The organism is Tamlana crocina (assembly GCA_040429635.1).
Taxonomy (GTDB): domain Bacteria; phylum Bacteroidota; class Bacteroidia; order Flavobacteriales; family Flavobacteriaceae; genus Flavisericum; species Flavisericum crocinum.
This window is the reverse complement of sequence record CP158972.1, coordinates 940,001-997,671: the sequence shown is the minus strand read 5'-3', so window position 1 is coordinate 997,671 and position 57,671 is coordinate 940,001. Positions and strand designations below refer to the sequence as shown.

47 protein-coding genes and 1 tRNA gene are annotated in these 57,671 nt (G+C 39.3%); 14 read left to right on the top strand and 34 right to left on the bottom strand.

All coding sequences use genetic code 11. The features are described from left to right. Nucleotides 1–32 precede the first annotated feature (32 nt). The 14 genes from ftsZ to mraZ all read right to left on the bottom strand — a co-directional run bounded on the left by ftsZ (nt 33) and on the right by mraZ (nt 16,263). Nucleotides 33–2,030: a cell division protein FtsZ gene (gene ftsZ / locus ABI125_04430; GenBank protein XCF07103.1), complete on the bottom strand. Its 1,998-nt coding sequence runs from the start codon at nt 2,028–2,030 to the stop codon at nt 33–35. 58 nt (nt 2,031–2,088) lie between these two features. Continuing rightward, nucleotides 2,089–3,411, bottom strand: coding sequence for a cell division protein FtsA (gene ftsA / locus ABI125_04425; GenBank protein XCF07102.1), 1,323 nt, complete (start codon nt 3,409–3,411; stop codon nt 2,089–2,091). A 3-nt stretch (nt 3,412–3,414) separates the two neighbouring features. Next, nucleotides 3,415–4,134 (bottom strand): hypothetical protein, encoded by a 720-nt coding sequence (locus ABI125_04420; protein ID XCF07101.1) that lies wholly within the window; start codon nt 4,132–4,134, stop codon nt 3,415–3,417. After that, the gene (murC, locus tag ABI125_04415; GenBank protein ID XCF07100.1) at nt 4,124–5,476 is read right to left on the bottom strand and encodes a UDP-N-acetylmuramate--L-alanine ligase; all 1,353 of its coding nucleotides are present in this window, start codon (nt 5,474–5,476) and stop codon (nt 4,124–4,126) included. Before murC ends, ABI125_04420 begins: the two co-directional genes overlap by 11 nt. Next, complete coding sequence (murG, locus tag ABI125_04410; protein ID XCF07099.1) at nt 5,473–6,588, bottom strand: undecaprenyldiphospho-muramoylpentapeptide beta-N-acetylglucosaminyltransferase; 1,116 nt, start codon at nt 6,586–6,588, stop codon at nt 5,473–5,475. The genes murC and murG overlap by 4 nt, the downstream gene beginning before the upstream one ends. Continuing rightward, the gene (locus ABI125_04405) at nt 6,589–6,942 is read right to left on the bottom strand and encodes a four helix bundle protein (protein XCF07098.1); all 354 of its coding nucleotides are present in this window, start codon (nt 6,940–6,942) and stop codon (nt 6,589–6,591) included. Nucleotides 6,943–6,978: 36 nt separating this feature from the next. Beyond that, entirely contained in the window at nt 6,979–8,181 is a 1,203-nt protein-coding gene (locus tag ABI125_04400) for an FtsW/RodA/SpoVE family cell cycle protein (GenBank protein ID XCF07097.1), read from the bottom strand. A 101-nt stretch (nt 8,182–8,282) separates the two neighbouring features. Next, on the bottom strand, nt 8,283–9,620 hold the full coding sequence (gene murD / locus ABI125_04395) for a UDP-N-acetylmuramoyl-L-alanine--D-glutamate ligase (protein XCF07096.1): 1,338 nt from the start codon (nt 9,618–9,620) through the stop codon (nt 8,283–8,285). Nucleotides 9,621–9,671: 51 nt separating this feature from the next. Next, on the bottom strand, nt 9,672–10,913 hold the full coding sequence (gene mraY, locus ABI125_04390) for a phospho-N-acetylmuramoyl-pentapeptide-transferase (protein ID XCF07095.1): 1,242 nt from the start codon (nt 10,911–10,913) through the stop codon (nt 9,672–9,674). Nucleotides 10,914–10,958: 45 nt separating this feature from the next. Beyond that, the gene (locus ABI125_04385) at nt 10,959–12,422 is read right to left on the bottom strand and encodes a UDP-N-acetylmuramoyl-L-alanyl-D-glutamate--2,6-diaminopimelate ligase (protein ID XCF07094.1); all 1,464 of its coding nucleotides are present in this window, start codon (nt 12,420–12,422) and stop codon (nt 10,959–10,961) included. After that, entirely contained in the window at nt 12,419–14,371 is a 1,953-nt protein-coding gene (locus ABI125_04380) for a penicillin-binding protein (GenBank protein ID XCF07876.1), read from the bottom strand. Before ABI125_04380 ends, ABI125_04385 begins: the two co-directional genes overlap by 4 nt. A 63-nt stretch (nt 14,372–14,434) precedes the next feature. Further along, the gene (locus ABI125_04375) at nt 14,435–14,752 is read right to left on the bottom strand and encodes an FtsL-like putative cell division protein (GenBank protein XCF07093.1); all 318 of its coding nucleotides are present in this window, start codon (nt 14,750–14,752) and stop codon (nt 14,435–14,437) included. Between the two features lie 157 nt (nt 14,753–14,909). Continuing rightward, entirely contained in the window at nt 14,910–15,806 is an 897-nt protein-coding gene (gene rsmH / locus ABI125_04370) for a 16S rRNA (cytosine(1402)-N(4))-methyltransferase RsmH (protein XCF07092.1), read from the bottom strand. After that, complete coding sequence (mraZ, locus tag ABI125_04365) at nt 15,793–16,263, bottom strand: division/cell wall cluster transcriptional repressor MraZ (GenBank protein XCF07875.1); 471 nt, start codon at nt 16,261–16,263, stop codon at nt 15,793–15,795. Before mraZ ends, rsmH begins: the two co-directional genes overlap by 14 nt. A 316-nt stretch (nt 16,264–16,579) precedes the next feature. On the opposite strand from mraZ, the gene ABI125_04360 reads away from it, so the two are divergent. Next, entirely contained in the window at nt 16,580–17,344 is a 765-nt protein-coding gene (locus tag ABI125_04360; protein XCF07091.1) for an alpha/beta hydrolase, read from the top strand. Nucleotides 17,345–17,398: 54 nt separating this feature from the next. After that, complete coding sequence (gene yihA / locus ABI125_04355) at nt 17,399–18,004, top strand: ribosome biogenesis GTP-binding protein YihA/YsxC (protein ID XCF07090.1); 606 nt, start codon at nt 17,399–17,401, stop codon at nt 18,002–18,004. 456 nt (nt 18,005–18,460) lie between these two features. On the opposite strand, the gene ABI125_04350 is transcribed toward yihA, so the two are convergent. Together ABI125_04350 and ABI125_04345 are read right to left on the bottom strand one after the other, a co-directional pair. Further along, on the bottom strand, nt 18,461–18,910 hold the full coding sequence (locus ABI125_04350; GenBank protein ID XCF07089.1) for a transposase: 450 nt from the start codon (nt 18,908–18,910) through the stop codon (nt 18,461–18,463). Between the two features lie 538 nt (nt 18,911–19,448). Next, entirely contained in the window at nt 19,449–20,165 is a 717-nt protein-coding gene (locus ABI125_04345) for a hypothetical protein (protein XCF07088.1), read from the bottom strand. Between the two features lie 184 nt (nt 20,166–20,349). On the opposite strand from ABI125_04345, the gene ABI125_04340 reads away from it, so the two are divergent. Then, nucleotides 20,350–20,817, top strand: coding sequence for a CBS domain-containing protein (locus tag ABI125_04340; GenBank protein ID XCF07087.1), 468 nt, complete (start codon nt 20,350–20,352; stop codon nt 20,815–20,817). Between the two features lie 72 nt (nt 20,818–20,889). Here ABI125_04340 and ABI125_04335 read toward each other — a convergent pair whose 3' ends face one another. Next, nucleotides 20,890–21,240: a hypothetical protein gene (locus ABI125_04335; protein XCF07874.1), complete on the bottom strand. Its 351-nt coding sequence runs from the start codon at nt 21,238–21,240 to the stop codon at nt 20,890–20,892. Between the two features lie 212 nt (nt 21,241–21,452). On the opposite strand from ABI125_04335, the gene ssb reads away from it, so the two are divergent. Continuing rightward, nucleotides 21,453–21,785, top strand: coding sequence for a single-stranded DNA-binding protein (gene ssb, locus ABI125_04330; GenBank protein ID XCF07086.1), 333 nt, complete (start codon nt 21,453–21,455; stop codon nt 21,783–21,785). Between the two features lie 47 nt (nt 21,786–21,832). On the opposite strand, the gene nadB is transcribed toward ssb, so the two are convergent. Together nadB and nadA are read right to left on the bottom strand one after the other, a co-directional pair. After that, entirely contained in the window at nt 21,833–23,389 is a 1,557-nt protein-coding gene (nadB, locus tag ABI125_04325) for an L-aspartate oxidase (protein ID XCF07085.1), read from the bottom strand. 5 nt (nt 23,390–23,394) lie between these two features. Beyond that, nucleotides 23,395–24,321, bottom strand: a complete 927-nt coding sequence (gene nadA / locus ABI125_04320; protein XCF07084.1) for a quinolinate synthase NadA — start codon at nt 24,319–24,321, stop codon at nt 23,395–23,397. A gap of 466 nt (nt 24,322–24,787) precedes the next feature. Between nadA and ABI125_04315 the strand changes: the two genes are divergently transcribed. Then, a complete protein-coding gene (locus ABI125_04315) occupies nt 24,788–27,370 on the top strand; it encodes a phosphoenolpyruvate carboxylase (GenBank protein XCF07083.1) in 2,583 nt (860 codons plus the stop codon). Nucleotides 27,371–27,772: 402 nt separating this feature from the next. On the opposite strand, the gene ABI125_04310 is transcribed toward ABI125_04315, so the two are convergent. Beyond that, nucleotides 27,773–28,057: a hypothetical protein gene (locus ABI125_04310; GenBank protein XCF07082.1), complete on the bottom strand. Its 285-nt coding sequence runs from the start codon at nt 28,055–28,057 to the stop codon at nt 27,773–27,775. Between the two features lie 793 nt (nt 28,058–28,850). On the opposite strand from ABI125_04310, the gene ABI125_04305 reads away from it, so the two are divergent. Further along, entirely contained in the window at nt 28,851–30,041 is a 1,191-nt protein-coding gene (locus ABI125_04305; GenBank protein ID XCF07081.1) for an alpha/beta hydrolase, read from the top strand. Nucleotides 30,042–30,087: 46 nt separating this feature from the next. On the opposite strand, the gene ABI125_04300 is transcribed toward ABI125_04305, so the two are convergent. Beyond that, nucleotides 30,088–31,179, bottom strand: coding sequence for an ABC transporter permease (locus ABI125_04300; protein XCF07080.1), 1,092 nt, complete (start codon nt 31,177–31,179; stop codon nt 30,088–30,090). A gap of 24 nt (nt 31,180–31,203) precedes the next feature. Beyond that, nucleotides 31,204–33,363 carry a carboxy terminal-processing peptidase gene (locus tag ABI125_04295; GenBank protein XCF07079.1) on the bottom strand — a complete coding sequence of 720 codons (2,160 nt, stop codon included), beginning with the start codon at nt 33,361–33,363 and terminating at the stop codon, nt 31,204–31,206. A 166-nt stretch (nt 33,364–33,529) separates the two neighbouring features. On the opposite strand from ABI125_04295, the gene surE reads away from it, so the two are divergent. From surE to ABI125_04270, 5 genes are read left to right on the top strand one after another with little or no spacing between them, the layout of a single operon-like run. Further along, nucleotides 33,530–34,303, top strand: coding sequence for a 5'/3'-nucleotidase SurE (gene surE / locus ABI125_04290; GenBank protein ID XCF07078.1), 774 nt, complete (start codon nt 33,530–33,532; stop codon nt 34,301–34,303). A gap of 7 nt (nt 34,304–34,310) precedes the next feature. Further along, a complete protein-coding gene (locus ABI125_04285) occupies nt 34,311–34,595 on the top strand; it encodes a hypothetical protein (GenBank protein ID XCF07077.1) in 285 nt (94 codons plus the stop codon). Nucleotides 34,596–34,614: 19 nt separating this feature from the next. Continuing rightward, complete coding sequence (gene lpxB / locus ABI125_04280) at nt 34,615–35,727, top strand: lipid-A-disaccharide synthase (GenBank protein XCF07076.1); 1,113 nt, start codon at nt 34,615–34,617, stop codon at nt 35,725–35,727. Between the two features lie 4 nt (nt 35,728–35,731). After that, the gene (locus ABI125_04275) at nt 35,732–36,304 is read left to right on the top strand and encodes a C40 family peptidase (GenBank protein ID XCF07075.1); all 573 of its coding nucleotides are present in this window, start codon (nt 35,732–35,734) and stop codon (nt 36,302–36,304) included. Between the two features lie 24 nt (nt 36,305–36,328). Then, nucleotides 36,329–38,368 (top strand): ComEC/Rec2 family competence protein, encoded by a 2,040-nt coding sequence (locus ABI125_04270; protein XCF07074.1) that lies wholly within the window; start codon nt 36,329–36,331, stop codon nt 38,366–38,368. 5 nt (nt 38,369–38,373) lie between these two features. Here ABI125_04270 and ABI125_04265 read toward each other — a convergent pair whose 3' ends face one another. The 4 genes from ABI125_04265 to ABI125_04250 all read right to left on the bottom strand — a co-directional run bounded on the left by ABI125_04265 (nt 38,374) and on the right by ABI125_04250 (nt 44,434). Continuing rightward, entirely contained in the window at nt 38,374–38,922 is a 549-nt protein-coding gene (locus tag ABI125_04265; GenBank protein XCF07073.1) for a thioredoxin fold domain-containing protein, read from the bottom strand. A gap of 88 nt (nt 38,923–39,010) precedes the next feature. Next, nucleotides 39,011–40,780: a peptide MFS transporter gene (locus tag ABI125_04260; protein ID XCF07072.1), complete on the bottom strand. Its 1,770-nt coding sequence runs from the start codon at nt 40,778–40,780 to the stop codon at nt 39,011–39,013. A gap of 13 nt (nt 40,781–40,793) precedes the next feature. Beyond that, nucleotides 40,794–42,185, bottom strand: a complete 1,392-nt coding sequence (locus ABI125_04255; GenBank protein XCF07071.1) for a peptide MFS transporter — start codon at nt 42,183–42,185, stop codon at nt 40,794–40,796. Nucleotides 42,186–42,199: 14 nt separating this feature from the next. After that, nucleotides 42,200–44,434 (bottom strand): S9 family peptidase, encoded by a 2,235-nt coding sequence (locus ABI125_04250; protein ID XCF07070.1) that lies wholly within the window; start codon nt 44,432–44,434, stop codon nt 42,200–42,202. A gap of 151 nt (nt 44,435–44,585) precedes the next feature. Between ABI125_04250 and ABI125_04245 the strand changes: the two genes are divergently transcribed. Beyond that, the gene (locus ABI125_04245; GenBank protein ID XCF07069.1) at nt 44,586–45,905 is read left to right on the top strand and encodes a hydroxymethylglutaryl-CoA reductase, degradative; all 1,320 of its coding nucleotides are present in this window, start codon (nt 44,586–44,588) and stop codon (nt 45,903–45,905) included. A 3-nt stretch (nt 45,906–45,908) separates the two neighbouring features. After that, nucleotides 45,909–46,814 carry a GYDIA family GHMP kinase gene (locus tag ABI125_04240; protein ID XCF07068.1) on the top strand — a complete coding sequence of 302 codons (906 nt, stop codon included), beginning with the start codon at nt 45,909–45,911 and terminating at the stop codon, nt 46,812–46,814. A gap of 167 nt (nt 46,815–46,981) precedes the next feature. Here ABI125_04240 and ABI125_04235 read toward each other — a convergent pair whose 3' ends face one another. The 7 genes from ABI125_04235 to ABI125_04205 form a co-directional block, all read right to left on the bottom strand. Further along, complete coding sequence (locus tag ABI125_04235; protein XCF07067.1) at nt 46,982–49,111, bottom strand: SurA N-terminal domain-containing protein; 2,130 nt, start codon at nt 49,109–49,111, stop codon at nt 46,982–46,984. A 175-nt stretch (nt 49,112–49,286) separates the two neighbouring features. Further along, entirely contained in the window at nt 49,287–50,576 is a 1,290-nt protein-coding gene (locus tag ABI125_04230; GenBank protein ID XCF07066.1) for a hemolysin family protein, read from the bottom strand. After that, nucleotides 50,577–50,771: a hypothetical protein gene (locus ABI125_04225; protein XCF07065.1), complete on the bottom strand. Its 195-nt coding sequence runs from the start codon at nt 50,769–50,771 to the stop codon at nt 50,577–50,579. It lies immediately after the preceding gene. Between the two features lie 86 nt (nt 50,772–50,857). Next, nucleotides 50,858–51,355 carry an LPS export ABC transporter periplasmic protein LptC gene (gene lptC, locus ABI125_04220; protein ID XCF07064.1) on the bottom strand — a complete coding sequence of 166 codons (498 nt, stop codon included), beginning with the start codon at nt 51,353–51,355 and terminating at the stop codon, nt 50,858–50,860. A gap of 56 nt (nt 51,356–51,411) precedes the next feature. Then, entirely contained in the window at nt 51,412–52,797 is a 1,386-nt protein-coding gene (locus ABI125_04215) for a hypothetical protein (protein XCF07063.1), read from the bottom strand. Nucleotides 52,798–52,815: 18 nt separating this feature from the next. Beyond that, on the bottom strand, nt 52,816–54,129 hold the full coding sequence (locus tag ABI125_04210) for a hypothetical protein (protein ID XCF07062.1): 1,314 nt from the start codon (nt 54,127–54,129) through the stop codon (nt 52,816–52,818). Further along, nucleotides 54,126–54,857: a type III pantothenate kinase gene (locus ABI125_04205; GenBank protein ID XCF07061.1), complete on the bottom strand. Its 732-nt coding sequence runs from the start codon at nt 54,855–54,857 to the stop codon at nt 54,126–54,128. The genes ABI125_04210 and ABI125_04205 overlap by 4 nt, the downstream gene beginning before the upstream one ends. A gap of 185 nt (nt 54,858–55,042) precedes the next feature. Between ABI125_04205 and ABI125_04200 the strand changes: the two genes are divergently transcribed. Further along, nucleotides 55,043–55,115, top strand: a tRNA-Phe gene (locus ABI125_04200). Between the two features lie 103 nt (nt 55,116–55,218). Here the strand turns inward: ABI125_04200 and ABI125_04195 are convergent. Beyond that, the gene (locus ABI125_04195; protein XCF07060.1) at nt 55,219–57,543 is read right to left on the bottom strand and encodes an N-6 DNA methylase; all 2,325 of its coding nucleotides are present in this window, start codon (nt 57,541–57,543) and stop codon (nt 55,219–55,221) included. Nucleotides 57,544–57,671: the final 128 nt, after the last annotated feature.

Here is a 57,671-nt window from a genome sequence, read left to right as displayed (position 1 = left end):
AGAGACAAACACAGTGGTTAAATTCTGAATTTTTAATCTACGTTATCGTGCAAAAACGAATTGTTGCTTCTCAATTTTATATCATCATTATCATCTGTACCGATGCTTGTTCGAGACATATCGTTATCCGAAGAATGTCTGGCATTGCTCAAATCCAGACCTTGACGTTTGTATGCCGGCACTTTTTCAATATCATCAATTTTAGACGTATTGAATTTATAATTGAAGTCCTTCATTTTCCGTCTACGCTCTGCGGCACGCTCTTTCAACAACTCAGAAATTGGCGTGTTCATCGGGTCGATGTCTTCCTCCTGCTCTTGTGGCTCAAGTGCTTTTACTACCTTCTTTTCAAAAACCACTTCCTGATCGATTTCCTCTATCTGATGTTTTGATTTTGAAGATTTCTCGTTCATGGCCGATTCCACTTCTTCATAATCATCCAAAGCGTAATGGATATCGCCAGTTTCATTGGTTTCATTAACAGTGATGATTTCAACATAATCATTCACCTTTACATCTTTTACTTCCTCTTCATCCAAATCGTAAGATATTACGTTTTGCTGTTTGGGCTTGCTTTCCTCTTTCTTTTCTGAAATGGGCAAATCAAAAGTCAGCGTAATTTGTTGTTCTTCCTCAACCTCATCCACTTGCTTTTCTATTTTCTTATTTTCATTACTTTCAGCATCCATTCGGGTAACCGGCTTGATAATGAAATCTTCTTCCTCTTCGATGCTAGCACTAACTTCTTCATAAACCACGTCCATATTTTTTATAATTTCTGAAGTAGGAATCAAATTGAAATCTTTTGCAGCTTGTGAGGCATTATCAATTTGGCGCTTTGGCGCAGGTTTTGGCAACGGATTAATGTCTTCTTCCTCTATCTCCAAATCCAAAGTATGGCGAACCACTTGTGGCTCTTCTTTCTTTTCTAATTCTATGTTTGGCGCAATGATAACGGGCTCTTTTTCCTTGGGTTGAAACTCTTGGTCTTCACCTAAAGAATGTACCACTTTTTTGGTTTCGGTATTTGAAATTTCGTCTTGTTGCTCGATGTTAAAACCCGTAGCAATGATGGTTACGCCAATAGATTCTTCAAGCGCTTCGTCTTCACCAACCCCCATAATGATATTGGCGCCATGGCCAGCTTCATTTTGAATGTGGTCGTTTATTTCACCAATTTCATCAATGGTGATTTCTTGAGTTCCGGAAACAATAAGCAACAATACGTTTTTGGCTCCGGTGATTTTATTGTCGTTCAACAACGGCGAATCCAAGGCTTTTCTGATGGCTTCCTGCGCACGGTTTTGACCCGATGCCAGTGCCGACCCCATAATGGCCGTTCCGCTGTTACTTAAAACGGTTTTGGCATCTCGTAAATCGATGTTTTGTGTGTAGTGGTGCGTAATAACTTCGGCTATACCACGAGCAGCTGTAGATAGCACTTCATCTGCCTTAGAGAACCCAGCCTTAAAGCCCAAATTCCCGTAAACCTCACGAAGTTTATTGTTATTTATTACGATTAATGAATCCACTACATCTCTAAGTCTTTCGATACCTTTTTGCGACTGTTCAATACGCATACGGCCTTCAAACTGAAACGGCATGGTTACAATGCCCACCGTTAAAATATCAAGGTCTTTGGCCATTTTCGCAATTATAGGTGCGGCTCCTGTACCAGTACCACCACCCATTCCGGCGGTGATAAAAACCATTTTGGTATTGGTATCGAGCATTTGTGTGATATCGTCGTAACTCTCTAGCGCAGCTTGTTCTCCAATTTCTGGGTTGGCCCCTGCCCCTAAGCCTTCGGTTAAATTCACACCGAGTTGAATTTTGTTGGGCACACCACTGTTTTGCAGGGCTTGCGAATCAGTATTACAGATATAAAAATCTACACCTTTTATGCCCTGTTGGAACATGTGGTTTATGGCATTGCTTCCACCACCGCCAACGCCGATAACTTTAATGACACTTGATTGGTTTTTAGGTAAATCAAATGCGATACTGTCGAATTCTTTTCTGCTGCTCATAAAATTCTCTTTTTTGGGGTTTGTACTCTATATTTATTTCAATGGATTCAAAAAAATACTACTCTGCGTTATCTAAAAAATCTTTAACGCGTTCGGTTAATTTATCTAAAAATGAACGTCGCTCTTTAATCGGTTTTGGCTTAACCTCTTCTTCCTCGTCATTTGGAGTCGCTTCATTTTCAGCTTGTTTTTCTTCCTCTTGTTGCTCTATTTTTTTTCTTTCGTTTCGTTTTAGGCCGTCCAACACCAAACCAACAGCCGTTGCAAATAGCGGGCTGGTAATATCGTCGTCACTATCGCCTGCTAAATGCTCGTTGGGGTAACCAATTCGGGTATCCATTCCCGTAATGTACTCCACCAACTGCTTTAAATGCTTCAATTGGCTACCACCACCAGTTAACACAATACCGGCAATCAATTTTTTCTTTTGCTCTTCGTGGCCGTAATTCTTTATCTCTACATACACCTGTTCGATAATTTCAACCACACGGGCGTGAATGATTTTCGAAAGGTTTTTCAAGGTGATTTCTTTGGGCTCACGACCTCTTAAACCAGGAATGGACACGATTTCGTTATCCTTGTTTTCACCTGGCCAAGCGGAACCGAATTTTATCTTCAGCAATTCGGCTTGTTTTTCAATGATGGAACAGCCTTCTTTAATATCTTCGGTAATCACATTTCCTCCGAAAGGGATCACTGCCGTATGGCGAATAATGCCGTCTCTAAAAATGGCTAAATCTGTGGTTCCGCCACCTATATCGATTAGCGCCACACCTGCTTCTTTTTCTTCTTGGCTCAGAACGGCATTGGCCGACGCTAAAGGCTCAAGTGTGATTCCCTCTAAATTTAAACCGGAGCTTTGCACACAGCGCCCAATATTTCTGATGGACGATACTTGACCAACTACCACATGGAAATTGGCTTCCAAACGCCCGCCATACATACCAATAGGCTCCTTAATTTCGGCCTGCCCATCTACTTTGTATTCCTGCGGAAGCACATGGATGATTTCCTCACCCGGAAGCATGACCAATTTATGCACTTGTCCGATCAATCTATCGATATCGTCATCATCAATAACCGTTTCGGAATTTGCTCTAGTGATGTAATCGCTATGCTGAAGGCTTCTTATATGCTGTCCAGCAATACCTACGGTAACATCTTCAATTTTTATATCTGCAGCAGCTTCGGCCTCTTGTACAGCCTGTTGAATTGACTGAATAGTCTGGGTAATGTTATTGACCACACCACGGTGAACACCCAGACTTTTAGATCGACCAATACCAAAAATTTCGACCTTGCCGTATTCATTCTTACGACCAATCATCGCCACAATTTTTGTGGTCCCTATGTCTAATCCAACTGCTAAATTATGCTCCATAGTTTAAATTTTAGTACATATAACTTGGTTTTCAAACTGCAAATTCACTTTACTGTAACCATTCAATGTTTTGTCTTTAAGGTTTTTGCTATAAAACGCCTTTAGGTTATTTATTTTTCTGTCTAAAAAATTGGCATCGCCCAACTTTACTGTAAACGGGCACTGCCTTAGCTTTAAATAAAGTTGTTTATTGAGGTCTTGATGAATTTCGATTACGTGCTTATTCAAAAACCCGTCCAACCTCACTTTACGTGCTATTTTATAGACGTTGTTTAAATTATTTTTTTCTACATAACCGGTAACCAATGGCACTCTAGCGGAATAATTGTTTGACAGCGGCATGAACGAACCTTCGTCATCAATGTAATAAGACGCATTTGTACTTACTCTGGCAATAGGTGTTTTTTGTTCTATGTCAGCATTAAGTGTACCATTTACAGTAACATACACTTCTGCAGTCTTTATCATTGGATTAGATTTGAGGGCATTCTCTAATTCATTCAAAACTAAAGTTTCTTTGGCTAGATTTTTAACGCCTTTAGAATTTTGTATTAACAACTTACTAACAGCCTCATTGGTAATAAACAGATTGTTTTCGCCCATAAAATGCACATTAGGACTGGAAATTTTGCGTGCACCATTTCGCTTTGATGCAAAGGCAAACAAAAAGACTACCAACACCAACAAAATCAGCATTTTTATGTAATTCCAGTTAATCTTCACGGCTCAATGCTTTTTTAATCCGTTTTACTTCTTCTCCAATATCTCCGGCGCCTATGGTCAACACCACTTGCGCATCGCTTTTTTGTATTTCTGAAATCAGTTCTTGTTTGTCAATCAGTTTTTTATGTTCATTGCTCACTTTTTCCAACAACCATTTTGAAGTCACTCCTTCAATGGGCAACTCTCGGGCCGGATAAATATCCAATAACAAGAGTTCATCGAACTGAGACAAACTTGTAGCAAAGCCATCAATAAAATCGCGCGTACGACTAAACAAATGCGGCTGAAAAACCGCCAAGACCTTTTTGTTCGGGTACATCTCCCTAACGGCTTGGTGGGCAGCGTTTATTTCTTCAGGATGGTGTGCATAATCGTCTATGTACACCAAATTTTCGGTTTTAACATGGGTTGAAAAACGACGTTTCACGCCCTTGTAAGATGCTAAAGCTTTGGCGAGCTGTTGGTGCGGGCAACCATATTCTACAGCCATCGCCAAGGCTAACAAAGCATTCGACAAATTATGTCTACCAGGTAGGTTAAATTCTAATTTTTCAAGCCGTATTTCTGGTGTTTTAACATCAAAAATGTAACTTCCGTTTTTTATTTTTATATTCTGAATGGTGTAATCCGAATCGTCTTCAATACCGTAGGTTATACCGCTTAATGGCAAACCGTTTTTTACAAATAATTTTCCGCCGGGCTTAATTCTTTTTGAAAAATCCGTGAACGAACTTTTCAGCGCGTCGGCATCGCCATAAATATCCAAATGGTCCGCATCCATCGAAGTAATACCCGCAAAATTAGGTGACAAGGTTAAAAACGAACGATCGAACTCATCAGCCTCAACCACACTTACATCTGTTCCTTCAAGAATTAAATTTGAATTGTAGTTTTCGCTAATTCCACCCAAAAAGGCAGTAAGCGGCACACTGCTCTCGCGCAATAAGTGCCCCAAAATACTAGTCGTGGTGGTTTTACCGTGCGTTCCAGCAACCGCCAAACAGAAGGTATTCTCAGTAATCAACCCCAAAAGTTTGGAACGTTTTACCACTTGAAAGCCGTTATCAATAAAATAATTCAACTCTTTATGCCCTTTCGGAATTGCTGGCGTGTAAACGATTAAGGTGCTTTCTTTTTCCAAACACACCTCTGGAATGTTTTCAACGGCATCTTCAAAATGCACCTCAATACCGGCATTTTGCAACTCGGTAGTCAAATCGGTTGGCGTTTTATCGTAACCCGCCACAAACTTTTCCCCAGCTTGGAAATAGCGCGCCAAGGCACTCATGCCAATGCCGCCAATACCGATGAAATAAATATTTTTTAACTGGTTTAAGTTCATTTTTGTTCTTTCAAAAGTTTTTCAACCTCGTCCGCAATTTCTTTTGTGGCATTCATCAACGCCAATTGTTTTATGTTTTTACTCAATTCTTTTTGCCTATCGGAAGAAGCCACCAACTGCGAAAACTTATTTTCAAAATCGGCATCCAAATCTTCTTCCTTGATAATCATGGCCGCATTTTTATCCACAATCGCCATGGCGTTTTTGGTTTGATGATCTTCGGCCACATTGGGCGACGGTATAAAAATAACGGGTTTACCAACGATGCAAAGCTCGGACACCGAACTCGCTCCAGCCCTCGAAATCACCAAATCAGCAGCCGCATAGGCAAAATCCATATTATTTAAAAACTCAAAAACCTGAACGTTTTTGGTGTTATTATAAATTTTATATTGTTGATAATACAGCTTACCACATTGCCAAATGATTTGGACGTTTTGGGTGTCGAAAAAATCCAATTCCTTTTCAATTAATTCATTGATGCGGCGCGAACCCAAACTTCCACCGATTACCAAAAGCGTATATTTTCCGTGTTTTAAACCGAAAAAATCTTTGGCTTCTAATGTTTTGGTTTCCACATCCAACAAACCTTGACGCACCGGGTTCCCTGTCTTTACCATTTTATCCTTCGGAAAAAAGCGTTCCAAATTATCGTACGCCACACATATTTTATAGGCTTTTTTTGCCAATAGTTTATTGGTTATTCCAGGAAACGAATTTTGCTCCTGAATTAACGTCGGAATACCTTTTGAAGCCGCCACATGCAATAACGGCCCACTGGCGAACCCTCCCGTTCCAATAGCAACATCAGGCCTAAACGCGTTTACTATTTTTCTTGCCTTCCACAAACTGCTCATCACCTTAAACGGAAAACTCAAATTCTTCAAAGTCAGTTTGCGTTGAATACCAGAAATCCAAAGCCCTTCAATCCTATATCCAGCCTGCGGCACTTTCTCCATCTCCATGCGGCCCTTCGCCCCAACAAACAAAAATTCAGCGTCCGGAAAACGCGATTTCAGTTCGTTGGCAATGGCTATAGCCGGATAAATATGTCCGCCGGTGCCACCACCCGATAGAATAATTTTATATGTTTTCGATTTACGATTCACCATTTACGATTTACGATTTCTCAGCGTTTTAATAGACGCCACTACAATTGCCAGCAATTCGTCTGCCTCTTTATGCAATCGCTTTATCTCATCTTGTTCTATTGCTCCTATTTCTAAAAACAACTCCAAAAAATACATACTCTCATCCGCCTCCTCTTCAACTATCTTTAATTTATTTATAAAATCGGCTGTTGATTTCGCCCGACAAGCCGCCCTATAGTTTGCCCCTACCGAGCTCGAACACCTTATCAACTGATTGCAAAATGCGCTATACTCTCTTGACACCGGAAACTTAGAACAAAGCTTCCAGCAATCTACAGCATATTTTTTTGTTCTATCTTTTAATATTTGTTTCATGCTCAAATCGTAAATCTAAAATCGTATATCGTGATTTCATAAAGCTTCGCTGAGAATTTCCAACGGATTTTCTTCATTCTCTTCACCCGTTTCTTTTTCCTTTATCTCTTCCCTTTTTGCACTTACACTCAAAATAATTCCAATAGCCAAGCAGGTCATCCAAATGGAGGTTCCCCCGCTACTAATCAATGGTAAGGTTTGCCCCGTTACCGGGAATAATTCTACCGCAACAGCCATATTGATTAAAGCCTGAAAAACGATGGGCAACCCCACACCCAAAACCAACAGCTTACCAAAAACGGTATCGGCCTTTTGGGCAGCAATGACAATTCTGAACAACAGCCACAAATACAAGGTCATGATGATGAATCCGCCAATTAACCCATACTCCTCTATAATAATCGCGAAAATAAAATCGGATGACGACTGCGGCAGAAAGTTCTTCTGCATACTTTTCCCGGGGCCAACCCCCTGTATTCCGCCAGTAGCAATTGCTATTTTTGCTTTTTCAATTTGATAATCGGCTTCGGTATCTTCAGGATTTGAAAAACTTTCAATACGCCCCATCCATGTATCCACACGGTTTGGCATAGCCTCTGGAAACGCTTTGGCTATTAAAACAAACAGGGTTAACACCAAAATGCCCGAGCCGACAATCACTGCCAAATACCGAACGGGATATCCACCTAAAAACACCAATATCAACACCATTAAAAACATGATGGCCGCTGTTGAAAAGTTCGCAGGCAGAATTAAAATCAATACCAAAAAAACCGGCATCCAAAGCGGTAGAATAGACGACTTAAAAGTTACTTCTTCATCCTTTATTTTCGACATATACCGCGCCACATACACCATCAATACCACAGCCGCCAAGGTTGACGTTTGAAACGACATCCCCACAAACGGAATCTGTATCCATCGACTGGCATTGGCACCTTCAATAGTTGTGCCTTGCAACATGGTAATACCCAACAACACCAACACAATAGGAATCATAATCAACGACAGCCCCTTAAAATATCGGTACGGGATTTTGTGCACACCATACATGATAAAAAAGCCGAGAAGTAAATGCACAAAATGCTTCACAAAAAATGCAAACGTACTGCTTCCACCTCCTTTGTAGGCCAAATTACTGGCCGCACTGTAAACCGGCAAAAACGACAAAATAGCCAACAGCGCTACTATAGCCCATATTAACCGATCGCCCTTTATGTTTTTAAACAGGTTTTGCATTAGTATTCAAATATTTCCCCAATCGGGAATTTCTTTTTTTTTAAATCATTCAACTTTTTAACCTCAACAGCTTCTTCCTTTGAGAAGATTAAGATGGGCTTTTACAAATTCCTTACCGCGTCTTTAAATTGACGTCCTCGGTCTTCGTAATTTTCAAACAAATCGAAACTCGCACAAGCGGGTGACAGCAGTACATTATCACCAGATTCGGCCAACTTGTAGGCAATCTTCACCGCTTCGCTCATAAACTGGGTTTCAACAATCACATCAACCATATTGCCGAAAGTTTTCAGCAGTTTTTCATTGTCCACACCCAAACAAATAATCGCCTTTACTTTTTCATTCACAAAAGAGAACAATTCCTCGTAATTATTGCCTTTATCTACACCACCAACAATCCAAACGGTAGGCGCATCCATACTTTCCAAAGCATAATATGTGGCATTGACGTTTGTAGCCTTCGAGTCGTTTATATATTGAACTTTATTAATTTTTAACACTTGCTCCAATCGATGCTCAACCCCCTGAAAGTTCTCTAAACTTTCGCGAATAGTTTGCTTTCTTATTTTAAGCAGGTGCGCCACGGTTGAAGCCGCCATGGCATTCTTTATATTGTGCTTACCTTCCAATGCTAGTTTTGTTGTTGGCATAATGATCTGTGTGTTATTTATTGTTATTTTAATCTCTTTATTTTCGTAATATGCGCCATTTTCAATTTTCTTTTCCAATGAAAACGGCAATAATGTGGATTGAACCGGATGATTTTTTAAATGATTGACAACAACCTCATCATCGGCATCATAAATCAAAAAATCTTCTTTCGTTTGATTTTCCGCGATTCTGAATTTCGACCGTATATAATTTTCAAAATTGTAGTCGTACCGATCTAAATGATCGGGCGTGATGTTGGTGATTACCGCAATTTTTGGTTTAAAATCGACAATGTCGTCCAACTGAAAACTGCTCACTTCCAATACGTAAGTTTCAAAACCACCTTTCAAAACCTGCTTCGCAAAACTATCGCCGATGTTGCCCGCCAAACCCACGCTTAACTCCTGTTTTAACAAATGATGCGTTAACGTGGCCGTGGTGGTTTTGCCGTTACTCCCCGTAATGGCCACCAGTGTGGCATCGGTGAATTTTGCTGCAAATTCAATCTCTGAAACTACCGGAATTCCGTTTTCACGGATTTGCTTCACTAAAGCTACTTTATCAGGAATACCGGGGCTTTTCATCACCAAATCGGCATTCATAATTTTTGATTCCGTATGGGTTTCATCCTCCCAATCAATCCCATTATTTATAAGAACTTGTTTATATTTCTCTTTTATTCTTCCTTTATCGGAAACGAATACCTCGCATTCTTTTGCTTTTCCCAAAAGCGCCGTTCCTACACCGCTTTCTCCGCCGCCTAATATCACCAATCGCTTTTTTGTCATTCTCATTCCTTTTCTTAAGATGCTTCGACTGCGCTCAGCATGACACCCTTGCTACCTAATTTTCAGTGTTACTATCGACACGATGGCCAATAGAATTCCAATAATCCAAAATCGGGTGACGATTTTGCTTTCGTGATAGCCCAATTTTTGATAATGATGGTGCAGTGGCGACATTTTGAAAATGCGACGCCCCTCACCATATTTCTTTTTCGTGTACTTGAACCAACTCACCTGCATCACTACCGATAAATTTTCAGCCAAGAAAATGCCGCACAACACCGGAATAAGCCATTCCTTTCGCACTGCGATGGCTATTACTGCAATTATTCCGCCGATAGTCAAACTTCCCGTATCACCCATAAACACTTGCGCCGGAAAGGTATTGTACCACAAAAACCCGATGAGCGCTCCAACAAATGCGGCAATGTAAATGGTGATTTCCTCCACGCGGGGGATGTACATAATGTTTAAGTATTCCGAAAAAATGATGTTACCCGAAACCCATGCAAATATGCCCAGCGTAAGGACGATTATTGCCGAAGTGCCCGCTGCCAATCCATCAATACCGTCGGTAAGATTGGCACCGTTTGAAACTGCCGTGATAATAAAAATGGCTACCAAAATAAATACTACCCATGCGTATTTTTCTAAATTCGGACTGATCCAAGTGATGACTTTTGCATAGTCGAACTCATTCCCCTTTACAAAAGGAATCGTTGTTTTGGTAGACTTCTCTTCCGCTTTAAACAGTTTTGCGGGTTCTAGATCTGGATTTTCAGCCAACAACACCTTTTGCTCTTCAACTGGCAGCTTTTCCTTCATGGTCACATCGGGACTGAAAAACAAAGTCGCACCGACAATAAGCCCTAGACCGATTTGCCCCATTACTTTAAACCGACCTTTTAGCCCTTCTTTATCGTTTTTGAATTTTTTGATGTAGTCATCAACAAAGCCGATAGCACCCATCCAAAGCGTGGTCACAATTAAAAGGACGATGTAAATATTCTCTAGTTTCGCCAACAGCAGCACCGGAATTAAAGTCGCCAAAATGATGATAATCCCGCCCATGGTTGGCGTTCCAGCTTTTTCGCTTTGCCCTTGCAGGCCTAGATCGCGCACCGTTTCGCCTACTTGCTGTTTTATCAAAAACCGAATGATCCGTTTTCCGTAAATGGTTGAAATCAACAACGACAAAATCATGGCCGCCGCCGCCCTAAAGGTTAAAAACCCAAAAAGCGTCGCCCCCGGAAACTGGAACTGTTTTTCTAAATATTCAAATAGGTAGTATAACATTAGTTATTGCTTGTTGAGATGCTTCGACTGCGCTCAGCATGACATTTATTTTTGTAATTGCTTTAAAAATTCTTGTACTATTTTAAAATCATCAAAATCGGAACGTACACCTTTAATTTCCTGATAGGTTTCGTGTCCTTTTCCGGCAATTAAAATGATGTCATTTGGCCGTGCCATTTGGCAGGCCGCTTTTATGGCTTGCTTTCTGTCTTCAATCGTTAAAGCCTTTTTAAAATTTTGGGGCTCCACGCCCGCTTCGATATCCTTTAAAATATCAGCTGGGTTTTCACTTCGCGGATTATCACTCGTAAAAATCACCTTTGTGCTCAACGCCGTAGCGATATGCCCCATTTTTGGACGTTTGGTTTTATCGCGATCGCCACCACAGCCCACCACCGTAATCAATTCTTCGTTTTTGGTACGGATGCTGTTGATGGTTTCCAAGACGTTTTTAAGCGCATCGGGTGTATGGGCATAATCGACAATAGCCGTAATTTTTTCATTTGACACCACATATTGAAAACGACCACTTACGCTTTCCAAATCACTTATCAATCTTAGAATTTCCACCTTTTCCAATCCCAACAACTCAGCCGTAGCGTAAATGGCCAATATGTTGTATGCATTGAAATTCCCAATCAATCGTGTCCAAACCTCACTATCGTTTACTTTCAGCAGCAAACCGCCAAACTGATTTTCTAAAATCTGCGCTTTATAATCGGCATACTGCTTTAAGGCGTAAGTCTGTTTTTTGGCCCGTGTGTTTTGCAACATCACCAGCCCATTTTTATCATCCACATTCACCAATGCGAACGCATTTTTTGGCAGTCCGTCGAAAAATTTCTTTTTCACATCACGGTATTCCGCAAAGGTTTTATGGTAATCCAAATGGTCATGCGACAAATTGGTAAAAATCCCACCTTCAAATTGCAAACCTTCGGTTCGGTATTGATGGATGCCATGCGAACTCACCTCCATAAAGCAAAACTCAACGCCCGCAGTATTCATTTCACTTAAATATTTATTGATAGTGAGTGAATCTGGCGTAGTGTGCGTTGCTTTGTGCTCCACATCGTCCACCATAATTTTCACGGTAGATAGCAGCCCCACTTTATAGCCCGCCTTCTTAAACAATTGATACAGCAAACTGGCCACGGTGGTTTTTCCATTGGTTCCGGTAACCCCCACCAGTTTCAAGTTTTCGGATGGCGCATCGTAAAAATTGGACGCCATAAACGCAAGTGCTTTTTGGGAATCATCCACCTCCACATAGGTGATGCCCTCCACTAATTTTTCAGGCAAGGCTTCACAAACAACGACTACCGCACCGCTTTCAATGGATTTTTCAATAAAATGATGCCCATCGGCCACCAAACCACGCACCGCCACAAACAATCCGTTTTTTTCCACCTTTCGGGAATCGAATTGAATGGCAGCAATCTCGACATCGGTCGAGCCCACCACAGCGTTTATGGAAACCTTATAAAGTATATCTTTTAATGTTTTCATGAAGCCGTTAATACTATAGTTTGGTTATTTTTTAGTTTTGTTTTTTTGTTCACCGACTGAGATTTTACAATTCCCGAACCATTCAATCTTACCTTTACATCCACCTGCATGTTTTCGAGCAATGCCAAAGCATCCATAGCAGGCAAGCCTACCACATTCGGCATAATGGTTTTATAGGTTTGGGCCGTTTTGTAATACCCGTTGAATTCCTCTTCAACCGAAGCCACTTTCACTTCCAAATTTTCAACCTCATCGATAATAGGCGTATCGGTAAATATTTTTTGGGCAATGCGTTTAAAAACCGGCCCAGTAACATCGGCTCCGTAATAACCTTTTGCAACACTGGGCTTGTGAATTACCACAATACAGGAATACTTTGGGTTTTCAGCCGGAAAATAGCCTGCGAATGACGAGATATACCTGCGGTTTTCTTTCCAGTCTTTCATCCAGTATTCAGTTTGAGCCGTTCCTGTTTTCCCTGCCATGGAAAAATATTCTGAATACAACGAACGCCCCGTGCCACGATCCACCACATTTTTCAAAATAGTCTGGATTTCCTTTAAGGTTTTATCAGAACAGATTTTATCTCCTGAACCATTTTCTTCAAAAGTCTCGATAACTCTATCCAATTCCTTCACCTCTTTAATAAACTTCGGTTTCACCCAAATTCCATTGTTGGCTATGGCGTTATAAAACGTTAATGTTTGTAACGGGGTTAACTTCAGGTTGTAACCGTATGCCATGGACGGCAAGGCGTTTTTACTCCAAATTTTATCACCTGGCTCAGGAATTACCGGATTTCCCTCACCAATAATTGGCAAGCCCAACGGCTCATCGAGATGCCAATCTTTCAAATGACTGATGAATTTTTTGGGATTTTTGGAATACCCCTCATCAACAATTGTTGCCAAACCAATATTTGAAGACACCTCCAACGTTCTTGCTACCGAAATTTTTCCGTGACCGTGTGTATCGTAAATACCCCTTCCGTAGAATTGTTTGTAGCCCAACCCCGTATCGACTACCACAGAAGTATCCACAACTTTATCTTCCAAAGCCGCCATTAAAGCCATCACTTTAAAAGTAGAACCTGGCTCGTGCGATTCGCCTACGGCATAGTTTAACCGTTCATAATAATGGCCATCTTCATTTCTTCCTAAATTGGAAATGGCACGAATTTCACCTGTTTTGGTTTCCATTACCACCACACAACCATGATCGGCCTCATACTCTTCCAACTGACGCAGCAAAGCATGATGCGCAATATCTTGGATATTCACATCGATCGTTGTATAAACATCGTAACCATCCTGAGGCTCAATTTCGTTGGCATCGCTCAATGGCTTCCATTGACCTTTGCCTATTTTTTGCTTTTTGCGCTGCCCATTAACGCCACGCAAATATTTCGCCCCGAAAGCCCCATCGATACCCGCACGGGTAACATTGCCTTGATCATCAAATCGCTCGTAACCAATGGAACGCTGCGCAATAGCCCCCATAGGATGCTCTCTTTTTGTTTTTTGCTCAACAATCAATCCGCCTTTGAAAGCCCCCAAACTCAACATAGGAAAGTTTCTCAATCGGATATAATCGGAATAACCAATATTTCTGGCCAACAAATAGTAGCGGTTTTTATTGGCACGCGCTCTGCGCAGCGCCTTTTCATAAGTGCTTGCCGATTTGCCGGAGTATTTTGAAAGCGAATCCGCTAGCGGCTTCACATATTTTTCGAAAGTAGTCGCTGTTGGCGTTAAGGCATCAAAACGAATATCGTATTTAGGAATGGAGGTAGCTAGCAAGTTCCCGTTAACGGAATACACATTGCCCCGATTGGCAGGAATCACAACATCCTTAACCACGCGTTCGGTTGCCAACGCCCGATATTTATCGCCCTGCACCAACTGAATGCTCAACAATTTAAACACCACAGCCAGCCCGAAGACGAACATACATCCGGCGATAAAATACAAACGGTTCAATATGTTTTTCTCGTTTACTGCCAAGCTGTTTTATCAGTTTTGTGATTTTACCTTTATCTTTTTTGGCGGAATTACCGAGGTCGCCAACCCTTTTTCTTTCATTACCCGAACCACATGCGACTCCATTTTTAAGCGCATGAGTTTTGAACGACCATCTACAAAGGCCGACCGCATTTCTTTCACCTCATTCTTCAGCCTTGCGATTTCGTACACTTTTTGGTCGGCGCTATGCGAACTGGCAATCATAATTATGGCCAACCCCGAAATAAACAGGATAAACCGCCAGTTTCTAAACGCATCATCACTGACTAAAAAGGTTCCTTTTAATATGCTGTAAATGCTTTTTTTCATTCTCTTTCCGTCTCTTTGAGACTTCTTCCCTAAAAATGGAAGAATTAATTAGCTGACTTTTTAACCCTTCCGAACTTAAACCCACCGACCCTTCCGAATTTAAACTCGCCAGAGTTTAAATCCACCTTACCTTTCTCAAGGGAAGGAACAAAAGGTTTTATATTTTTTCGGCGACACGAAGTTTTGCACTTCGCGCCCTGTTGTTTATTTTTATTTCCTCTTTTGTTGGCACTATTAAACCGCCCACCTTTTTCAACGGCACTTCGAACCGACCAAACATATCGCGCTCTGGTTCGCCTTCAAACAACCCGTTTCTAACAAAGCGCTTCACCAAACGATCTTCCAGAGAGTGATAGGATATAAAACTGAGCCGCCCACCTTGTTTTAAAATTTCGGGCGTTTGCAACAAAAACTCCTTCAGCACTTCAATTTCTTGATTCACCTCAATACGTATCGCCTGATAGATTTGAGCCAAAATCTTGTTTTCATGCTTTGGCGACAAAAATCGCTTTAACACCGCTTTTAACTGACCACTGGTTACAATCGGCTCTTCTTTTCGCTCGCTCACAATCAACCTTGCCATTGCCGGAGCGGCCCTCAACTCACCATACTGCAACAATACCTGCCTTAGCTGCTCCTCGCTATATTCGTTTACCACATGAAACGCCGACAATTTATTTTGCTGATTCATTCGCATATCCAAATCGGCATCAAACCGCGTTGAAAATCCGCGTTCGGCAACATCGAATTGATGCGACGACACACCAAAATCTGCCAACACCCCATCCACTTCTTTAACACCGTGAAACCTTAAAAAGCGCTTCACATATCTAAAGTTTTCATTAATCAGCGTAAATCGCGGATCGTCAATTGCATTTTCAAGAGCATCTTGGTCTTGATCGAAAGCATACAATCGGCCGTTTTCGCCAAGCCTACTTAATATTTCTTTACTATGACCACCGCCACCAAAAGTCACGTCCACATAAACCCCTTCAGGTTTAACATTTAAACCATCCACGGTTTCCTTTAGCAACACTGGGTTATGATATTCCATAGTCTTCGTCATCTTGTCCCATTACCTCCTCGGCCAAATCGGCGAAATCAACAGCAGCATCATCAATAGCTTGCTCGTACAGGTCTTTATCCCAAATTTCAATGATGTTGATTGCCGAAGCCACCACAATATTTTTCGAAATATTAGCAAACACAGTTAAATCCTTCGGAATCAACAGCCTGCCATTCACATCCACTTCAACAATTTTCGCCCCCGCCGTAAATCTTCTAATGAAATCGTTATTCTTCTTTTTGAACTTATTCAGCTTATTCATTTTCTGCATGAGCGCCTGCCATTCGCTCATAGGATATAGCTCCAGACACTTTTGAAACACAGACCTACGCAACACAAAACCATCCTGCAACACGGCAGAAAGCTGTTTTTTGATAGATGAAGGCATCATTAATCGGCCTTTTGCATCCACCTTGCAATCGTATGTTCCTGTAATTAAGTCCAAAAGCGGCGCGCTGAATATTAAACGTTTAAGTTTCAAATATATTGAAAATTTTACCACCTTTTACCACTTCTTACCACTTTGTTGATAAATTTCCACCCAAAACCACCTTTTATCGAAATTCACACCTCTAAAACACGGCGCACACGGCTATTAAGCTGGACTTTAAACCTTCCCAAAAACCATCAATCAATTGTTAACATCTCTTTTCAAAACGAAAATCTTTTTTTAACAAACAATTTGGTGGGAAAAAAATTAAAATGGTGGATTTTTGAATGAAATAACTATATTTGTTTTTAACGAATGACTGACACTATTAATGGCGCATCGATTAAAAAAAGAGAAGAACTACAACTACATTGAAGCAGGCGAAGGCACGCCAATAATTGTACTACACGGCTTAATGGGCGGCTTAAGCAACTTCGATTCGGTAACCGATTTTTTCAGCAAAAAAGGCTATAAAGTCCTTATTCCAGAGTTACCTATTTACAGCATGTCGCTACTCAAAACCAACGTAAAGAGTTTTGCCACATACCTAAACGAGTTTATAGAATTTAAAGGATACAAAGAGGTGATTTTACTCGGAAATTCTTTGGGCGGACACATAGGCCTGTACCACACCAAAATGTTCCCCAACACCGTAAAAGCACTTATAATAACTGGAAGCTCTGGGCTTTATGAAAGCGCCATGGGAAGCGGCTACACTAAACGTAGCGACTACGAAGTGATTAAAAAGAAAGCGCAAGATGTGTTTTACGACCCCAAGGTAGCCACCAAAGAAATTGTTGATGAAGTTTACGAAACCGTAAACGACCGCAACAAACTTGTAAAAACCTTAGCCATTGCCAAAAGCGCCATACGACACAACATGGCGAAAGATTTACCTAACATGACCACCCCAACCTGTATTATTTGGGGGAAGAACGATAATGTTACTCCACCGGAGGTTGCTGAAGAATTCAACCAACTGCTACCAGATTCTGAACTGTTTTGGATTGACAAATGTGGGCATGCCGCTATGATGGAGCACCCTAACGAATTCAACCAAATTATGGATGGGTGGCTGCAGAAAAAAGGATTTTAAGCAAGTAGATTACACAATTAAAACGATTCCCGTTTTTACGAGAATAACGATACCATGCAAATAAAAACAGCCGAATTTGTTGTTAGTAATTCCGATGTGGCGAAATGCCCCAACAGTCGGCTGCCCGAATATGCCTTTATTGGCCGCAGTAACGTTGGCAAATCGTCGTTGATCAATATGCTTACTGGCCGAAAGAGCTTAGCCAAAACCTCTGGAAAGCCCGGTAAAACCCAACTCATTAATCACTTTTTGATTAATAAAAACTGGCATTTGGTCGATTTGCCCGGTTATGGTTATGCCCGTGTTTCGAAAAGTTCGAAAAAGACCTTTCAAAAATTCATTACCCAATATTTTAGTTTCCGCGAGCAACTGGTTACCGCCTTTGTTTTGGTAGATATTAGGCACAAGCCGCAACCCATAGATTTGGAATTTATGCAATGGCTGGGTGAAAACGGTATTCCGTTTTCCATTATTTTTACCAAAGCCGACAAACTGAAACCCGGTGCTATTACCCGCCACGTTGAAGACTACAGAAACATCTTGTTGGAATTTTGGGAAGACATGCCCAATTATTTTATCACCTCATCCTCTAAAGATATAGGCAAAGACGAGCTTCTTGGCTATATTGACAACCTAAATGCCAATATGGAGTTGAGTTAAATTTCAGCCACTTTATTTTCTTGTAAGAATATTTTTTATATTTATCGGAATAAATATAATGTGGCTAAACGCAATTGTGTTTAGCCAATTGTTGGCAAACATTAAAAAAGCTAACTCAATTTTAATATAGCTTTATCAAAATTTTTAATAAATCTACTAAAGTATTCACAATTAGATAAGACTTTGTCAAAAACTAATTCTTCAAATATTTCAGGATTTTTAGGACACTATCCCGAAAAGTGTCTAAAATAACTGTTGACAACACCGGCAACCGTTGCACAGGCACATTCAGAAAATAGCATCATTAATTATATTTTGGTGCTATTTTTTGTTTTCAATACTTCCCTTTGACAGTTTTCCTTTGGCTAGCGATAAAAAAGAAAATTAAATACACAAAAGGCATGTGTTTTTTTAACGTCACGGTGCACGTTCCCCATTAATGGAAATCACTTTTTTTTAAGCGACTTGCTTTGGGGCGTTTTGCATTCGCCTTCCCATTTCTAAGGCATTGGCAGTATGTATGCCAAAGAAGACCCATAACATTTCATTTGGTTTTGTTTTCGCCTTGATTTCTTTGAGGTGGCAATGTTCCTTTTCTTTACCAAAACTACCTTCTAATCGTGAAGCTCTTTCTTTTGTTATGGCTGCTTTTAGCCTGTTTCCACCTTGGTGGTCTTTCGGTAATTTTCCCTTGCGCTTAAAATCGGTCTTTATCTGGTGCTTGGTTACAAAACTTCGGTTCTTGTTGGTGCCGTATATCTGTAATTTATTGACCTTGGCTCCAAACTCCACGGGTTTTGTTTCTTTACCTCTTACTATAGGGCGCAGGTAATCTTTGGATATGCTTACAATGCGGTCTTTTATCTTTTGGCCTGTTTTAAAATAGCTGCTTTGTTGCTCGTACACTTGTTTTACAGTGACTACTCTGCGGTAATATTGGGCAGTAAAATCAATATTGTTATGTTTTTGTAATTGAGACTCAAAATCTGTTCCATGAGCTTCCTGCCCGAACAGCCTGCATAGTGTTTTAAAAACATTGGGGCTAAACGACCGCGTGGACCGAACAACATGCTGTTGCCCAATTTTTGTTCTTTGACCTTAAATTGTAAAACTAAATCATCCCAAGGAATCGCTTGATGGATTTTTCCGAGATTGCCCTCTAAAAAGCGCGCGTAGAAAAGGGCATAATCTTCACTGGGGAAAAAAGGGAAAGACGACCTTGTAGGCCAGAAATTCTTTGTATTTCCATTTTAATAGAAACTGAAAACCCCGTTTTCGACCCTTTTTGGCCGTTTTCGGGGGTTATTTATACCTCTATATACAACAAAACCCTCATGTTTACAAGGGTTTTTGTGTTTTGTGAAGGTGCCTTTGTTTTATTCGACAAAAAAAGCCGAACCAACTAATGTTGATTCGACTTTTAATTTTCCGCAGAAAACCTTATTTAATTCTGCGGTTGGGCCGCTTGACTCTGTAATGCTTGCTTTTGTCTTAAAAGCTCGTTTTTGGTTATCTGTACCAATTGAAAATTGGGTGCTTCCTTTTGCACGGCATCCAATACATCAACAGCCGGATCTATATTTGCTTTTCGGTCTTTGTTATAAATGGAAAGTGCCTTTAAATACATGAAGGCCGATTTTAAAGGAACTTCATATGGGTTTTGGCTTTCGTAAAATGCCTTTTTCATTTCGGGCTTGGCATTGGCAATACCGTATTCAATGTGCTTATCGGCTTCGGCCATGTTTTGTATTTGCAAATTGAGTTCTGCTAATTCATAAGCCACCACAGGATTTGCGTCGCGCTTAAACAACTCTTCAAAATGCCCAACCGCCAACTCTGGGCGTTTTATCGCTTTTAGAGATACCGCCTTCACTTCTAAAGCAATATCAGAATCGGTTAACTTTTTTTCAGCGCCCAAAGTATTTAACGCCTGCATGTATTGGCCTTCACTCATATAAATATACCCCAAAGTATCTTTTCTTGCTTGCGATGGCGACAACACATTGAGGTGCGTCATGGCATTAATTATACCCTGCACATCGCCTTGGGTTTTCATTTGCTTGTAATACGCTTCGTAATGTTTCATTAATTCCTGGTTGGTTTGCGCCATCATTACCGCACTGCCCAGAAATAAAACCAATCCAAATAATTTTTTCATCATCGTTTTAATCTAAATTTAATTTAAGTGCGCTAAAACTATAAAAATTTAGCATTTAATTTCTTAAAAGAACGCTAATTATTAATAAAAACATAAGAATTCATGGCGTTTTAGCCAGTATAGAACATTTTATTTTAGGTTTTACAAAAATAAATGACTATATTTAAGTTTATTAAACTTACTATTTATGGGAATAAAAAGTTTTCAAGGATCCAGAAGGCAGCAGATCAACACTGCTGAAACGCCGTCATTAACCGTTAGCGATTACATGACCAAAGATTTAATTACGTTTACGCCAGACCAATCGATTGAAAGTGTTATGGAAGCGATTATTAAACATAGAATTTCTGGTGGCCCCGTAGTTAACGACAAACACGAACTGGTTGGGGTTATTTCTGAAGGCGACTGTATCAAGCAAATTAGCGAAAGTCGATATTACAATATGCCCATGCAAGACCAGACCATTGAAAAGCACATGGCCAAAAATGTAGAAACCATTGATGGTAACATGAATATTTTTGATGCAGCCAATAAATTTTTAAATGCCAAACGGCGCCGGTTTCCTATTGTTGAAGACGGAAAATTGGTGGGACAAATAAGCCAAAAAGATATTTTAAAGGCCGCGATGGAACTAAAAGGGCAAACCTGGAAGTAAAAAATAATTATCTATCATTAACTTAAAAAAGCTTTGGCTGAGAATTTTCGGTCGAAGCTTTTTTGTTTTAATTTAACTTTCGCGTTTCACCAAAGCATAATAATCGCCCTCAATCGGCAAATAGCCTTGGTCGTACACAAAATAATACACCTTCCCAGCTTTTGTTGTGTAAATACTGGTAAAATAATTAAAATCGAAACCTGCCTCAATTAATCTTCCGCGTGAGGCCGTTGTTTTTTGGTCTGGATTTAGTGATTCTAAAATGCGGTAGTTTTTCCGAAGCCTGTTGTTTATATTCCGAATTAAATTTTTACTGTCTTTATTAACCCGATTGTTATAAGCATTTCGGCATGCATCGTTACAGAATTTTTTATCAATCCTGCCCACAATTTTATCGCCACATTCCAAGCATTGTTTTTGCACGAATGAAATGTACAAATTTTTTCAATAACCGACAACAAACGTTTACAAACGATATTAAACAAGTAACAACCGAATATATTTTGAAGCGTTCCCCAAATTTGCAGTGTTGAATAATTACTCGATTTCATTCGGTGATCATTCACAAAAACATAAAGAGATTCTGAAACCATTTCAGAACAAAGTATTAACTGTTTAACATTAAAATTTAAATTATGAGCACGCTAAGAAACAAAGTACAGTTGATTGGAAATTTAGGAAACGACCCAGAAATTATCAATTTGGAATCTGGAAGAACATTGGCCAAATTCAACTTGGCCACCAACGAAAGCTACACCAACAACAAAGGAGAAAAAGTAACCGACACCCAATGGCACAATATTATAGCCTGGGGAAAAACGGCACAGATTATTGAAAAATATGTTTCGAAAGGGAAAGAAGTAGCCATTGAAGGCAAGTTGACCTCACGAAGCTACGACGATAAAGAAGGCAACAAACGCTATATCACAGAAATTGTTTGCAACGAACTGCTAATGATCAGCAAATAATCCTTTTTTTGCCCTTAGGATAAGTAAAGTCGGTTTTCATACCGACTTTATTTTTTCACATTATCGATATTGAAATACCCGCCTTTGTTTTCGGTACGTTCCAAAGACTGCTCGATAATTAAATGCGCTACGTTTATCATGTTACGTAACTCGCAAAGCGACGTTGTAATTTTGTGTTCTTTGTACAAATCCTCCACCTCGCTGTAGATTAATTCAATGCGTTTTATGGCCCGTTTCAAACGTTTGTTGCTCCTAACAATCCCCACGTAATCGCGCATCAAGGCCTGCAATTCTTTTTGGTTGTGCTGAATTAAAACATGCTCTTTACTTATCGTGGTGCCCTCGTCATTCCATTTCGGAATATCCACATTTAGCTTTACCACATCGCGCTTGGCATGATATTTAAAAATATTGTGTGCATACACCAAAGCTTCCAACAATGAATTTGACGCTAACCTATTGGCGCCATGAAGTCCCGTTCTGGAACATTCGCCGCAAGCAAATAGGTTTTTAATCGAGGTTTTTCCTTTTTTACTAACTTTTACACCGCCGCACAAATAATGCGATGCCGGCACCACCGGAATCCAATCGGTTTCAATATTGATATGGCGGCTTTTGCATTTATTGTAAATATTTGGAAAATGGTTTTTAAACGCCTCAACATCCAAGTGTGTACAATCCAAATACACATGCTGGTCTCCAGATTTTTTGAGTTCGTTATCGATGCATTGGGACACGATATCTCTCGATGCCAACTCGGCACGCTCATCGTAATCGGGCATAAACCGATGTCCGTTTTGGTTTCGAAGATAAGCGCCAAACCCTCTAACCGCTTCAGAAATTAAAAAAGACGATTCACCTCTAGCATCGTAAAGTGCCGTAGGGTGGAACTGCACAAACTCCATATCTTTGATGCGTGCTTTGGCTCGATAAGCCATAGCAATACCGTCTCCCGTGGCAATCGCCGGATTGGTAGTATGTCCATACACTCGGCCAATGCCACCAGAGGCCAACAAAGTCACCCCCGATTTTATAGTGAAAATATCACCCGTTTTTTGGTTGAGGATATAAGCCCCGTAACAAGTCAACTCATCGGCATTTGTGTCTTTTACATGGTGATTGGTCACCAAATCGATAGCAAAATGATGAGGCATAATAGAAATATTAGACAACTGATGCGCTCGTTTCAGAAGTGCTCTTTCAATTTCATAGCCCGTAATATCTTTATGATGTACAATACGGTATTCAGAATGCCCGCCTTCTTTTCCTAAATCGAACTTTCCGGCATCGTTAACATCAAAATTAGCACCCCAAAGCAAAAGTTCTTCCAATCGGTCGGGACCTTCCTTCACCACCATTTTAACCACATCTTCCTTGCACAGCCCGTCACCAGCGATTAAAGTGTCTTTGATGTGTTTTTTAAAGGAATCGTCTTCTTTATTTAAAACAATGGCTACGCCGCCTTGGGCATATTTTGTGTTTGATTCGTCTTCACTGGCTTTGGTAACAATAACCACTTTCCTATCGGGGAATTTTTCAGCAATTTTAACCGAAAAGGTCAAACCCGCGATACCAGAACCAATAACGAGATAATCTGAAGTCATTTTAATTATTTTGACAACTCCAACATGCGTTCAATAGGCAACAACGCGCGGTCTATAATTTTAGGATCTACTTCAATTTGTGGCGATTCGTTAAGTAAACAATCGTATAATTTTTGAAGGGTATTCATTTTCATGAAGTGGCACTCGCTGCACGCACAGGTATTGTCTTCTTTTGCAGGTGCCGGCACCATTTCGGTGTTGGGCATTTCCTGTTGCATTTTGTGCAAAATACCCGCTTCGGTAGCCACAATAAACTTTTGGTCTTGGTGCTCCTTAACATAGTTGATCATCCCGGAGGTGGAACCAATGTACGTTGCCGTATTCAAAATATGGGTTTCAGATTCTGGGTGCGCAATAATTTTGTAATCGGGATATTTTTTATGAAGCTCGATCAACTTATCCATCGAAAAGGCTTCGTGCACCACACAACTGCCGTCCCAAAGCAACATGTCTCTGCCCGTTTCATTGATAATGTAACGACCAAGGTTTCTATCCGGAGCAAAAATAATAGGTGTTTCCTTTGGAATGGAGTTTACTATTTTTAATGCATTTGAAGAGGTACAAACAATATCGCTCAACGCCTTAATTTCGGCCGAGCAGTTCACATAAGTAATCACAATGTGGTCGGGGTGCGCTTTTGTGAATTTCTCGAAAGCTTCTGGCGGACAAGAATCAGCCAATGAGCAACCTGCATTCAAATCGGGCAGCACCACCGTTTTACTCGGATTTAGAATTTTAGCGGTTTCGGCCATAAAATGAACGCCCGCAAAAACAATGATATCGGCATCGGTTTCGGCGGCCTTTTGCGACAAGCCCAAACTGTCTCCCACATAATCTGCAATATCCTGAATTTCACCAACTTGATAATAGTGCGCCAGAATAACCGCATTTTTTTCCTCTTTCAGCCTTTTTATCTCTTTTACTAAATCCATTTTAAACTAAAATCGTGTGATTACTAAACAAGTCGGCAAACTATTGACCGACTATTTTTTTGCAAATATCCTAATTAATCTGTTTATGGAATGGGATTTCACCTAAAAAATATCGGCATATCAATAACCTGCAAGGTTTTTGTTAGATTTTTAAATAATTGCCAACCAAAACCTTTAATAATTTAGAAATTAAAAAAGCGACTCAAAAAGAACATTGGGCTTAAAATCAAAAAAATCACGGACGCTCCTCTAAAAAGTAAAAACTGTAAATTCTTTCAACAACCGGAACAAGGAGGATTTTTCATCAAAAACAAGGTTTCAAACCTTTAACATTTGTCTCGTTTTTTTCAAAATTCCTTAAACATCATTCCACAAAGCACAAAATTTGATAAATCTTTGAACAGACTATGTTGGTTAGCTATAGCTTTAGTATTTTTATGCTTCATTTTGAACATAAAAAAATTATATGTCAGTAGAACCAAAATTAAAAAGATTCAACCAAAGTGTTTTGTCAAAATACCAAATATACAACAGTATATTTATGACTTTACCCTTTGATTCTGTTACAAAAACCGGGGTCCTTTTGCCTTTATTCCACGAAACTTGCGAAAAAGGATTTAAAAAAGGCGACGATCCAACAACCATAGTCGACACCTTTTTTGAAAAATACCAAGCGCGCCGATCAAAAGAGAGTCAAATAAATTTACTTTTTAGGTTCATCCAATACATTGAGCGCCAAGTTGTTTTATTTGATGCCATTGAAGACGCTGCTTTCCCGGTGGTGAACAACATGGAAGGTGTGGGTACTTTAAGAAACCTTAAAGGGTCTGCCATTTCTGAAGATAAACTTGAAGAACTCAAGGAATATCTTGAAGAATTTAAGGTACGTATTGTACTTACCGCGCACCCTACCCAGTTTTATCCAGGATCGGTATTGGGTATCATCACGGATTTAACAAAAGCGATTAAGGAAAACAACCTATCTGAAATCAACAACTTATTCGGGCAACTAGGAAAGACGCCTTTCTTTAAGCACAAAAAGCCAACACCTTATGATGAGGCCAAAAGCTTAATTTGGTATTTGGAAAACGTGTTTTACCAATCGTTTGGGGATATTTACAATTACATCCAACAGAATATTTTCACCGATGCCAAAAAGCACAACGAGATTATCAATATTGGATTCTGGCCAGGTGGCGACCGCGACGGAAACCCTTTTGTAAAACCAGACACTACCTTAAAAGTAGCCAACAAGCTTAAACGGGCCATTCTTAAAAAATACTACGAAGACCTTAAAAAATTAAGAAGAAAGTTAACCTTTAGAGGGGTTGAGAAGCGTATTATAAAATTAGAGACTATACTGTACAATTACAGTATAGACCTTAACTACAAAAAAGCGATAAGCGCCCAAGAACTGATTGACGAATTGCTTAGCATTCGCGATTTGGTTGTTGAAGAACACCAATCTCTTTATGTTAACGAAATAAATGACCTTATTAACAGAGTTCATATGTTTGGCTATAATTTTGGCACATTGGATATTAGACAAGATAGCCGCATTCACCATTCTGTTTTCACTACGGTTATAGACCACTTGATTGAAACGGGCAGTTCGTCGTTCCCAAAAAATTATCACGATTTAACGGAAGCAGAGCAAATTGAAATCCTTTCGAAAGCAGATGACAGCATTGAGCACCTAGATGTTTTTGAAGATGAAATGGTTTACAACACCTTAAAAACCATATCGGTAATTAAAGATATTCAGGCCAGCAACGGCGAACGCGGTGCCAATCGATACATTATTAGCAACAACCAAACAGCACTGAATGTGATGCAGCTGTTTGCGATGCTTAAAATTGTAGCCTTTAAAGATGAATTAACTGTTGATGTTGTGCCATTGTTTGAAACCATTACCGATTTGGAAAATGCACCAAGCGTCATGGAACAATTGTACAGTAACCCGCAATACATGGCTCACCTTAAAGCACGCGGCATGAAACAAACCATCATGCTAGGTTTCTCTGACGGAACAAAAGATGGGGGTTATTTAATGGCAAACTGGGGCATATACAAAGCCAAGGAATTACTTACCGAAATGTCGAGAAAATACGATGTTACCGCCATATTCTTTGATGGTCGCGGCGGACCACCAGCTCGTGGAGGTGGAAAGACGCACCAATTCTACGCTTCGTTGGGTCCAACTATTGAAGACAAAGAAGTTCAATTGACCATACAAGGACAAACCATTAGCTCTAACTTCGGAACTTTAGATTCGTCGCAATACAACCTCGAGCAATTGATCAGTTCGGGTATTATGAACAAGTTGAAGGAAAAGAACCGCATGAGCGATGAAGATCGTGTAGTTATGAGTGATTTGGCTGAAACCAGTTATCAAACCTACAAAAACTTTAAAAATCACCCCATGTTCATCCCATACTTGGAGCGCATGAGTACTTTAAAATATTACGCCAAAACCAATATTGGAAGTAGACCTTCGAAACGAGGCACTTCAGACAAGTTGGTATTTTCAGATTTGCGAGCCATTCCGTTTGTAGGGTCTTGGAGTCAGTTGAAACAAAACGTCCCTGGATTCTTTGGAGTAGGAACCGCATTGAAGCAGTATGAAGACCGCGGTGAATTCGATAAAGTAGAACACCTTTACAATAACTCTAAATTCTTTAAAACCCTATTGGAAAACAGTATGATGTCTTTAACCAAATCGTTCTTCGATTTGACTAAATACATGTCTAAAGACGAAGAGTTCGGTGCATTTTGGAACATTATTTACGAAGAGTACCAAACCACAAAAAGGCTACTACTTAAATTGACCGGATATAGCGAATTGATGGAAAATGAGCCGTCTGGAAAAGCTTCTATTCAAGTTAGGGAATCTATTGTATTGCCATTGTTGACAATACAGCAATACGCCCTTAAAAAGGTACAGGAGCTTGAAAAAGCAGGCATTGATAACGACGAGAAAAAGATTTTTGAAAAGATCGTTACCCGTTCGTTATTTGGAAATATTAACGCCAGTAGAAATTCGGCTTAATTGGCACACCTAAAGCCATTAAAAACAAAAAGCGCTTATTCGTTGAATAAGCGCTTTTTGTTGGCACATTCAGAAAATAGCATCATTAATTATATTTTGGTGCTATTTTTTGTTTTCAATACTTCCCTTTGACAATTTTCCTTTGGCTAGCGATAAAAAAGAAAATTAAATACACAAAAGGCATGTGTTTTTTTAACGTCACGGCGCACGTTCCCCATTAATGGAAATCACTTTTTTTTAAGCGACTTGCTTTGGGGCGTTTTGCATTCGCCTTCCCATTTCTAAGGCATTGGCAGTATGTATGCCAAAGAAGACCCATAACATTTCATTTGGTTTTGTTTTCGCCTTGATTTCTTTGAGGTGGCAATGTTCCTTTTCTTTACCAAAACTACCTTCTAATCGTTAAGCTCTTTCTTTTGTTATGGCTGCTTTTAGCCTGTTTCCACCTTGGTGGTCTTTAGGTAATTTTCCCTTGCGCTTAAAATCGGTCTTTATCTGGTGCTTGGTTACAAAACTTCGGTTCTTGTTGGTGGCGTATATCTGTAATTTATTGACCTTGGCTCCAAACTCCACGGGTTTTGTTTCTTTACCTCTTACTATAGGGCGCAGGTAATCTTTGGATATGCTTACAATGCGGTCTTTTATCTTTTGGCCTGTTTTAAAATAGCTGCTTTGTTGCTCGTACACTTGTTTTACAGTGACTACTCTGCGGTAATATTGGGCAGTAAAATCAATATTGTTATGTTTTTGTAATTGAGACTCAAAATCTGTTCCATGAGCTTCCTGCCCGAACAGCCTGCATAGTGTTTTAAAAACATTGGGGCTAAACGACCGCGTGGACCGAACAACATGCTGTTGCCCAATTTTTGTTCTTTGACCTTAAATTGTAAAACTAAATCATCCCAAGGAATGGCTTGATGGATTTTTCCGAGATTGCCCTCTAAAAAGCGCGCGTAGAAAAGGGCATAATCTTCACTGGGGAAAAAAGGGAAAGACGACCTTGTAGGTCGGAAATTCTTTGTATTTCCATTTTAATAGAAACTGAAAACCCCGTTTTCGACCCTTTTTGGCCGTTTTCGGGGTTTATTTATACCTCTATATACAACAAAACCCTCATGTTTACAAGGGTTTTTGTGTTTTGTGAAGGTGCCTGCACAGGCACATAATTTTGTAAAAACATGATATAGAAACGCCCATTTTTAGGGCGTTTGTTGTTTTCGCATATAACTTGCGGTCTAATTCCCAGATGGGCATATGAGCTTAAAATGGCTTCTATGTCAGCCTTAAAACAATAACAAACCAATGGGACGTATAATAAAACCGTCAGAAACACAATTCACTTTACACCTACTTTATTTACATTTAATCTGTTTTTTCTGAACGAAAAAAAACCAATACCTATCTTTAGTCTACCAAAACAAGATGAGAAGTGACAAAATACTTTATTAAATTCTGTGCAGTCTTTGTATGTGCCAAATCAATGACTTTAAGCACAGTACACGGACAAGACAATCACACAAGCTGTGCAACTAATAGATACACCACAAATTTATTTACTAACGTTTCAGTTTCAGCAAACGTTCTTTATGGAAACAATAGCACCGTTGGCGACATAGACCAAAATCTCTATATGGACATCTATTCACCCGAAGGCGACACGGCTGTATCTAGGCCACTAATCGTCCTTGCCCATGGTGGTTCCTTTGTTACAGGCACTCGAACAGATATTGCCGACTTATGTACTTTTTATGCCAAACGTGGCTTTGTTGCAGCATCTATTGATTACAGACTTTATGATGGTGTTTTTCCTCCTCCTGATGAAATGATGGCCGGACTAGACCAAATGTACAAAGGAGTGTGCGATATGAAGGCTGCAATAAGGTTTTTCAGGGAAGACATTTCAAATACCAATGCATACAAAATTGACTCAAAGCACATATACGCTGGAGGATTTTCAGCGGGTGCAATAATTGCTAACCACGTGGGATATCTTGATTCTGATGACATTATACCCGAGTTAGTTTTGAATATCATATCGAATAATGGAGGTTTTGAAGGAAATAGCAGCAGTAACACAGAATACAGTTCAGAAGTGAATGGTATCATTAGTTTTTCTGGTGCCATCCTTGACACCAACCTAATGGAAAACAACGATACTCCTATCTTTTCTGTTCATGAAGATAACGACCCAATAGTCCCTTTTAACAGCGGGCTACTTTCATTTGCCAATTTTAATATCGTAGAAGCCGATGGAAGTAGTTTGATACACGCAAAAGCCAACAGTTTATCAATTACAAACCAACTGCGCACGGTAAACAGTAATGAACACGGGGGGTATCTCGACACCCCCACTGAAAAGGAAGAAATTCTAGACCGTTCCACAGTTTTTTTAAATAGCCTGATATGTTCAAGCACTCTAAATTCCACCTCTAAAACCAAAAAAGCAATAAAGTTAATCCAAGACCTTAACGCCAATAGCTTTAAAATTTACGATGAATTTAATAGAAATTTCAACCTACATTTGTATCATTTAAATGGAAGTAAAATTTTAACTCATCGAAATTTCAAAGCCAATCAAGATACAATTGAATGTAAATTCCCAAAAGGAGTTTATATAATCCTACTAGAAAACAACGATACTCTACACCCCCTGAAGTTACTCTTAATTTAAGAAAAAAAGCTATTACGTTTCGTTTTTCTCATGCAATGAGACAGTTTTACCCTTTTACATCCAAAGCATCGCGAAGTGCATTACCAATAAGCATAAAAGCCATTACCAAACTCATAATGCACAGACCGGGGATGATGGCCAAATAGGGTTTTCCTAAAATAATATAGTTGTAGTGATCTTTAATCATCGCGCCCCAACTAGCCATAGGCGGTTGGGCACCAATACCTAAAAAGCTGAGTCCGCTTTCAATTAAAATGGCGGCTGCAAAATTGGCTGCCGAAATGACAATAACAGGTGCCATGATATTGGGCAAAATATGTTTGGTGATGATTCTAAAATCGGTATAGCCCAAAGCACGGGCTGCGGTTACATACTGCATTTCCTTGGTACTAATTATTTGTCCGCGTACCACACGGGCTACCTCCACCCACATGGTCAACCCCACAGCAATAAACACCTGCCAAAAACCTTTGCCCAAAGCCAAAGTAATGGCTATCACCAAAAGCAAGGTTGGAATAGACCAAGTAACATTGATAACCCACATGATAACAGCATCTACTTTTCCGCCGAAATAACCCGCCAAACTCCCCATTAAAATACCAATGACCAACGAAATAAACACCGCCACAAAACCAATAAAAAAAGATATTCTGGCACCCACCAACACCCGACTCAACAAATCGCGACCGTATTTATCGGTACCAAACAAAAAGTTTTTTTCGGCTATAAAAGCCACAGCATCCTGATTTGGAAAAGCGGATAATTCAATGGTTTTTTCGGCTCCTTCCAAGCCGTCGGCAGCATATTCGGTATAGGTTAATGTTTCGTTTTCAATACTATAATCTGAAATAGGAATTTCGTTAGAGGCTTTTTTCTTTCCGAAGAACATTTTATCGAACCGCGACTGCTCGCCTTCCAACTTTGACGGAATGGTCAAAATGGTTACCGCAAACCCCGGTTTTTGGGAATGGATGGATAGGTGCATTTGGTTGGCATACTGCGAATCGTCGGGCGCGAATACATAAGCAAACACCGAAATAAACCCCACTAAAATGATAAAAAAGAAACTAAAAACGCCCCAAAAGTTCCTTTTAAACTTTTGGAGCGCTAAGTGTTTCAACGAATTGGATTGACCCATAAATTATCGGGCTTTAGAGCCTATTTAATTTTTTACGTTGGCTTTTGTGGCCGCCATATTTTTAAGCGGGTAAGCCATTTTTAAATCCTCTAGTACGTTTAACGCTTCCTCGATATAAACATCTTGGCTCAAGCTTTCGTGCCAGCGCTCACGTTTTTCCTTTAAATCGGTAGTATCTTGCGTGAACAATTGTTTTTCAAAACTGGTAGAATCAAAGTCCAAATGGTTTTGGTAATCTGAAATGGCATCAAACTTTTTTGCTTCCGCTTCATTGGCTTCAATTTGCGCCCTGTAAGTTTTGTAATTTAACGAATATACAGTTTCGTCAATTTTACTTTTCACCCATTTGGCGTTTTCTTCAATAAGCTTTAACTGGGCATTGTTTGCCATACGCAATTTGCTCTTTTCAACCGTGGCATCGTAATCGAAATAATTTTCCCAAGGCTTGTAAGTGGCTGCATCAATTTCATCGTACGGCAACGGATTGTCCTTATCCTTCTCTCCCACTTCAATAAAACTGAAACGCCCCGGCACTTTAACATCACTTTTCACACCTTCCAACTGCACAGAACCACCGTTGATTCTATAATATTTTTGGGTAGTCAGTGCCAAAGCACCTAAATCGCCACTGGTATTGTTACGCAGCATATTGTTCAAATTGATTACGTTTTGAACCGTGCCTTTTCCGTAGGTTTGCTTGCTACCGATAATGATAGCACGCTTGTAATCCTGCATGGCAGCGGCCATAATTTCGGAAGCTGAAGCTGATATTTCGTTTACCAAAATCACCAATGGTCCGTCCCAAGTTATGGACTTATCGCGGTCTTCCAACACTTCTTTGGCTTTGCCCGTTGAGCGTACTTGCACAATAGGACCGTCTTCAATAAACAACCCGGCCATATCGACCACCGTTGGCAGCGAACCACCACCATTGTTTCTTAAATCCAGCACCAAACCTTCCATGCCTTCAGCCTTCAATCTTTCAATTTCTTCCTTAACATCTTTGGCGGCATTAACGTTTTTGTAATCTTTAAAATCAACATAAAAAGCAGGTAGATTGATCACTCCAAACTTTTGGCCTTCTTTTTCAACGATTGAGGATTTGGCATAAGTTTCTACCAATTCTACCACATCGCGGGTAATGGTGATGTCCTTTATAGTGCCGTCTACTTTTTTAATCGTTAGCGTCACTTTGGTGCCTTTCGGGCCTTTTATGTATTTAATGGCATCGCTAATGCGCATCCCTACAATGCTCACCGGAAACTCTTCGTCCTCCTGCTTTACTTTTAAGATGACATCTTCCACATCAAGTTCCTTGCTTCTCCAAGCTGGTCCGCCAGAAATCAGTTCCACTACCTTTATGTAATCCATACGTTTTTGCAGTCTGGCTCCAATTCCTTCCAATTTTCCGGACATACGCTGATCGAAATCCTCTTTATTTCTCGGCGCCAAATAGTAGGTGTGCGGATCGAACTCTTCCACAATGGTGTTTACATATATGGCAAACCAGTCTTCGCGTTTTAAATCATCCAAACTATCGTTAAAGTAAATATCGATGGAGTTTAACGTGGCCTCTCTAGCTTCCTTTTCTATTTCAGCCTCGGTTTTCATAACATAGCTCGGGTCATTTTCCTTGGCTTGTTTTTCCTGCTTCATCAAATCGTCGTAATTGGAAAGCGTAGAAAATTTCAATTGCTTTCTCCAACGATCCTTCATTTCCTTTTTAGTTTTCACAAAGGTGCTGTTATCATAATCGGTGTCGAACTCTTCGTCAATGGTATAGTCGAAAGGTTGCGACAACACTTCCCTGTAAATCTCCTTGGCTTCAGCAATACGTTTCACCATACGGTCGTGAACCACGTTAAAAAAGGTGATATCGGTTGCCTTTAACTGGTCGTCAATATTCAGTTTGAATTTTTCAAAATCCTGATAATCCGATTCGTAAAAATACCGCTTCACCGGATCGACCACTTCAATGTAATCGTTGAACAGTTCCTCGGAAAAGGCATCGTCAAATTGCATCGGGTCGTAATGTCCCTGCTCTAAAACAAAGGTGATGATTTGAACCAATAATTTGTCTTTATCCGGATTGCTAAATTTTTTGGTAGTAAAACTGCAAGAAGCGAAAGCTAAAAGCAGTAACAGCAGCAGCACTTTGTAATTCCTTTTCATAATATTTCTCATCTAATCAATTTTAATTGCCTCTAAAAAGCACGACATATTTTTCACTAAAATAAAGAAAAAACTGTGCCAATATGGGTTATGCCCGCTAATTTTTTGTTAAAGGCGGTAAATTGGATATTTACTGAGTAAATTATGTATTTTAGCGTTGATTTATTGAAAATAATTCATGATAAAAAAACCGCTTATTTTAGTAACAAACGACGACGGCATTAGTGCCCCGGGCGTACGAACCCTCATTAGCATCATGAACACCATTGGCGATGTAGTGGTTGTGGCTCCCGATAGCGCACAAAGCGGCATGGGCCATGCTATTACTTTAAATTCTACGCTTTTTGCAGAGGAAATCCATTTGGATGATGGCCCACAAAAAGAGTACAGTTGCTCTGGAACACCCGCCGATTGCGTAAAAATAGCCATCAGGGAAATTTTGGGCCGCACACCCGACCTTTGTGTTTCTGGTATTAATCATGGATCCAACTCGTCCATTAACGTCATTTATTCGGGTACGATGAGTGCGGCTATCGAAGCCGGTATTGAAGGTATTCCAGCTATTGGGTTTTCGCTGCTCGATTACGGTTGGAACGCCAATTTTGAAGCTTCAAAACCCTATGTAAAAACCATTGCACAACAGGTTTTAAAACACGGTTTGCCCAACGGTGTGGTGCTTAATGTGAACATCCCCAATGTTCCAAAAGAAAACATAAAAGGCATTAAAATTTGCAGGCAAGCCAAAGCCAATTGGGTGGAAGAATTCGACAAGCGAAAAACGCCGCAGGGCAAAGATTATTATTGGCTCACCGGAAAGTTTGTCAATTTGGATGGTGGCGAGGACACCGACGAATGGGCACTCGAAAACGGCTATATTTCGGTGGTGCCATCGCAGTTCGATTTAACGGCGCATCATTTTATCAAAGAGCTGAACTCTTGGGAATTAAAATAATAATTTAATGAAGAAAGATATTTTTATAGGCATGTTTGTAGGGTTGATTGCCAACGCCATCGGTCTATTTTTAACAGCCACATTTTTAGGAAAAGGCGACGATTTTACCACCGTAATCAAAGCCGCTGCAGCGGAAGGATTTTTAGGAAAACTGATTAGTTTAGGGGCTGTTTTAAACCTCATCGCTTTTTTCATTTTTATAAAAAAAAGAAAGGATTATCGCGCCAGGGGTGTATTGCTCATTACTGTTTTTATCGCGGTTTTTACGTTTGTTTTTAAATTGTTTCAGTAAAAAAATAACCCCAGGCCATATGAAATACTACATTATAGCAGGAGAAGCATCGGGCGATTTGCATGGCTCGAATCTTATGAAAGCTTTAATTAAGCTCGACCCTGAAGCCGATATCAGGTTTTGGGGCGGCGATTTAATGGCTCAAGTGGGCGGCACTCTAGTAAAACACTACAAAGAGCGGGCTTTTATGGGTTTTGTTGAAGTAATTACCAACCTCAACAAAATATTTAAGGACATTTCTTTTTGTAAAAGTGACATTGAAACTTTCAACCCAGACGTGATTGTTTTTATTGACAATTCCGGGTTCAACTTACGTATCGCGAAGTGGGCGAAGGCTGCTGGTTTTAAAACAAATTACTACATTTCGCCACAAGTTTGGGCCTCGCGTGCCAGCCGAGTACAAGCCATAAAACGAGACATCGATGCGATGTACGTTATCCTGCCGTTTGTGGAACCGTTTTATAAGAAATATAATTACAACGTGACGTTTGTAGGTCATCCTTTAATCGATGCCATTGCCAACCGTGAGCAAGTGGGCGAATTCAAATTTAGGGAACAGTACCAATTGGGCAACAAACCCATTATCGCCCTGTTACCCGGCAGCCGAAAACAGGAAATTACAAAAATGCTATCGGTTATGCTTAGTTTGGTGAACCAATACCCCGATTACCAATTCGTCATTGCCGGAGCGCCCAGCCAAGAATTCAGTTTTTATCAAACGTTTATAAAGTCCACCGATGTTAAATTCATCGACAACAAAACTTATGATTTGCTCAGTATTTCAACAGCAGCATTGGTCACCTCGGGCACAGCCACTTTAGAAACGGCTTTGTTTAAAGCCCCCCAAGTGGTGTGCTATAAAGGCAGTGCTATTTCGTACCAAATTGCAAAGCGTATAATAACCCTTAAGTTTATTTCGTTAGTGAATTTGGTTATGGATCGCGAAGTGGTTACCGAACTCATTCAAAACGATTTCAATAAAAAACGATTGAAAGTAGAATTGGATAAAATTTTGGATGCCGAAAACCGAAAGAAAATCTTTTTGGATTATTACGAATTGGAAAAAAAGTTGGGTGGTCGCGGTGCCAGTGAAAAAACAGCGAAATTAATTTACGAATCTTTAAAACCTTAGATGCGTGGTGTCCCGAATCACTCTTTTAATCCTTTTAATAGTTAGCTTCAGTAGTTGCAAATCTTCTAAAAGAACGACAAGCAACGGTACCGGAAGCACAAAAATCATTACTAAAAAAAGCACGGACGAACCAACTGTTTTCAACACCGAAAACAAAAATTCGGTTGAACCTACCACTCCGGAAATCACCTACTCCAATGCCGACCACATTATCGATTATGCCAAACAATTTGAAGGCGTACGCTATAAATGGGGTGGCACCACCGAAGCCGGAATGGATTGCTCGGGGCTGGTTTACGAATCGTTTAAAACCTACGATATTATTTTGCCCCGCGCATCAAAAGATATGGCGAAACGTGGCGAAAAAGTCGCCTTAAAAGATGTCCTTCACGGCGATTTGCTCTTTTTTAAAACTGGAAATCGCCGAAACTCCATTAACCACGTAGGATTAATTGTTGCCATACGAAACAACGATATTGAATTTATACACTCCACAAGCAGCAAAGGGGTAATTATATCAAGATTGAACGAAAGTTATTGGCTTAATGCCTTTCACGAAGCGCGCCGAGTTTTGTAAGAAATATTTTTTATCTTAGGTGAAATGAAACTCCTCAATTTCACTATAATCAAACTCACCGCTTGCCTTATTTTAGGCATTCTTATCGGTTATTATTTTGAGGCTTCTGTTTTTACTTCAATAGTTATAACTTCTGTTTTACTCGCGGTTTTAGCTGCCTTTTTTTTCATCGCCCAAAAACAGTTTGTTAAAACCGTTTGGTTTGGAATTTTGGCGTTTTTAACCATGGTTTCCGTAGGTGTTTTAACCAACAGCCTGCACCATCAAAAACATTTCAGCAACCATTACACCCATCATATTTCCGCGGAAAACAGCATTGTAAACACCTCCACCTTTAGGATTCGGGAAGTATTGAAACCCAACCGTTTTTACCAAAAATACGTTATCGATATTTTAAAGATTGACGACCAAAATACTTCTGGAAAATGCTTATTAAGCATTCCAAAGGATTCACTTTTTTCTACTTTAAAGGTCGATGCCGTTTTTATAGCCAAAACAGAGTTTCAGGATGTTTACAAACCTTTAAACCCACATCAATTCAACTATAAAAACTACCTCGAAAAAAAATACATTTATCATCAATTAACACTAAATAAAGAAGAACTTTTTAAGGTTGAATCCACAACGCACACGCTTTTGGGCTATGCCGATGCCCTTTGCAATCACATTAACAAAAAACTAGAAAAATTCGAATTCGAACCCGACGAGATAGCTATCATCAACGCCCTTTTACTCGGACAAAGACAGGATATTAGCGAGGAGGTGTATACCAGTTATGCCAATGCGGGTGTCATACATATTTTGGCAGTTTCCGGATTGCACGTTGGTATCATTCTATTGATTTTAAATTGGGCGTTTACCCCTCTACAACGTTTTAAACATGGCAAATTGATTAAAACCATATTGCTTGTCGCCCTACTATGGGGTTTTGCCCTTATCGCCGGACTATCGGCCTCTGTAACCCGTGCCGTTACCATGTTCAGTATCTTAACCTTTGCCATGAACCTGAAACGCCCCACAAACACTTATAACACCTTGGCCATTTCCTTGTTTTTTATATTGCTTTTTAAGCCTCTATTTATTTTTGATGTGGGATTTCAATTGAGCTATTTGGCCGTTTTTGCCATCGTTTCCATCGACCCGCATTTGTACAGCATTTGGAAACCCAAATATTGGTTAACCGATAAGCTATGGCACACTTTAACCGTAACCATTTCGGCGCAGTTTGGCATCCTTCCGTTAAGCCTGTATTATTTCCATCAATTTCCGGGGCTATTTTTCATTTCAAACTTAATTATTGTTCCAGGGTTAGGCATTCTTCTCGGTCTGGGTATCCTCCTCATTATATTGGCGGTGCTGAATATACTACCACAGTTCTTTGCCGATTTATTCGGATGGATAATCAGTTTGATGAACACCGTTGTTGATTGGGTGGCTCAACAGGAATCGTTTCTATTCCAAAACATCCCTTTTGGCATTTGGCACGTTTTGGCCTTTTATATTTTGACTATTGCCGTTTTTAAATTCATTTTCAAACGAAACACAAGCCATTTAAAATATGTTTTACTGGGCATAGTTTGTGTTCAAGTCACTTTTATTTACACGGCATTCAACAAACCTTCCAACGAACTCGTCGTTTTTCACAAAAGTAGATTCAGCGTTTTGGCAAACACCACAAATAATAAGATTGTGGTTGCCGAAGATTTAGATAGTATTTCAGGAATAAAAATCAATTCCGTTGCTGATTACTCCGTCGGGAACTTTATAAGAAACGTTGAAACAGACACACTTCGCTACGTTTATTCCATGAACAAAAAAACACTTTTGCTGGTAGACAGCTTAGGTATATACAACGTAAAAAGTTTTAGTCCAGATTACGTGCTATTGCGGCAATCGCCAAAACTAAACTTGAACCGATTGATTGATTCGTTAAAACCAAAACAAATTATTGCCGATGGCAGCAACTATAAAAGCGATATCGAGCGCTGGGAACAGGTCTGTAAAAAAAGAAAGCTCCCCTTTCACCACACGGGTAAAAACGGAGCTTTTATAATTAAGTATTGATTTTATCAACCTTTAAACTCTGGTTTAAAAGCTGTATAGTACGCATTAAAATCCTCTTGTGATTTGATAGCCTTATGGTCGTCTTTTTTGAACATTTTTAAATAAAGTTCCAGTTTTGGCGGGGTTTGGTATCCCCGAATTGGAGCAATAACATCGGCATTTTCATCCAAAAATACAATGGTTGGATAAGCACTGATTTGAAAATACCTTGCCAATTCGTGCGCCGAATTTCTCCTATTGGCTTTCGCCGGATCATAGTTGGGGTTAGTGAATGATTTGTCTTTGTAATTCACTACGGCATTGCCCTCGGCGTTGAATTTTACGGCGTAATAGTGTTCGTTTACATAGTCGGCTACTTCGGGATTCTGGAATGTGTTTTTATCCAACATTTTACATGGCCCGCACCAGTTGGTGTACATATCGACCATAATTTTTTTAGGCTCCTTTTTTTGAAGCGCCAAAGCTTCATCAAAACTCACCCAATTTATTTGCTGTGCTGTGGCATTTAAGCTTATAAAGCCCATAACCACGAATAAAAGTAATGTCTTTTTCATAATTTCCTTTGTTGCAAAAGTTGTTCCGAACTTACAAAAAATGCCCCAAGTAGGAGCATTTTGATTTAGTTTTAACTTATTTTTTCATTTAACGCACCCCGTGCATAAGCTTTTTTAGCAATGGATGCAGCAATAAAGAAACTATTCCCAAAAGCATAGGGATTATAGTAAAAATCAGGAAGAACGTAGACAAGCTATATTCTTGTGTAATTTTTTCGATATCGCCACCAACGTAGTGTGCCAGTTTATTTCCTATGGCTATAGCTAAATAATAAACACCAAACATAAAAGCCACCATACGGGCAGGCACCAATTTACTTAAATAGGAAAGCCCCATGGGAGACAGACACAATTCTCCCAATGTATGGAAGAGATATGCCAAAACCAACCAAGCCATACTTAAACTGGCCGTCTTAGCACCTGCTGGTACATCTTTAGCTCCAAACGCTAAAAATGCAAATCCCAAACCTAAAAGCGCCAAGCCTAGAAAATATTTTACAGATGCCGGCGGATTGAATTTGCTATCCCACCATTTGGTGAACAGCGGCGCAAATATAATGATGAACAACGAATTTAAAATGGCAAACCAAGTTATCGGCACTTCGGTTTCGGTAGATTGGAACTCAACGTATAACTTATACAGAACGATAGCCCAAACAATAACAAAACTGAAACCAAGAATAACATTGGACAACCCAATTCGATTGAATGTTTTTCTAAACAGACTAATCAACACATAGGTAATTATGGCCAACGGAACTACAGTAACTATTAAATCTACAACTTTGAAAGTAATAGCGGCACCGCCTTCCAAAAACCTATTGGTAAAATCTCTAGTGTAAATTGGTAATGAACCTGCTGCCTGTTCGAAAGCAGCCCAGAAAAAAATGGTAAACAAACAAAAAATAGAAAAGGCTATCATTCTATCCCTCTCGATAGCAACATACCTCGGGATTCTAACCAATAGCAACAATACAAAAGTAATGGCTGCTAAAAGCGCAAAAAACAAAGAATCCTGCATACCTAACACGGTAAAATTAAAAGATTGGATATTTCCAATTTTGCTAAGTGGATCATTAATTATAAAAATCAACGCAGAAATGGTAAATACGGCTATTAAAAAATAATCTAAAACCGAAAAATGGTTAAGCACTACCGAAGGCTTCAAGTCTTTATTTTGACTTCCAATATTACTCATTTCCTCAACAACCTTTACAGGCTTATCCCCTATTGATCCGAAAAGAGATTGTGCAAAATAAAACTGCAGCATACCCAGAAGCATAAAAATTCCGGCCAAACCAAAACCATAGCTCCATCCTATTTTTTCTCCTACCCATCCGCAAAGCATTATACCTATAAACGCTCCTGCATTTACACCCATGTAAAAAATATTATAGGCACCGTCCTTTTTTTCATCATGACCTTCATACATTTTGGATATTATTGAAGTCATATTCGGTTTAAAAAAACCATTCCCAACAATTAAAAAGGCTATACCTATGTAAAGAAACGTTGGTGTTTCGATGGCCATAGAAGCATGACCAACCGTCATGAGCAATGCTCCTATTACTACTGCCATTCTGTAGCCAATTTTATTATCGGCCAACCAACCACCTAACAATGGCGTAAGATAAACCAACATAGCATAAGTCCCTAATAAAGAAAGTGCAGCGGAAGAACTCCACTCCCAACCAGGATTTTCGCCCATCATGGCTCCTGTTAAAAAAATAACCAAAATGGCACGCATGCCGTAATACGAAAAACGTTCCCACATTTCTGTAAAAAACAAAACGAACAACCCAGACGGATGCCCTAAAACTTTGTCCTTAAAAAAATCGTCGGTAGTACTTTTAGCCATATTTATATAAATATTAGTTTATTTCTGGATCGGCCAGTTCATAAGGTTCTTGTTCCAACATTTCCCTTTCATTGTCTTCGGCCCCATGGGTTAACTTTTCCAGCTTGTTTCTAAACACCATAACAAGTGCCCCGAACGCAACACAAAAGACAGCTATTCCGGTGAAAATGGCAAACTCTCCTAAGCTTTCGGAAGCCTCTCCTAACAGACCAGCCAATTTGTTACCAAAGCCCGTCATAGCAAAATATACGCCCATCATAAGTGAAGCGTACTTTAACGGAGCCAACTTCGTGATGTACGACAAGGCCACAGGAGAAATACATAGTTCGCCTACAGTATGGAATAAATAAGCCAGTACCAACCAATACATGGCGGAAGACCCAGTACTTTCGAACTGTGTCGAAGCAGCCGACATAAAAAAGAAGCCTGTTCCCATAATAATCAGCCCCACAATCATTTTAAATAATGAAGTGGAAATTTTTCCTTTTAGCTTTCGTCTTGCCCAAAATGCGGCCACCGATGTACCCAAAAATATAATGAACATCGCATTTAATGATTGAAACCACGTAGCGGGAACCTCCCAGCCCATAAACATCCTATTGGTATTTTCCTTAGCGTAAATATTCATTAATCCGCCAGCTTGCTCAAAAGAGCCCCAAAAAACAATTACCAGTAAAAACGAAATAAATAGAACCACGACGCGGTCTTTTTCTACTTTGGTCAACGGTCTTTTCATGGCCGCTTTTTCTTCTTCATTTTCAGAATTCCCACTAAAGTTGCCTACATGCTTTAAATGCTTTTGGCCAATAAGATATTGGATTAAACCTAAAGCCATTCCTATTCCAGCCAAACCAAAACCATAATGCCAACCATGCACCTCGCCTACGTAACCTACTATTAAACTCGATAAGAAAGCTCCAACATTTATACCTATGTAAAAAATGGTAAAACCTTTATCTCTTCTAATATCGCCTTGTTTATATAAGCCCCCCACCATAGTAGAAATATTGGGCTTTAGCATACCTACACCGGCAATAATTAAACCTAAACCGGAATAAAACGCCCACATTTCCTCTATGGCCAAAATAGTATGGCCAGCTACCAAAAGAATTCCCCCGTAAAGCACAGATTTCTTTTGGCCCAAAAATTTATCGGCAATCCATCCGCCTGGAATTGAAGCTACATAAACCAGCATGGTGTACCACCCATAAAGGGCAAGTGCCTCACCATTGGACCATCCCAACCCAGCATTCTCCCCTTGGGCCTGAGCCACCAAATAAAGCACCAATATTGCTCGCATACCGTAATATGAAAAACGTTCCCACATTTCGGTAAAAAACAATACATATAACCCTACTGGGTGCCCAAATAATTCCTTTTGTTTAATTCCAGTCGTATTCGTCATAAATTTATTTTTATTTATCCTTTAATCTTTACTTGTTCCAACGCTTTCTCTTCTTCCTTTTTAATTTTATCCCCAAGGTTTTCATTTATAAAATGAGTCATTTTTTTATACAAATGAAGCCTAGTGTTTCCACCATAAATCCCATGGTTTTTATCGGGGTACACCGCCCAATCGAATTGTTTATCCGCCTGAATTAAAGCCTCGGCCAATCGCATAGTATTTTGCAAATGTACATTGTCGTCGGCCGAACCGTGCACTAAAAGAAAACCGCCCTTCAGTTTGTTTACATGGTTTATGGGAGAATTCTCGTCGTAACCCGTTGGGTTTTCCTGAGGGGTGGTCATGTAACGTTCGGTGTAAATAGTGTCGTAAAACCTCCAGCTACTAACGGGCGCCACGGCAATCGCCATTTTAAACACATCGTTGCCTTTAAATAGGGCATTGCTACTCATAAACCCACCGAAGCTCCAGCCCCAAATTCCTATTCTGCTTTTATCGATATAAGGTAAGCCGCCCAGCTTTTTGGCTGCTGCAATTTGATCTTCAACTTCATATTTACCCAGTTCCTTTTGGGTTACTTTTTTAAATTCTGCCCCTTTAAATCCTGTGCCTCTACCATCAACACACACAATAATATAGCCTTGCTGTGCCAAATGTTGATACCAATAATCGTTTGCCGAATTCCAGTGATTGGCCACCTCTTGCGAACCTGGCCCAGAGTATTGATACATCAACAACGGATATTCTTTATTCGTATCGAAATCGGCCGGCTTTATCATCCACATATTGAGGTCATTGCCGTTTACGTTGATGGTGCTAAATTCCTTCTCGGAAGTTTTGTAATCTGAAAGCTTTTGTGAAAGTTCGTCATTATCCTTGATGCTTTTTATAACATTTCCGGATGAGGCGCTATTCAAGGTATATTCCGGTGGCGTTGTAGCATTGGAAAACGTATTGATGAAATATGAAAAATCGGCACTAAAGGCCGCACTGTTTGTGCCTTCATTTTTGGTGAGCCGTTCCTTATTTCTTCCATTCAATTTGATGGAATATACATCTCTGTTAATTGAACCGTTTTCGGTTGATTGATAGAAAATGGTATTGTTATCAGCATCATAACCGTAGTAATCGGTTACTTCCCAATTCCCTTTGGTGACTTGGTTTATCAGCGTTCCATTTTCATTGTAATGGTAAATGTGATTGAAACCATCTTTTTCACTCGTCCAAATAAAACTATTGTCCTTTAAAAAAGTGAGGTTGTCCGTAACATCTACATAAGCGTCATCGGTTTCGGCAAGCACCAATTTAGAGGTATTCGTTTTGGCATCAATAAGCCACAAATCCAATTCGTTTTGATGTCTATTAATGTATTGGGCACTCAACACGTTGGCCTTCTTTGTCCATTTTATTCTTGGGATATAAAAATCGGTATAAGCTTTATCAACTTTAACATCCTTAATATTTCCGCTTTCAACATCGTAAATATGAAGTGATACTTTTGAGTTGGCTTCGCCCGCCTTGGGGTATTTAAACACTTGCTGGGTTTGGTAAAGTTCGGTGCCGTAAACATCCATGGAGAACTCTGGCACCTGGGTTTCATCAAATCGGATAAATGCGATTTTGTCACTATCAGCATTCCAATCGAACGCGCGGACAAAGGCAAATTCTTCCTCATAAACCCAATCGGTAATCCCGTTGATGATTTCATTCTTTTTTCCATCGGAAGTAACTTGCGTGGTTTCCCCATTATTCAAATTAAAAACATAAATATTGTTCTGCTTTACAAACGCCACTTTGGTTCCGTCGGGAGAAAAGGTGGGTTCCTGGATTTTATCTTCATCAATTAGGGTTAAATCGCCCGATTTGATATCATAAATAAAATAATTCCCCAATGCCGATCTTCGGTAAATGGCTTCTTCATTGGTGGCCAAAATCACTTTTTCTTCGTCTTTGCTAAAGGTGTAATCGGTAAAATATGGGATTTGGTCAAGATTGGCCGAAGTCACCAAAGTCTTCACTTTTTTAAGCGTTTTGTAGTCGTAAATATCGATGGAAGTGCTGCGCGTTTCCCTATCGAAATTTAAAACCGAATATTGGCGTCCGTTGGCCATAGAATGCAGGGCATCCATATATTGGGTTCTAAAAGTGCCGTATTTCCAAATGTCTTCAAGGGTAATTTCTTTGGTTTGCGCTGACAATATTGAAGTTACAAACAGGCAAACGTAAAATGAAAATTTTAGGTGTTTCATCAAAAAAAATATTTTTTTCATAAAAGGATGTCAATTTTACTAAAAATTCTTCAAAAAAAACAAATATTAACACTTAAATAACGTGGTTTTTAGTACATGGTTCCTTTTTCATAACAAGAGTGGTATCTTTGCACAGTTAATTTAAAAAATTATGAGCAAACCCATTGCAGGCTTTTCAAAATTATCGAAATCGAAAAAAATCGATTGGATTGTGAACACCTATTTTTCGAATGCCAATGATGCCAAAAGTACCTTAAAACAATATTGGAACAGTAACGAAAAATTGCAACAACTGCACGATGAGTTTATTGAAAACACCATTACCAACTACTATTTGCCGTTGGGTGTGGCACCAAATTTTTTAATTAATGATAAGCTTTACACCATCCCGATGGCCATCGAGGAAAGCTCCGTAGTAGCGGCGGCCAGTAAAGCGGCCAAATTTTGGTTGGACCGCGGCGGATTTAAAACCGAAGTGATTTCCACCACAAAAATCGGTCAGGTTCATTTTATTTTTAATGGTGATTTTGAAAAACTAAAGCAGTTTTTCACGCAAATAAAATCCCAGTTTTTTGAGGATTCAGAAGCCATTACCAAAAACATGAGAAAACGTGGTGGTGGCATTTTGGATATTGAATTGCGCGACAAAACAAACGACATCCCCAACTATTACCAGTTGCACGTGTCTTTTGAAACCTTAAATGCTATGGGCGCGAATTTTATCAATTCGTGTTTGGAGCAGTTTGCAAAAACGCTTAAAGAACAAGCCCTGAATTTTGATTTGTTTTCTGAGGAAGAAAAACAAATTGAGGTGGTGATGAGCATTTTATCGAATTACGTTCCCGACTGTTTAGTATGTGCTGGAGTGAGCTGCAAGGTGGAAGATTTGGCACAAAATTCTATTTCGGGTGAAGCTTTTGCCCATAAATTTGTGCAGGCCGTAAACATTGCCGAAGTAGAACCTTATCGCGCCGTAACACATAATAAAGGCATCATGAATGGTATTGATGCCGTTGTTTTGGCCACTGGAAACGATTTTAGAGCGGTGGAAGCCGGTGTGCATGCCTATGCTTCACGAAACGGCCAATATAGCAGTTTGAGTCACGCCAAAGTGGAAAAAGGCGTGTTTAGCTTTTGGATAGAGATTCCTTTAGCATTGGGCACCGTGGGCGGATTGACCGGTTTGCATCCTTTGGTAAAATTGGCCTTGGAACTCTTGCATAACCCTTCTGCCAAAGAATTGATGCAAATTGTGGCCGTTGCCGGATTGGCACAAAACTTTGCAGCGGTGAGTTCGCTAATCACTACCGGCATTCAGCAGGGACACATGAAAATGCACTTGATGAATATTTTGAATCAGTTTGAAGCTACCGATAGTGAAAAAAAGACGCTCACCGAACATTTTAAAGACAATACGGTGACGCATAGCGCCGTTACCGAAGCGATAAACAAGTTAAGAGTTAAGAGTTAAGAGTTGGAAAAATTTCATAGCAATGGCAAACTACTGCTCACTGGAGAATACGTCGTACTCGACGGAGCGCTATCGCTTGCCGTGCCTACTAAATTCGGGCAATCGCTACGGGTGGAACTGATTAAAGAACCCAAAATCATTTGGCGAAGTTTAGACGAAAAAGGTATGATTTGGTTTGAGGACGAGTTTAAAATTGATGAAATCAACACGTCGCTCAGTCCTCGTCATGACGTTTCCAAACGACTTTTTCAAATTTTAAACGCTGCCAAAACCTTAAATCCCGAGTTTTTAAATTCATCCAACGGTTTTAAAATCACCACAACACTAGATTTTCCAAGACATTGGGGTTTGGGTACTTCCTCTACTTTAATAAACAATTTAGCCCAATGGGCAGGTGTTGACCCTTACCTACTTTTAAAAAACACCTTTGGTGGTAGCGGCTACGACATTGCTTGCGCGCAAAACAATAACCCCATTACCTATCAGCTTATTAATGGAAAACCTGTGGTTAATCAAGTGCATTTTAACCCATCTTTTAAAGACCATTTATATTTTGTCTATTTAAATCAAAAACAAAATAGTCGTGACGGCATAAAACACTACCATGCCAATAAAGGCAACTCAACAGCATTGATTACAGATTTGAATAGCATTACCAAAAAAATGCTTTCGGTAGAAAACCTTGAAGATTATGAAGTCCTGCTCTACTCGCATGAGAATATTATCAGTAAAATAACCAATCAAACTACTGTAAAACGTTTACTTTTTAATGATTTTGAAGGCGCTGTTAAAAGCCTTGGTGCTTGGGGCGGCGATTTTGTTTTAGTGACTTCAAAAAGTAACCCGACAAACTATTTTAAGCAAAAAGGGTTTGACACGGTTATTCCCTACTCGGAAATGATTTTGTGATTGAACTTTTTCTATTGAAATCATTCATATACTTTAAATCTAGTTGATTTAAAACGGAATGTGATTTCTCTCTTCGTTCGAAATGACAATGAACACGTATGAAAAACAAAAAGCTCCGCGTCGCGGAGCTTTTTGTTTTTCATACTAATATTATTTAAAACTACTTTTTACTGAATTTGAATTTTTACACGGTTATCTTCAATATCGGCAGCTTCTTTTAATGCGTTATAAACTTTGGAGTTTGCAGCACTTGACTTTTGAATCTCCACTCTATTGGCCGCTGCTTGGTAGTTATCTAACTCAACAGCTGGTGTCTTTTTAACTACCTGAATCAAATAAACTCCATTTGCCCCATCAATTAAATTAGAGGTTTCACCTTCTTCCAATCCAAATGCAGCACCAACAACTAATGGCTCTCGACCAGCCCCAGAAATGGTTGGACTTTTCATATTAACGCCATTGGCTGTTCTTACAGTGGTATTTTCAGCAGCAGCTAAATCTTCTAAAGTACTCGCAGAAATACGGTCTCTAATAATTTCAGCTTTTTTCTCTTTTTTGATGATTGGCAACACACGTGCAGTAGCATCTTCAACCGACATTAACCCCGCCTCGTGCTTGGCTACCAATTGTGCGATAACATATCCGCCTGGCACATTGAAACGCTTTATATCGCCCGTTTCAGAATCTTCGTTGAATGCCCAACGCACAATAGGACGCTGATTACCAACACCTGGAATACTTTCATCCAAAGCCTTAATACCATTTACCGGGCGAACGGCAAAGTTGTTTTCTTTGGCAACGGCTTCAAAATCGTCTTTTCCAGCTTCAATCTCGAAGTTTGAGGCATCTCTAAACACTTTGTTGCTTGTAGTTTCAGAAGGCTCAATTGTTCTGGCAATAGTACCTACTTGTACGGCTTTCTTTTTATCTTTTTGTCCTTCGATTTCAATAATATGGAAACCGAAAATAGTTTTTACAACGCCCAAATCTCCAGTTTTACCTTCGAACTCGAATTCGTTAAATTCAGGAACCATAGTGTTGTATGGATGCCAATCGTAACGCCCTCCATTATTAACACTTCCTTGATCAGAAGAAAACTCAGTAACAAAATCTTCAAACTTAGAACGGTTTCTTTTTAATACTGCTAAAAGGCTATCGGCTGTTGCTTTTGCTTCTGCTTCGGTTTGAGTTACATCTGGCTGCGCACTTTGTGCACCAATGAAAGGAATTAATATGTGACGTACCTTAGCAGAATCTGGAATTTGCTTAACGGCCACCACTTTTGATACTTTAAAATATCCATCGTGTTTGTATGGGCCATAAACCTCACCTTCGTTAAGGTTGTAAATATCATCAGCAAACTCGGTTGGCAAACTCGATTTGAATACGAAACGATCATCGAACTTAATATCTGATGACGCAATTACATTGATGTATTCTTCGTTGTCCTTTACTTGTGAAAAGGCTACAATAGTATCTTTTCTACCTCTTTCGTCAACCAATCTCCCGTTTATGTAAGTTTCCAACTCGGCTTTAATCGCTGCTTCATCTTCTACCGAGGCCGTTTCTTCAAACTTTACGTAACGGATATCTCTCGACTCCTCAACTTCAAATTGCTTTTTGTTCTCTTTAATATAGTTTGAAATATCAGATTTTGAAACCTGCACCGTGCTATCAGCAATCGTGCTATAAGCTACCTGAACATATTTAATATCTACTTTGTTACCTTCCAGTTTATGCTCCAACTCACCTTCGGTCAATGTACCCGTTAACCCCGCCTTAACCATGTTAAAGTAGTTTTGGTTCAATGCGTTTAACGACAATTGCTTTTCGTAGTTGATCCAACTTTGGTAACCGGCAGCACTGGTCTCCTTTAAATTGGCAATGTATTCGTTCAATTTATTTTCGTCGAACATTCCCGCTTCGTTTAAAAACTCGGGGCTTGACGATAAGGCTGTTTTCAACAAATCGCGGATTTGGTCTTTTTCAACCGTAATACCCAACTCTTCAAATTGCGTTTCCATAACGGCCTGGCGTACTTCCTGCTCCCAAACACGGTTCATTACTTGCGTGTTGGTTGCATTTGGTCCAGCTTGACGTTGTGCAGCTTCTACTTTTTGCAAAAAGTCTTCGCGGGTAATGTCTTTTCCGTTGATAGTTGCCACAACGTTTTGTGATTTCGATGTAAGGGCTTCGCTGTTTCTAAACAAATCTGCCAATACGAAAGAAAATAGCGCCAATGCTATGATTAGGATTAAGAATAGTGAACGTTGTCTTATCTTATTTAAAACTGCCATTTGTAAATTAAATTTAATTACCCAAAGCTGGGATTTGTTGTTAAGTTGGTGTCAATTATGCAATAACCGACAAAAATATCGTGCGCGAAAATACCATTTTCTATTTAATAATAAAAGGGATATTTATTTATTGTGAAGTTTACAAAGAAGTGATAGACGGAACAGGGACACTTTTTTAATCGTCGTCCTGCACTTTCAGTTCTACCAAATCTATTTTAGTGTTGGAAACAGCCAAAATAGTAAACTGAAACTTATCGATTTTAACCACCTCGTTTTGTGCGGGAATTTCTTCGGTATGGTTTACAATCAACCCGCCAAGTGTTTCGTAATTTTCACTTTCTGGAAGGTTCACTTTGTAAGCTTCGTTGATGTAATCGACCTCCAATCTGGCGGAAAAATTATAGGTATCGTCATCCAATTTTTCTTCAATGGAATCATCGGAATCGTGCTCGTCTTCAATTTCGCCGAACAATTCTTCAATAATATCCTCGACCGTCATAATACCCGAAGTACCACCGTATTCATCTAAAACCACAGCAATACTGCGCCGCTTTTTGGTGAGCACGCTCAGCACATCTTTAATGAGCACCGTTTCGGGAACAAACTCCACCGGGGTAAGTATTTCCTTTATGGTTTGGGCTTTTTTAAAGAGTTCGAACGAATGTACATAGCCCAAAATATCGTCAATCGTATCTTTGTAAACCAGTATTTTGGTGCGGCCCGTTTCAGTAAATAGTGTGTTCAGGTTTTGCACAGAATCGTTGATTTCAACTGCAATAATTTCGGTACGGGGAATCATCACCTCGCGGGCTTTTACTTCTGAAAATTCTAAAGCATTTTGAAAAATCTGGATTTCGCTATCTACATCGTCGTGTGCCTCCACCGATTCCATTTGCTCGCTGATATAGTTGCCCAACTCCACTTTTGTAAATGCCAATTGAATTTGATCGCCTTCGGTTTTGAAAAAGGTTTTTAGAATGATGTCTGAAATCCAAATGATAAATTCAGAAATCAGCGTAAATATCACATAAAAAAAGTATGCCGGAATCGCCAGCGCTTTAATTAGTGTATTGGCATAAATTTGAAAGAATACTTTGGGCAGGAATTCTGCAGTAATCAAAATCACCAACGTGGAGAGCACGGTTTGCGAAAACAGACTTAAATCGGTTAGCAAATAATTTAAAAAGCCACTATTAGTTGGCAAAATCGACTGAAACCAATTCACCAAAACATCGCCCATAAAAAACCCGTAAACCACCAATGCTATGTTGTTTCCAATAAGCATGGTTGTTATGAATTTTGACGGACGTGCGGTAAGTTTCCTCAATGCTTTGGCCAACAAGCCATCCTGCTTTTTTTCAATTTCGATGTGGATCTTATTGGAAGACACATAAGCGATTTCCATCCCCGAAAAAAAGGCCGACAGGATAAGCGACACTATAATTATGATGACATAAATGCTCATTTATTTTGAACCGTCTTTATTCTCATATTTTTGCCTAAAGCGTCTTCTAAAGAAGAATATGAACACTGCCAATCCTGCTAAAGCTAACGACACATAAGCACCGTTTGTGCCATCGTTCCATTTTGAAATGCCATCGTAAAGGAACAGTACGGCAAAAACCAGATAGGCATATTGAAAAATTCTAGCAAATTTCATAGATGAATAATTTGGTATAAAGATAAATAAAATTGAAACCAAATACCTTTTGGAACTCAATTTTCAAAAAATTGGAGATTACAGGTTTATTCTTCCAATGTGATGATGCCCGTTACCTCAAGCACTTCGGCGTTTGTGAATTTTGAATTGGAATCGAAGCCGTTACCTTTAATAAGGTCTTGTTCTGTTTGAAACTCTACCGGAAAGTTGGTAAACAGCCATTCTTTTTTTTGGTCGTAGTAAAGCTGATCGGTTTTTAACACACTGTTGTCGTGTGTGGTGATCACCACGTTGCTTCGCATATCAATTATGCCGGTTTTTTCATAAACAACGGCTCGATCGGCTACAACGGTGCTCTTTTTATTGTCTTTGTCGTAAACGTAAAGTGTAGCACCGTCAACAAATTCCCTAAAAGGGAAATCGCGGTTGGTATAATCCAACATTTTGGTGCTGATCAAGTTGGCCGTAACTCTTCCCGAATCGGTATATTTTACATTCATGTTGTAATCTACACCAATGGGTTCGTTTTCTGAAATGCCTAATTTCTGTACTTTATCTAAGTTGTTATTACATGAAAAAAACATAGCCACAATAAATATTGTGACTATGTTTAATATAAAGTATGTAACCTTTTTAATCATTATTTTCCAACACTTGGCACCTTAACAGATGCTCCAATCCAACAGCCTATGTTGATGGTTTCTCCTGATCTGCCGGAACTAAACACATCTGATTTAGAAGGCGCTTTTGCCTCGTAGTTCGCCGCAGATTGTGCTGCTGCTTTTGATAAGGTTGGATCAACTCGAGATGCTTTTTTGGCTTCATCGGCTGCTAACCAATATACGGCTCTTTTATCGAATGTTGTTTCACCACAGTTGTTGGCACTAGCTGCGTACATCGCGGCAATAGCTAAATAAGGACGACCGTTTGACGGGTTAAGTTTTAAGGCTTGGCGATAGTAATTTCTCGCTTTACCATAGCTACCTCTAGCCTTTAGTTTGGTAGCGATTCTATAATTCAATTTAGATTTTTTGAAACTATCGGTTTCTAAGCTAATAGCCTGCTCGAAGAAATCAATAGCTTCATTGGTTTTTCCTTCTTTATCCTTCAACAAACCTAAGTAATATGCTGAGTTTGCTGATGGACTTAAATCGTGGTAAGCATTTACCAACTTGAAGAACAACGGATCATCAGTACATTCTTTTTGCGACATTTGCCCTGCAGCTCTTTGTAACCAAACGGCATTGTCTTTGTTTGCTTCAAAATCTCTGGTAAAAATAGGGATTAAGTTTTCGCAGTTTGCTCTTGGCCCTAACTTACCATCGACACTACTAGATACTTGATCGTAGGCTTTTAAATAGCTTTCGTAATATCTTTTGTAGCTCTCTTCCTTTTTTGTTAATGCCGTACCCGCTTCTTCCTTCTCAATTAGTTTATTTAATTTCTCAGAATCTTTCTTTACTTCTTCTTCAATTTTATCAACTACATCATCGTATTTGCTGAACAGTTCAGCCGCTGGCTTTTTGCCTTCATCAAACAAATCAACCATCAAAGAAAAGTAAGTGTAGATACTTTTCGGGTTTGTAAATGTTTCTTTATCTAATTTATAGGCATTATCGAAACACTCATAAAGTTCCTCTTTGGTTTTACCTAATTCTTTTTGGTTATCGTACATTAATTGGCAAGCTTTTGCAGCATATTCACCCTTTGGGGTTTTACTGGCAAAATGCTCGGCTCTTTGCTCCCACATTTTTACTAGGTCATTTACAAAAGCTACCTTTTCGGCTCCAGTAGAATTATCAATTTTATGCTCCAATATTTTCTCGCCATCTACATAAATGGCGTTGTTGAATTTAGGGCATTTGTTTCTTACGGCCATCCATGGTTCGTAAGCGGCATCATAATTTTTTGCTTTGGTATATTCGTGGAAAATGGAAAGCTTGGTCATGCATTCTTCATCTTGCTGCGCAAAACCCAAGTTCAATCCAATAAACAAAAGTGCTAATAATGTAATTTTAGTTTTCATGGTAATAATTTTGTTCTTTTAATCATATTTTCTTTTTTGGAACCATCGATCGTTCAAAGATAAACTTAATTGGAAATTAATAAAATTCTCTTGTATTAAATTGCCATTTGTTGTTCCTCTTTTCCCGAATTCGACCCCTAAATTGGCGTTAGACAGTAATCTGGCGTCTCCCACTGGTAATCCTATACCAAAAGATATGCCAAACTCCTTTATTGATTCATTATTGATGTTCAATCCGGTTTCCTCGTTTCTTAAACCGGCTCGGTAAACGATGCGTTTCCAATAGCTATCGAACGATCCGTAATCGGGAATATAAAACCCTCCTAAAGAGAACGAATAAGCATCCTCATATGTTGTTGAACTGGTTGAATATAATTCATTTGAAAAACGGCTTGTTTTTTGGAATGTCGTTTCGGCTCCCACAAACCATTTTCTGGGTTTTCCGATACCGGCCCCAAAGGCCAACTTAGATGGCATTACCAAATCGGTTTCTTTTAATCCCATGGCTTCCAAATCGGTCTCGACGGTATTGACAACAAACTCCTGACCGGTAGATGACACACTTACTGTTGAAATGGATCTCTCATTTTTTGAAGTCAAATTGCTCTCTGGGGTAAATGTTGCACTAGTAACCAATTCCAAATCGTTTTTAAGCATGGTTTTGTACGATACGCCCAAATTGATATTCAATCCGCTTAAATCCGAACGGTTGCGCTCACTGGATTGGTATTGCACGGGCATACCGTTATCGTACTGATAGCTTAAAACACTGTTTTGTATGTTTCCGAAGTTATAATGCACGTCGATACCTGCCGTTACGCCTTTGGCAATCTGGTAACCTAAACCTAAAAATACTTTATTGACACCACCCTCGCCCTGAAATCTATTTTGAATATCTTCATTATCATTCAACGATTCCAGTTTATAGCCTACGGAAGTGTAGGGCAACAAGCCAAAACCGAACCCGAATTTCCCCAAAGGCACCGACATAGCTAAATAATCGAAGGTTGCAGAAGACGCTTCGGCAGTACCCGAATCGCTTTTCAGATCGCGTCTAGAATAAGACCCTCCAACGGTAAACTTAACCGGGCGGGTTTCCCCTCCAAAAGGATAGATGCCCACATTATCGCCTGCGTAAGACGATGGATTTCGTAAATTAACGTGAATACTATCGGTATAGATGCTCAATCCACCCATACTGCGGTTTTCAACAGTTCCCTTAAATTTAAGGTTACCAATACCATAAAAAGAATAAGGTGAAGCCGTACCTTCTTGCCCGTAACTGTAAATTGAAAATACTAAAACAAAAACTAATACAAGTTTTTTAATCATTCGTTCGAGTTAAATTGTAAAATATAGTTTAATCCCTCTAAAAGAAAATTAGGATTGGCAAATATGCTACTTTTTAATTGCTTAGACAAAAAATTAGTGTCGCCTCCTGTTAAAATAACTGTTAAATCTGGATATTTAAGGCGATATGCTTGTACCGCTCCATCTATTTCATTTAAAATACCGTGCACCACACCAGAGTGGATGGATTGCTGTGTAGAACCGCCAATGATGTGCTTTGGCTGCTCTGTATCCAATAACGGTAAATTGGCCGTTAAATTATTCAAAGCTTCGTAGCGCATACGTACACCGGGTGAAATGGCGCCACCCAAATATTCATTTTCTGAGTTTATAAAATCGTAGGTAATGCAAGTTCCTGCATCGATAATCAGTACATCTTCATTTGGAAATTGCCCTGCAGCCCCGCTCACCAAAGCGATTCTGTCTACTCCCAACGTTTTTGGGGTTTGATACAGATTAGTGAATGGCAAATTGGTTTCTGAATTTAAAACAAGTACATTGAAATGCTTGGCTATTTGCTCGGCAGTATGGGAATTGAGTTTACCAACCGAAGACACAATGGCGCGTTTAATAGCCGGAAAATTTTGCTTCAATGCTTTTATTTCTTCCAAAACAGCCTCTAATTTAACCACTGTTTTGTGCTTTAAGGCCTCGCCTTTAAAAACGGCTAACTTTACAAACGAATTCCCTACATCTATAATTAAGTTCATTTTAATTCTAAAAATCGCTAAATTTACAAAACGACGAACAATTTTCAGGTATATTCAATTTTTATTGCACTAAACTTGAATAGGTTACCGAAACCTATTCAAAAAAATAGATTTTTTGAGATATTTTTTCCCGATTTATTTTGGGGAAAAGTAAAAATGATTTTATATTTGCAACCGCTTTGCGAGGTACCTTAGCTCAGTTGGTAGAGCAAAGGACTGAAAATCCTTGTGTCCCTGGTTCGATTCCTGGAGGTACCACAAAAAAATCCCGAAACATTTGTTTTGGGATTTTTTGTTTTTATACCTTTTGCAATGTCATTGCGAGCGCAGTGAAGCAATCTGTTTATGGCACATTACTTTTTTAAGATGCCTCAACTATTTTTATTTCTTCTTCGGTAAGGCCGTAAAGCTCGTAAACCATTTGGTCTATTTGTTTATCGGTTTGGTTAATTTGGTGTTGCAGGGTTTGTGCTTTTTGTTTGTTCTCTTCAAAAAGGTCGAGCCACTCAAACTCATCTTTTTTGGTGAGGGTTGGCACTTCTTCTAAACCCTCTTTAACACGTAGTTTGTTATTGGCCTTTATGGCTTTGTTGAGTTCTTTTATAAACTCGCCAAACTCCAGATCGTGCCAGTTTTGTAGTTTTTTGGGAAGTTTTTCTAATTGGAATGTTTGCTGAAGGTATTTTTGGAATTTTTCCAACAAATTATGGTAATCACCAATTAATGATATAGCTTTTTTTGAAGATAATTCGAATTTATTTTGAATATCCGAATCGACATTTTTAATTGGTAATTTTTTACAATTTGCAATTAAAATCTTCTGAAAAAGCTCTTTTTCTAAATCAAGAAAGCTATACTTATGATAAAAATTAATCAATTTTGAATTAATAATGCATAAAAGAGAATACACAGGTAAGCTTTTTAATTTTGGAATTATTGCAAAACCTATTTGTGTGAAATATAAAGGTTTATCCGTGTATCCAGCATAAATTCTTGGCGGACTACCTGAAACTATTTGTCTAATAATAATTCTAGGCTCATAAAAGAATCTTTCTTCTCTTTGCGCACCAAGCCATTCACCATACTTTAAATATTCAGAGACTCCATCTGAAACAAAGTATCGAGTGATATTACTGCCTGATATTAATGGTTTGTATGTCTCATCCTCTTTAAAATATGAGTGAAACTGTTTACTTTTTATTAGCTCTTGAGAATGTCCTTTATATTTATCGTAAGGTGTTATACCCAAAGTAAAATCAGCTAATTCTCCTAATTCAATTGAATCATTGCTAATTTTTTCTAGCAATTTCAATTGTTTAGGATTCACATAAATATTGTAATTAAAAGAAGAGGAGTTTTCCCAATTTAATTTAGAAATTTTTTCAATTCTACTTGAATCAACGAAAGAGATTTTTTCTGATTTTGGATATAAAATCACATCTACATCTTTTGATTTTGACCCTTTTCTAAATTCAAAGATTATTGTTTCGACTATTGCATCCTCAAAAGTACCATCAGGTAGTTTAATTATAGTTGTCATATCGTCAATCAGCATTTTCCTAATTTTTGTGTAAGATGAATTAACGAGAATAGAATTAGGATTTATAAATGACAAAAAACCTCTTTCTTTTAATAAGTGGAACCCTTTTTCAATAAAAATAGAATACAAGTTAATTCTATTTTCTGTTGTCTCATATTTTTTAAATAAGACCTTAACAATGTTAGGTTCTAAACCTTTAATATCAACATACGGCGGATTCCCAATAACCACATCAAAGCCACCCTTTGCAAATACTTTTGGAAATTGTTCTTCCCAATTAAAGGCTTTGTCGCCGGCCACCGCTTTGCTATCAATTAAACTGTTGCCGCATTTTATGTTGCTGCTTAGATCGTTTAGTTTTCGGCGGGGTTGTGCGGTGCGCAGCCACAGGGATAGTTTGGCAATTTCAACCGACTCTTCGTTTAAATCTACCCCGTAAATATTGTTTTCCAAAATGGTGTTCTCTATATCCGGAAATTGAAACCCGCCACCCAACACTTTGGTTTTTAGCTCGTTTATGTATTGGTGCTCGGCTATTAAAAAGTTTAGGGCTTGGTTTAAAAAGGCACCAGAGCCACAGGCCGGATCGCAAATGGTAAGTTGCAGCAGCCAATCGCGATAGGTATCTAAAATGCCCACCAGTTTCTCGATGGTTGCTTTTTGTCGGTTTTTGCGCCCTTTATAATACTCTTCTTCTTTAAAACCCAATTGGGTTTTCTTGTCTTCGCACAGTTTACCTACGGTATTTTCTACAATGTATTTGGTAATGTATTTGGGCGTGTAAAATACCCCGTCCTTTTTACGCTTGCTCTTTTGTTTATCAAAATCGGCTCCTTCAATTTCGGCATTAACGCTCTCTATCTCGTTTAACGAGTTTTCGAAAATGTGTCCCAAAATGTTAACGTCTACCTGGCTTTCAAAATCGTAAGCGGCTAACTTGCTGGTGTGCTTAAACAATAAATCGCTATCTATATCGAGGTTGTCTAAGGTTTTGTCTTCCTTAAACAGGCCGCCGTTGTAGGCGTAAATTTCGGCCCTGTTGGTTGTTCCGGCGCGACCTTGGTCCAGATGTGTAAAATATTGTTTAAACAGGTTGTACAATGGGCGGTCGTCGCCAAAATCGAGGTCGGCTTTCCACTTATCCAAAATTTGCTGGGTACTGTTTGGTGGCAGCAACCCCCTGTCTTCGGCAAAGAAAACAAACAGATAACGGTCTATTAGTTTTGCGATTTTTTAAATAAGGTAAGCTTAACGCTTTTTTCGAGTTTAACCAA

Coding starts and splice junctions, on each gene's coding strand:
- ABI125_04215 (XCF07063.1), bottom strand. CDS start 52,797: ATGAAAACTAAAATTACATTATTAGCACTTTTGTTTATTGGATTGAAC.
- ABI125_04340 (XCF07087.1), top strand. CDS start 20,350: ATGGGAATAAAAAGTTTTCAAGGATCCAGAAGGCAGCAGATCAACACT.
- murG (XCF07099.1), bottom strand. CDS start 6,588: ATGGTGAATCGTAAATCGAAAACATATAAAATTATTCTATCGGGTGGT.
- yihA (XCF07090.1), top strand. CDS start 17,399: ATGCAAATAAAAACAGCCGAATTTGTTGTTAGTAATTCCGATGTGGCG.
- ABI125_04345 (XCF07088.1), bottom strand. CDS start 20,165: ATGATGAAAAAATTATTTGGATTGGTTTTATTTCTGGGCAGTGCGGTA.
- ABI125_04285 (XCF07077.1), top strand. CDS start 34,311: ATGAAGAAAGATATTTTTATAGGCATGTTTGTAGGGTTGATTGCCAAC.
- ABI125_04375 (XCF07093.1), bottom strand. CDS start 14,752: ATGAAAAAAAGCATTTACAGCATATTAAAAGGAACCTTTTTAGTCAGT.
- ABI125_04295 (XCF07079.1), bottom strand. CDS start 33,363: ATGAGAAATATTATGAAAAGGAATTACAAAGTGCTGCTGCTGTTACTG.
- ABI125_04400 (XCF07097.1), bottom strand. CDS start 8,181: ATGCAAAACCTGTTTAAAAACATAAAGGGCGATCGGTTAATATGGGCT.
- lptC (XCF07064.1), bottom strand. CDS start 51,355: ATGTTTTTTTCATGTAATAACAACTTAGATAAAGTACAGAAATTAGGC.
- murC (XCF07100.1), bottom strand. CDS start 5,476: ATGAACTTAAACCAGTTAAAAAATATTTATTTCATCGGTATTGGCGGC.
- ABI125_04315 (XCF07083.1), top strand. CDS start 24,788: ATGTCAGTAGAACCAAAATTAAAAAGATTCAACCAAAGTGTTTTGTCA.
- ABI125_04250 (XCF07070.1), bottom strand. CDS start 44,434: ATGAAACACCTAAAATTTTCATTTTACGTTTGCCTGTTTGTAACTTCA.
- ABI125_04360 (XCF07091.1), top strand. CDS start 16,580: ATGGCGCATCGATTAAAAAAAGAGAAGAACTACAACTACATTGAAGCA.
- ssb (XCF07086.1), top strand. CDS start 21,453: ATGAGCACGCTAAGAAACAAAGTACAGTTGATTGGAAATTTAGGAAAC.
- ABI125_04205 (XCF07061.1), bottom strand. CDS start 54,857: ATGAACTTAATTATAGATGTAGGGAATTCGTTTGTAAAGTTAGCCGTT.
- ABI125_04260 (XCF07072.1), bottom strand. CDS start 40,780: ATGGCTAAAAGTACTACCGACGATTTTTTTAAGGACAAAGTTTTAGGG.
- ABI125_04300 (XCF07080.1), bottom strand. CDS start 31,179: ATGGGTCAATCCAATTCGTTGAAACACTTAGCGCTCCAAAAGTTTAAA.
- ABI125_04255 (XCF07071.1), bottom strand. CDS start 42,185: ATGACGAATACGACTGGAATTAAACAAAAGGAATTATTTGGGCACCCA.
- ABI125_04405 (XCF07098.1), bottom strand. CDS start 6,942: ATGAAACAAATATTAAAAGATAGAACAAAAAAATATGCTGTAGATTGC.
- ABI125_04225 (XCF07065.1), bottom strand. CDS start 50,771: ATGAAATTTGCTAGAATTTTTCAATATGCCTATCTGGTTTTTGCCGTA.
- mraY (XCF07095.1), bottom strand. CDS start 10,913: ATGTTATACTACCTATTTGAATATTTAGAAAAACAGTTCCAGTTTCCG.
- ABI125_04245 (XCF07069.1), top strand. CDS start 44,586: ATGAGCAAACCCATTGCAGGCTTTTCAAAATTATCGAAATCGAAAAAA.
- ftsA (XCF07102.1), bottom strand. CDS start 3,411: ATGGAGCATAATTTAGCAGTTGGATTAGACATAGGGACCACAAAAATT.
- ftsZ (XCF07103.1), bottom strand. CDS start 2,030: ATGAGCAGCAGAAAAGAATTCGACAGTATCGCATTTGATTTACCTAAA.
- ABI125_04265 (XCF07073.1), bottom strand. CDS start 38,922: ATGAAAAAGACATTACTTTTATTCGTGGTTATGGGCTTTATAAGCTTA.
- rsmH (XCF07092.1), bottom strand. CDS start 15,806: ATGGAATATCATAACCCAGTGTTGCTAAAGGAAACCGTGGATGGTTTA.
- nadA (XCF07084.1), bottom strand. CDS start 24,321: ATGGATTTAGTAAAAGAGATAAAAAGGCTGAAAGAGGAAAAAAATGCG.
- ABI125_04210 (XCF07062.1), bottom strand. CDS start 54,129: ATGATTAAAAAACTTGTATTAGTTTTTGTTTTAGTATTTTCAATTTAC.
- murD (XCF07096.1), bottom strand. CDS start 9,620: ATGACAAAAAAGCGATTGGTGATATTAGGCGGCGGAGAAAGCGGTGTA.
- ABI125_04235 (XCF07067.1), bottom strand. CDS start 49,111: ATGGCAGTTTTAAATAAGATAAGACAACGTTCACTATTCTTAATCCTA.
- ABI125_04270 (XCF07074.1), top strand. CDS start 36,329: ATGAAACTCCTCAATTTCACTATAATCAAACTCACCGCTTGCCTTATT.
- ABI125_04230 (XCF07066.1), bottom strand. CDS start 50,576: ATGAGCATTTATGTCATCATAATTATAGTGTCGCTTATCCTGTCGGCC.
- ABI125_04385 (XCF07094.1), bottom strand. CDS start 12,422: ATGAAAACATTAAAAGATATACTTTATAAGGTTTCCATAAACGCTGTG.
- ABI125_04380 (XCF07876.1), bottom strand. CDS start 14,371: ATGTTCGTCTTCGGGCTGGCTGTGGTGTTTAAATTGTTGAGCATTCAG.
- surE (XCF07078.1), top strand. CDS start 33,530: ATGATAAAAAAACCGCTTATTTTAGTAACAAACGACGACGGCATTAGT.
- lpxB (XCF07076.1), top strand. CDS start 34,615: ATGAAATACTACATTATAGCAGGAGAAGCATCGGGCGATTTGCATGGC.
- nadB (XCF07085.1), bottom strand. CDS start 23,389: ATGACTTCAGATTATCTCGTTATTGGTTCTGGTATCGCGGGTTTGACC.
- ABI125_04305 (XCF07081.1), top strand. CDS start 28,851: ATGACTTTAAGCACAGTACACGGACAAGACAATCACACAAGCTGTGCA.